The 57,671-nt window shown below is 33.8% G+C and carries 45 protein-coding genes and 2 pseudogenes (1 of these 47 only partly in view); 21 read left to right on the top strand and 26 right to left on the bottom strand.

Annotated features, from left to right (window positions below):
• Positions 1-9: 9 nt before the first annotated feature.
• The 6 genes from J5U23_RS08945 to J5U23_RS08920 form a co-directional block, all read right to left on the bottom strand.
• Entirely contained in the window at positions 10-624 is a 615-nt protein-coding gene (locus J5U23_RS08945) for a cupin domain-containing protein (protein WP_218265949.1), read from the bottom strand.
• A 2-nt stretch (positions 625-626) separates the two neighbouring features.
• Positions 627-1,181: a cupin domain-containing protein gene (locus tag J5U23_RS08940; protein ID WP_218265948.1), complete on the bottom strand. Its 555-nt coding sequence runs from the start codon at positions 1,179-1,181 to the stop codon at positions 627-629.
• A gap of 431 nt (positions 1,182-1,612) precedes the next feature.
• Positions 1,613-2,803 carry an MFS transporter gene (locus J5U23_RS08935; protein WP_218265947.1) on the bottom strand — a complete coding sequence of 397 codons (1,191 nt, stop codon included), beginning with the start codon at positions 2,801-2,803 and terminating at the stop codon, positions 1,613-1,615.
• Between the two features lie 125 nt (positions 2,804-2,928).
• Positions 2,929-4,263, bottom strand: coding sequence for an MFS transporter (locus J5U23_RS08930; RefSeq protein ID WP_218265946.1), 1,335 nt, complete (start codon positions 4,261-4,263; stop codon positions 2,929-2,931).
• 155 nt (positions 4,264-4,418) lie between these two features.
• The gene (locus J5U23_RS08925) at positions 4,419-5,648 is read right to left on the bottom strand and encodes an amidohydrolase family protein (RefSeq protein ID WP_218265945.1); all 1,230 of its coding nucleotides are present in this window, start codon (positions 5,646-5,648) and stop codon (positions 4,419-4,421) included.
• Between the two features lie 685 nt (positions 5,649-6,333).
• Positions 6,334-7,149, bottom strand: coding sequence for an alpha/beta fold hydrolase (locus tag J5U23_RS08920; protein ID WP_218265944.1), 816 nt, complete (start codon positions 7,147-7,149; stop codon positions 6,334-6,336).
• A 532-nt stretch (positions 7,150-7,681) separates the two neighbouring features.
• On the opposite strand from J5U23_RS08920, the gene J5U23_RS08915 reads away from it, so the two are divergent.
• Together J5U23_RS08915 and J5U23_RS08910 are read left to right on the top strand one after the other, a co-directional pair.
• Positions 7,682-8,725: an ABC transporter substrate-binding protein gene (locus tag J5U23_RS08915; RefSeq protein WP_218265943.1), complete on the top strand. Its 1,044-nt coding sequence runs from the start codon at positions 7,682-7,684 to the stop codon at positions 8,723-8,725.
• Positions 8,726-9,539: 814 nt separating this feature from the next.
• Entirely contained in the window at positions 9,540-10,610 is a 1,071-nt protein-coding gene (locus J5U23_RS08910) for a cupin domain-containing protein (protein ID WP_218265942.1), read from the top strand.
• Positions 10,611-10,645: 35 nt separating this feature from the next.
• Here J5U23_RS08910 and J5U23_RS08905 read toward each other — a convergent pair whose 3' ends face one another.
• Positions 10,646-11,698 carry an ABC transporter substrate-binding protein gene (locus tag J5U23_RS08905; protein ID WP_218265941.1) on the bottom strand — a complete coding sequence of 351 codons (1,053 nt, stop codon included), beginning with the start codon at positions 11,696-11,698 and terminating at the stop codon, positions 10,646-10,648.
• Between the two features lie 115 nt (positions 11,699-11,813).
• Here J5U23_RS08905 and J5U23_RS08900 point away from each other — a divergent pair, with 115 nt between their 5' ends.
• On the top strand, positions 11,814-13,256 hold the full coding sequence (locus J5U23_RS08900) for a M29 family metallopeptidase (RefSeq protein WP_218265940.1): 1,443 nt from the start codon (positions 11,814-11,816) through the stop codon (positions 13,254-13,256).
• A 38-nt stretch (positions 13,257-13,294) separates the two neighbouring features.
• On the opposite strand, the gene J5U23_RS08895 is transcribed toward J5U23_RS08900, so the two are convergent.
• Complete coding sequence (locus J5U23_RS08895) at positions 13,295-14,371, bottom strand: HoxN/HupN/NixA family nickel/cobalt transporter (RefSeq protein ID WP_218265939.1); 1,077 nt, start codon at positions 14,369-14,371, stop codon at positions 13,295-13,297.
• A 164-nt stretch (positions 14,372-14,535) separates the two neighbouring features.
• On the opposite strand from J5U23_RS08895, the gene J5U23_RS08890 reads away from it, so the two are divergent.
• Positions 14,536-15,627: a cupin domain-containing protein gene (locus J5U23_RS08890; RefSeq protein WP_218265938.1), complete on the top strand. Its 1,092-nt coding sequence runs from the start codon at positions 14,536-14,538 to the stop codon at positions 15,625-15,627.
• Between the two features lie 18 nt (positions 15,628-15,645).
• On the opposite strand, the gene J5U23_RS08885 is transcribed toward J5U23_RS08890, so the two are convergent.
• The 4 genes from J5U23_RS08885 to J5U23_RS08870 form a co-directional block, all read right to left on the bottom strand.
• Positions 15,646-16,422, bottom strand: a complete 777-nt coding sequence (locus J5U23_RS08885) for an ABC transporter permease (protein WP_218265937.1) — start codon at positions 16,420-16,422, stop codon at positions 15,646-15,648.
• Positions 16,415-17,176, bottom strand: a complete 762-nt coding sequence (locus tag J5U23_RS08880) for an ABC transporter permease (protein ID WP_218265936.1) — start codon at positions 17,174-17,176, stop codon at positions 16,415-16,417. The genes J5U23_RS08885 and J5U23_RS08880 overlap by 8 nt, the downstream gene beginning before the upstream one ends.
• Before the next feature lie 4 nt (positions 17,177-17,180).
• Positions 17,181-17,960, bottom strand: coding sequence for an ABC transporter ATP-binding protein (locus J5U23_RS08875; protein WP_218265935.1), 780 nt, complete (start codon positions 17,958-17,960; stop codon positions 17,181-17,183).
• Positions 17,961-18,215: 255 nt separating this feature from the next.
• Positions 18,216-18,371, bottom strand: coding sequence for a hypothetical protein (locus J5U23_RS08870; protein WP_218265934.1), 156 nt, complete (start codon positions 18,369-18,371; stop codon positions 18,216-18,218).
• 404 nt (positions 18,372-18,775) lie between these two features.
• Here J5U23_RS08870 and J5U23_RS08865 point away from each other — a divergent pair, with 404 nt between their 5' ends.
• The gene (locus J5U23_RS08865; protein ID WP_218265933.1) at positions 18,776-19,777 is read left to right on the top strand and encodes a type 2 periplasmic-binding domain-containing protein; all 1,002 of its coding nucleotides are present in this window, start codon (positions 18,776-18,778) and stop codon (positions 19,775-19,777) included.
• Positions 19,778-19,831: 54 nt separating this feature from the next.
• Here J5U23_RS08865 and J5U23_RS08860 read toward each other — a convergent pair whose 3' ends face one another.
• Positions 19,832-21,247, bottom strand: coding sequence for an FAD-binding protein (locus J5U23_RS08860; protein ID WP_218265932.1), 1,416 nt, complete (start codon positions 21,245-21,247; stop codon positions 19,832-19,834).
• Between the two features lie 111 nt (positions 21,248-21,358).
• Here J5U23_RS08860 and J5U23_RS08855 point away from each other — a divergent pair, with 111 nt between their 5' ends.
• Together J5U23_RS08855 and J5U23_RS08850 are read left to right on the top strand one after the other, a co-directional pair.
• Positions 21,359-22,435, top strand: coding sequence for an ABC transporter substrate-binding protein (locus tag J5U23_RS08855; RefSeq protein ID WP_218265931.1), 1,077 nt, complete (start codon positions 21,359-21,361; stop codon positions 22,433-22,435).
• A 202-nt stretch (positions 22,436-22,637) separates the two neighbouring features.
• Positions 22,638-23,741 carry a cupin domain-containing protein gene (locus J5U23_RS08850; RefSeq protein ID WP_218265930.1) on the top strand — a complete coding sequence of 368 codons (1,104 nt, stop codon included), beginning with the start codon at positions 22,638-22,640 and terminating at the stop codon, positions 23,739-23,741.
• Between the two features lie 29 nt (positions 23,742-23,770).
• Here the strand turns inward: J5U23_RS08850 and J5U23_RS08845 are convergent, their stop codons facing one another.
• Positions 23,771-24,343: a cupin domain-containing protein gene (locus tag J5U23_RS08845; protein ID WP_218265929.1), complete on the bottom strand. Its 573-nt coding sequence runs from the start codon at positions 24,341-24,343 to the stop codon at positions 23,771-23,773.
• Positions 24,344-24,496: 153 nt separating this feature from the next.
• Here J5U23_RS08845 and J5U23_RS08840 point away from each other — a divergent pair, with 153 nt between their 5' ends.
• The 6 genes from J5U23_RS08840 (at position 24,497) to J5U23_RS08815 (ending at position 31,325) form a co-directional block, all read left to right on the top strand.
• Positions 24,497-25,087 (top strand): class I SAM-dependent methyltransferase, encoded by a 591-nt coding sequence (locus tag J5U23_RS08840; RefSeq protein WP_218265928.1) that lies wholly within the window; start codon positions 24,497-24,499, stop codon positions 25,085-25,087.
• Between the two features lie 750 nt (positions 25,088-25,837).
• Positions 25,838-26,854 carry an amidohydrolase family protein gene (locus J5U23_RS08835; RefSeq protein WP_218265927.1) on the top strand — a complete coding sequence of 339 codons (1,017 nt, stop codon included), beginning with the start codon at positions 25,838-25,840 and terminating at the stop codon, positions 26,852-26,854.
• A gap of 279 nt (positions 26,855-27,133) precedes the next feature.
• Positions 27,134-27,448 (top strand): hypothetical protein, encoded by a 315-nt coding sequence (locus tag J5U23_RS08830; protein ID WP_218265926.1) that lies wholly within the window; start codon positions 27,134-27,136, stop codon positions 27,446-27,448.
• A gap of 216 nt (positions 27,449-27,664) precedes the next feature.
• Entirely contained in the window at positions 27,665-29,026 is a 1,362-nt protein-coding gene (locus J5U23_RS08825) for an MFS transporter (protein WP_218265925.1), read from the top strand.
• A gap of 165 nt (positions 29,027-29,191) precedes the next feature.
• Positions 29,192-29,962, top strand: coding sequence for a cyclase family protein (locus J5U23_RS08820; protein ID WP_244988766.1), 771 nt, complete (start codon positions 29,192-29,194; stop codon positions 29,960-29,962).
• A 355-nt stretch (positions 29,963-30,317) separates the two neighbouring features.
• On the top strand, positions 30,318-31,325 hold the full coding sequence (locus J5U23_RS08815) for a substrate-binding domain-containing protein (RefSeq protein ID WP_218265923.1): 1,008 nt from the start codon (positions 30,318-30,320) through the stop codon (positions 31,323-31,325).
• On the opposite strand, the gene J5U23_RS08810 is transcribed toward J5U23_RS08815, so the two are convergent.
• Positions 31,314-32,477 carry an amidase gene (locus tag J5U23_RS08810; RefSeq protein WP_218265922.1) on the bottom strand — a complete coding sequence of 388 codons (1,164 nt, stop codon included), beginning with the start codon at positions 32,475-32,477 and terminating at the stop codon, positions 31,314-31,316. The genes J5U23_RS08815 and J5U23_RS08810 overlap by 12 nt on opposite strands.
• Positions 32,478-32,606: 129 nt before the next feature.
• On the opposite strand from J5U23_RS08810, the gene J5U23_RS08805 reads away from it, so the two are divergent.
• A complete protein-coding gene (locus J5U23_RS08805) occupies positions 32,607-33,713 on the top strand; it encodes an MFS transporter (protein ID WP_280638373.1) in 1,107 nt (368 codons plus the stop codon).
• A 155-nt stretch (positions 33,714-33,868) separates the two neighbouring features.
• On the opposite strand, the gene J5U23_RS08800 is transcribed toward J5U23_RS08805, so the two are convergent.
• Together J5U23_RS08800 and J5U23_RS08795 are read right to left on the bottom strand one after the other, a co-directional pair.
• Positions 33,869-34,627: an SDR family NAD(P)-dependent oxidoreductase gene (locus J5U23_RS08800; RefSeq protein ID WP_218265920.1), complete on the bottom strand. Its 759-nt coding sequence runs from the start codon at positions 34,625-34,627 to the stop codon at positions 33,869-33,871.
• Positions 34,628-36,069: 1,442 nt separating this feature from the next.
• A pseudogene (locus J5U23_RS08795) lies at positions 36,070-36,974 on the bottom strand (transposase).
• Between the two features lie 106 nt (positions 36,975-37,080).
• Here J5U23_RS08795 and J5U23_RS08790 point away from each other — a divergent pair.
• Complete coding sequence (locus tag J5U23_RS08790) at positions 37,081-38,154, top strand: LLM class flavin-dependent oxidoreductase (protein WP_218265919.1); 1,074 nt, start codon at positions 37,081-37,083, stop codon at positions 38,152-38,154.
• Between the two features lie 395 nt (positions 38,155-38,549).
• Here the strand turns inward: J5U23_RS08790 and J5U23_RS08785 are convergent, their stop codons facing one another.
• Together J5U23_RS08785 and J5U23_RS08780 are read right to left on the bottom strand one after the other, a co-directional pair.
• Positions 38,550-39,596, bottom strand: coding sequence for an ABC transporter substrate-binding protein (locus J5U23_RS08785; RefSeq protein ID WP_218265918.1), 1,047 nt, complete (start codon positions 39,594-39,596; stop codon positions 38,550-38,552).
• 858 nt (positions 39,597-40,454) lie between these two features.
• Positions 40,455-42,074: a thiamine pyrophosphate-requiring protein gene (locus tag J5U23_RS08780; protein WP_218265917.1), complete on the bottom strand. Its 1,620-nt coding sequence runs from the start codon at positions 42,072-42,074 to the stop codon at positions 40,455-40,457.
• Between the two features lie 446 nt (positions 42,075-42,520).
• Here J5U23_RS08780 and J5U23_RS08775 point away from each other — a divergent pair, with 446 nt between their 5' ends.
• Entirely contained in the window at positions 42,521-43,849 is a 1,329-nt protein-coding gene (locus J5U23_RS08775) for an MFS transporter (protein WP_218265916.1), read from the top strand.
• Between the two features lie 3 nt (positions 43,850-43,852).
• Here J5U23_RS08775 and J5U23_RS08770 read toward each other — a convergent pair whose 3' ends face one another.
• The 5 genes from J5U23_RS08770 to J5U23_RS08750 form a co-directional block, all read right to left on the bottom strand.
• Positions 43,853-44,848 (bottom strand): amidohydrolase family protein, encoded by a 996-nt coding sequence (locus tag J5U23_RS08770; protein WP_218265915.1) that lies wholly within the window; start codon positions 44,846-44,848, stop codon positions 43,853-43,855.
• A 175-nt stretch (positions 44,849-45,023) separates the two neighbouring features.
• Positions 45,024-46,319 carry an MFS transporter gene (locus J5U23_RS08765; protein WP_218265914.1) on the bottom strand — a complete coding sequence of 432 codons (1,296 nt, stop codon included), beginning with the start codon at positions 46,317-46,319 and terminating at the stop codon, positions 45,024-45,026.
• 84 nt (positions 46,320-46,403) lie between these two features.
• Positions 46,404-46,724 carry a Rieske (2Fe-2S) protein gene (locus J5U23_RS08760; protein ID WP_218265913.1) on the bottom strand — a complete coding sequence of 107 codons (321 nt, stop codon included), beginning with the start codon at positions 46,722-46,724 and terminating at the stop codon, positions 46,404-46,406.
• A 41-nt stretch (positions 46,725-46,765) separates the two neighbouring features.
• A complete protein-coding gene (locus J5U23_RS08755; protein ID WP_218265912.1) occupies positions 46,766-47,986 on the bottom strand; it encodes an amidohydrolase family protein in 1,221 nt (406 codons plus the stop codon).
• Between the two features lie 183 nt (positions 47,987-48,169).
• Complete coding sequence (locus tag J5U23_RS08750) at positions 48,170-49,909, bottom strand: thiamine pyrophosphate-binding protein (RefSeq protein WP_218265911.1); 1,740 nt, start codon at positions 49,907-49,909, stop codon at positions 48,170-48,172.
• 371 nt (positions 49,910-50,280) lie between these two features.
• Between J5U23_RS08750 and J5U23_RS08745 the strand changes: the two genes are divergently transcribed.
• A complete protein-coding gene (locus J5U23_RS08745; RefSeq protein ID WP_218265910.1) occupies positions 50,281-51,387 on the top strand; it encodes a cupin domain-containing protein in 1,107 nt (368 codons plus the stop codon).
• A 91-nt stretch (positions 51,388-51,478) separates the two neighbouring features.
• Here J5U23_RS08745 and J5U23_RS08740 read toward each other — a convergent pair whose 3' ends face one another.
• Complete coding sequence (locus J5U23_RS08740; protein ID WP_218265909.1) at positions 51,479-51,994, bottom strand: aromatic-ring-hydroxylating dioxygenase subunit beta; 516 nt, start codon at positions 51,992-51,994, stop codon at positions 51,479-51,481.
• A 344-nt stretch (positions 51,995-52,338) separates the two neighbouring features.
• On the opposite strand from J5U23_RS08740, the gene J5U23_RS08735 reads away from it, so the two are divergent.
• Together J5U23_RS08735 and J5U23_RS08730 are read left to right on the top strand one after the other, a co-directional pair.
• A complete protein-coding gene (locus tag J5U23_RS08735) occupies positions 52,339-53,307 on the top strand; it encodes an iron-containing alcohol dehydrogenase (RefSeq protein WP_218265908.1) in 969 nt (322 codons plus the stop codon).
• A gap of 643 nt (positions 53,308-53,950) precedes the next feature.
• On the top strand, positions 53,951-55,231 hold the full coding sequence (locus tag J5U23_RS08730; RefSeq protein WP_218265907.1) for an aromatic ring-hydroxylating oxygenase subunit alpha: 1,281 nt from the start codon (positions 53,951-53,953) through the stop codon (positions 55,229-55,231).
• Positions 55,232-55,258: 27 nt separating this feature from the next.
• Here the strand turns inward: J5U23_RS08730 and J5U23_RS08725 are convergent, their stop codons facing one another.
• Complete coding sequence (locus J5U23_RS08725; protein WP_218265906.1) at positions 55,259-56,164, bottom strand: fumarylacetoacetate hydrolase family protein; 906 nt, start codon at positions 56,162-56,164, stop codon at positions 55,259-55,261.
• A gap of 424 nt (positions 56,165-56,588) precedes the next feature.
• On the opposite strand from J5U23_RS08725, the pseudogene J5U23_RS15840 reads away from it, so the two are divergent.
• A pseudogene (locus tag J5U23_RS15840) lies at positions 56,589-56,780 on the top strand (hypothetical protein); the annotation flags it as partial.
• Positions 56,781-57,138: 358 nt separating this feature from the next.
• Positions 57,139-57,671: the 5' portion of an acetoacetate decarboxylase family protein gene (locus J5U23_RS08720; protein ID WP_218265905.1), read on the top strand. The gene runs 250 nt beyond the window's last position; 533 of the gene's 783 nt are visible here — the first part of the coding sequence; it begins with the start codon at positions 57,139-57,141; the stop codon falls past the right edge of the window.

Below are 57,671 nucleotides of genomic sequence, written 5' to 3'. Positions count from 1 at the left end.
ATTAATCTCTTAACTTGTTTTTCCGATTTTCTTGGCAATATATTCAATTAATTTATCTGGTGGTAAAGACTTAGCTTCCTCATATTCAGGTGCTGATTCTAACTCTTCTAAGTCATTTAGCCCAGCCCATTTATATAACCTACTCATTGCCACAATTAATCTAGCTGGCCTATTATCAGAGGAATTGAAATGTTGATGGATAACATTAGGAGGTATATAGATCAAATCTCCAGCTTTCCACTCAAATCTTTTAACCTCATCTGAACACTGGAGATTATAACCTTGCTCAGTTATGTCAAAATCGCAATCTTGATGTAAGTCATAACCTTTACCCTCTATTACATAAACATACTCTTCTGCAAGATGCCTTTGTTTACCCGAACGGCTACTGGGAGGTATTATTAGCATGTATGCATCTAATGTACGTAATGCTATATCCATTTTCTCATTGGCTAACCATTTTATTATACCATGAGGAGTAACCTCCCACGGCATTTCCCATGGTTTAATGACTTGCTTCCTCTTTTCCTTATAGGGCCATCCATGAGCACTCTTCAATAATTCGCTATAATAATTTGAAGAAATGTTACCTAAAAGCCATTTTTTAGACTCTTCCCATGCCATTATTATCCCTCTGTATTAGGCTCTTCTCTTGGTGTGTAACCTAAATCTTCTTTAGGTCTCGGTTTTACCGTTTTCTGAAAGATCATATTCATAAAGATGAACATTGGTTTTGTCTTTATTACTACTGCTCTTACTGGTTTATTGGGGTCTGCATTAAAGTGTTGGTGTACTGTATGGTTTGGCACAATCACTACATCTCCAGCCTCCCACTCTAGTTTTTCACCATCATGAATATCATATCCTTTTCCATCTAGAATATAAAACATTGCCTCATTAACGTGTCCATGCATTTGGGAGTGCGCACCAGGTGCATACTCTTCAACATGTATGTGTAAAGTCTGACCTAAGCCATCTTCTGGCACTAACATGTGTTTACTAAATACTTGTGGTCCATCAACCCAAGGAACTTCTTCAGCTTTAATTACTCTAGGTAGTGATCTTAATCTTTTTAACTCTTCCTTAAGACTGTATTCACCAGTTATACCTCTTAAGAATACTCTATCCGCTCTACCTTCTTCTTGATACGGAACTCTCGATTTAGATATTTGCCCATTCATATCTAATGACTTGTAAGATTACTATTTAAATTTTTTGAGGAGAAGTGTTTTGTTGATTTGTTCAAATTTATTTCGTAAATATGATATGATAGAATGAGAATTTATCAGTAATTAATATTTATTTCAAGATTCTTCTCAAGCTCACACCCTAATACTAGGAGTCCTACTAGCCATAGAATCAGCTATAGTCTTTTTCATAATAGTCACAAAAGAGTAAAGGGGCTAAGTTTAATCTAAGGGATATTGGGGAATTATGATTTGGATATATTTTGTATTGACAAATGCATTTTCCCTTTGTATTTGCTAGGTTCTATATGCTCCATCTCTAACAAACCTAAGTTTGTAACCGTGGGAGGAAAAAGACTATAAACTCTTACTTTAACTTTAGTGGTATTTGCTTCTGTACTTAAATATATTTCCAAAGGAATAGATTATTCTCCAAATAGTGGTGTTCTAGATTGTTTCTTAGGTTTAGGAAGTTTTGCGATTAAGGCTAAAGCTACTACGGCAAATGTAATCATTATAAGTAATGCTCGCTCAATTCCAATAAATTGTGATAAAATTCCGGTTATTAAGGGACCTATTGCACCGCCACCGGTCACCCCAATACCCCAGACTAACGAATTAGCGAACCCTACTGAACGTCTAGGCACTAAATCTCCAGCTAGTGAAAGGAGAAGGGGAAACCCTGTAAATGTTAGTAGACCGAAGAAAAATAGGATGAACGGAGAGGGAAAGTCTATGAATAATATAAAAGTGGCTATAGATCCTATACCGCTTATTGCTAATGTGGTTCTCCTACCTATTGTATCTGATAGAATTCCCATTAGAGGTTGTCCTATGATGGAACCAGCGTAAGCAGCTGTGACCATTAGACCAAGCGAAACATTATAGTGATAGCCATAGTCTAAGAGTAAAAAAGATGGTAAAAACTGCATGACGGATCTTTGAAAAGCGCTTCTCAAAAATGCAATTATTGAAAGAATAATTATGGCTAGTATAGGCGCTTTAATGGGATCTGCTGTATCACTTTTTTTAGACCTAATGCTGGCTATAGTTGAAGTTAAACTTAAATCTAAAGGTATAATAAAAACTACTAAAGATACAGAAAGTGAAATCAGACTCACAAGCCATAACGCTATGGGCATACTTCCAAAAATTGTAAATAATAAAAGAGAAACTGTAGGATATAGTGTTCTCCCTAAGCTTCCTAAACTGCCATTAATACCCATAGCAGTCGCTGTATTGTTGCTGAAAACGGAGTAAAGAATTTGAGAACCTAAGGGATGATAAAATGTTGAAGAAATTCCGCATAATATTATCGACACGGTTATAAGTAGTATTGAAGAAATAGATACAGAATAACCTAGTAATGTGAGTCCAATAGCCCAAAGCAGTATTCCAATTCCAATACCTCTTTTCGGCTTGTCAGTAACGAGTTTTACGATTATTGGTGATAATAATGCAGAAGTTCCATAATATATTGCAGCGAAAACACCTATTAAGAGACTCTGAACGTGGAGGTGAGATATAAGAAAAGCGTAAAGTATGGGTAAAACTTGTCCGTTGCCATCATTTATAAAGTGTCCCAGTGATGTTAATACTAAGCTTCTTACCTTCATATCTTTCTCTTCCCTTTAAGTAGTTAAAAACTTTACTTTTAATCGAACTATTTTTATGTTTGATTTGATATATAACTGTAAATACAACTCCGTAATAACTTATGAAAAAATAATATTAGTAAAGACTAGTCTTCAAGTTGCTTGCCTTTAGTTTCAGTTATAAGTATAGCAACTACTATTATTCCTATTATTCCTAAGATGACGTTACCTAATGCTATTACTGGCCATGCATTTAGTGGGCCCCTATATGTTACGAGAAAAAGTGGATAAAGGACACCGGCAATTGCAGAACCTATGAGACTTGCTACTTGAAAAGCAAATCCTCCACCAGAATACCTATATCTCGTAGGAAATATTTCCATGTAAAATGTAGTAAGTGCAGATGTGGTACCTAAGCTTACTGAAAATATTACTACCAGAGTTTGCTCTAAAATTATAAAAGGCAAACTTCCGGTTCTTAATAATAACCACGCTGGATAGCTTATGGCAATTGATAAAATTAAGGATAATAGCAACATGAATTTCCTTCCAATAACGTCACTAAATAGACCAGATAAAATGGTAAATACAGCACCTATGATATACCCTGCAAATTGAGCTAAGAGAATATCTTGAATAGGAATTTTGAGTGCTTGAATAAAAGCTATTGGAATTGGTCCTCCTCCTTCAGATAGAGCTACAGCAATAAGTGGAGCATTTAAGAAACATGCGGGCAATAGTATTTTCCAATATTTTCTAAATAATTTAATTGCCGGTGACTTCTCTACTCGCCCTTCTTGTTTTAATTTAGTAAAGAGGGGTGTTTCTGAAATTATATACCTTAAACCTATTCCTATTATCAGCACTAGAGCTCCAATGTAAAATCCTATTCTCCAAGCATAATTAATAAAGTCTCTTATCCCATATGTGTCTAGAAGTATTAAGAAAACTAGTGGAGCTAACGCATTACCTATTGGTAAGGAGCTAGCCACTATACTATTCCATAACCCTCTCCATTTGGTATTAGCTGAAAACTCAGTAATTATGGTTTGTGCACCTCCATATTCACCACCCATTCCAAAACCATAAATTAATCTAAAAAGCAATATCAATGCTGGAGCTAGAATACCTATTTGTTTATACGCTGGAGTTAGACCAATTCCTATTAAGGAACCGCCAGTCAGTATAAGTGTTACTATTAACATTACTTTCCTCCCTAACATATCACCGTAATTTCCTAATACGAAGGCTCCAATAGGTCTTGTAAAATATCCTGCAATATACGTTATAATAGATGCAGCTAAAGCTGCATTTCCTGTAAGATAGTTAAAGAATATAACAGGCCATACTATTGCAGATACTGTAGCTGATAAGAAGAAATCGTACCAATCAATTATTGATCCTACCATTGAGGCAATAGCTACTTTGATTCTCTCTTTAGTATTTATCTTCTTAATCTCGCTTTTTTCCCCTTTACTCATAATTCATCCTTGAATCATATTTAACTTTTAGCCCTTAATAAAGATTAATGCAAAACAAAGCTTTCAATTTTCATAACTAGCTATTTGTTTTAAAGATAACAATATATTTTGAATTACTCTAACATAAATTTAAAAATATTGTGTATTTTAATGATTTATGTTTCTAATCCGAACAGTTGTTGAGCGTTATCTTGTAGAATTTTTCTTATCTGAGCATTTGTAAGTCCTGCAGGCTTAGCAACGCTCTCTATAAATATGTTTAAATTATCCGGGTAATATGATATGTCCGCAATATGCGGATAATCGGTTGCAAACAATATGTTATTTTCTAGATTTAATTTATTTATTGCTAATCTAAGGAGATCTGGATCATCATCTGTTTCTACTGTGACAAAAATATTACCAGCACTGATGTACTCCGATGCTAATTTTTTAACATACGGGTAAGGATCCATTCCTAGAACTTCTAAATACGACTTTCTTATTGAATTAATCTTCTCTAAATTCTCGTCTAACCACCAACTCCAATATGGTAACCACCCCACTCCTGTTTCTGTAAAGATTACCCTTAAGTTAGGAATCCTCTCAAATAACCCTTCACTAATTAACCCAGTTAAGCCAATCATTGCAGCTAATGAAAATCCAAAAGTCCTAACCTGAAGCCAATTATAAAATAAATACATGAAAGGCATATCTGATACCGCAGGAATTACATGAATAGCAACTGGCATATTTAATTGAGCAGCTCTCTTAAAGAATGGGAAAAAATCCTCATGATATATAGGTTTGTCCGCATAGAAGTTACCTTGAGATACAAAAGTTGGAACAGCAACCCCTTTAAACACACCTAGATCCTTAACCCTTTCCAATTCTCTAACTGCTTCATTCAAATCCTGCAAGGGTACTATAGCATTAGCATATATTCTATTAGTACCACTTTCCTTAACTCTATTTGCCACGTAATTATTATAAGCTCTCGCTAACGCTGCGGCATATCGTTTATCTCTTAAATTGTAAATTATTAATCCAGATGTGGGATTAACTACTTGAAAATCCACTCCCATTTCGTCTAGATCAATTAACCTTCCTTTAATATCGTTTAAAGAAAAATTCTTCGCCTTAAGTTTAGGATTCAGCAAACCCCATTTAGGATGATATGTGTGATCTATTAATCCTCTAATTTGTCCCCCAGCAAATCCGAAGGGTCTTGTATATAGTTTGCCATCAAAAACCCAATATCTAGTATCTGATTCAATATCCTTAACTATCATAGGCAATTTATATCCAGGTTCTAAGAACTTTTCAAAGTCTTCTGGTGACTCAATAATATGCGAATCACAATCTATTACGCGAATATCTTTAACTTCCTCCGGCTTATCTACCATTAAATCACCCATAACCCTAGTGAGTTTTATCATGAAATGGATATAAAAATATTTCTTTGCACTGCTTTATGGATCGTTTCAATCTTTATCTGAGCAAACGTTAAGCTTACTTTTAATCTACCGCTTGATTTTGAATTTAAGAAAATTTAACGAGCGCAATATCTAAGAATCTACTATAGGATTGATGAGAGTGCTCCCGTCTGGGAAAATATGGCGAGCCTCATAACCGAAGCAAAATCTTCTGCGTGACAAACCCCTTCATATGACTGTGATTATATTTACCATATAAGTGTGAAAGGAGGTAGGGATATTAGGAATAACCCTCGTTTAACTAAGACACCTTAGCTAAATCATCATCAATGAATACAAGTTAATAATAGAGATAAAAAGGGATTTCTACATTTACCATAAAGAGATAATATTTTAAAACCTCTTTTTAACTCCCAAATTTATACCAAGGATAGTTTTATATGAATGCAATTCATAGTGTAGTCATTAGGATACAAATTTGTTAAACGACTATGTTGTCTTTACAAAGAGTATGGACATTAAATAAGGTATATTATATGTCAAGAAGTTATAGAAATATAAATCACGCGACGGCGACGCTATGATGCAATTTAACATATATTATGAGTTATCAATATATTAATGAAGTATGAGAAATAGTTAAAATAAAAATTAATCATATATTGTTTTCCCTAAGAAACTGGAGGGAAGTTTCATTAAAATTTTCAGGTTGATCCATTACGCACATATGTGATGCGTTATCCATTATAACTAGCCTAGATTTCTCAATGTTCTCATGCATAAATTGTGAATAATTGCAGGGTGTAAACATGTCTTCTTTACCACATACTATTAACGTAGGAACATTTATATCTCTCAATATCTTAGTATCATCGCTTTTCATCATTAAAGCTTGCAAGGTCTCTATTATAGCCTCCTTTTCCATGTTCATGCTCATTAACCTTACCAAGTCAACTACCCACGGCTTATGGTCTATGGTATATTTAGAAAGTCTTCTATAAGCAAAAGCGTTTACAAAATCCTTAACACCCTTTTCCTTTAAGATTTGGATTTGAGTCATTCGCCTACTCTTTTCATTCTCCCCATCTGGATGAGCTTTAGTACCAGCCAAGATTAGTCCGCTTATCATATAATTAGCTATTCTCCACATATTAAATGCTACAAATCCACCCATAGAAGAACCTACTATTACTGCTTTCTTTATATTAATCTCTTTTAACAATTCTACTATATCCTTAGCTAAAATCTCCATGCTTATTTTACCCGGTGTATACTCACTATCGCCATGTCCCCTAAAGTCTGGAACTATAACTCTGTAGCCAGCCTTCACAAAATCTGGAATCTGGTAAATCCACATTAATTTAGAGTGATTAAAACTGTGCAAAAATACTATGGTTTTTTCACTCTGACCTAAGTCGTAAAAAGATATTTCTGCGTCATTTATGATCAATCTTTTAGAGTGTAAGCTCATTATTAACACCTTGCTTTATAATAATCTACTTAGCTGTTTAAAAATATTCATGGTAATAAGAGCGTTTTTATAAGAATGAATATTGTTGTTACATGGCAGTATAAAGTATCGTGCAATAAACTATAATGGATCTCCCTTTAACTGTTCGATAATATCTCAAATAATTTAGAGGCTTTCACCTATAGTTAAGAGGACCTACTAAGGTATCTATATCTGAGGTACATAGAAATGCACGATTCTTAGTGTTTAGGAGGGAAAAATTCATAGTGTCGTCATTAAGATATATATAACTAACTACGTCTGGAAAACGTGGGATAGCTTGTACTTTTTAGCTGAATTATGTTTAGTAGCATAATTTGTAGCTTAGTGGCGACACTATGGAAAATTTTCCTAATTTATATCGCTATATAATATTATATTTTGAAAATACATGTTATAATGATGTCCACGAAAATACAAACATTCTTAGATAGAGTCTTTGCAAAAGATTTATTACCTTATATTTATTCTTTATTAAGTTAGGTGATTTAATATGAGGAGAGGTATTAGTAGAACACTAGCCATAGTTATAGCATTAGTAATAATTATTGTAGCAATAGGGGCAGGATTAGGATATTACTACTCCTCTAGAACGCCAACAAGTGTCACTACAACTCCTTCCACATCTACATTACCAATCTCAACAACCCCAATAACAATAGGTGCCGTATCAGCTTCGCATCCAGATATGGCAGCATGGGCTTTCATGGAAAGCAATATCTCTTCTACTCTGAAAGAATATGATCCTAACATTAATTTTGAAGACTTCCCTGCAGGAAGTAGCGCAGTCATTCATGCTGTTGAGAGCGGAAGCGTACAGATAGGTATTGCCGGAACTGATGCTATAGTTGTTGCAATTAGCCAAGGCGCTCCACTGGTTATAGTGGCTACATTTAGAGAGACACCAGCAATAAGATATGTGGTTGTAAAAAGTACTTCAAATATTATGAATTTGAACCAATTAAATGGTACAATATCTGCTAATAGCGCACCCGGGAGTTTAGATACTATAGCCGCAGAGTATTTAGAATTATCACATCATCTACATTTTAAGTTATCCTATGTAGGTTCTTTCAGCGCCCAAATAGCCGCTGTAGTAAGCGGTGCAGCAACGTTTACTAACATAGGTTCTTTTGACGCTCCCAAACTAATTGAAAATGGCACACTGAGAGTAATATATAATTTCACTTATCCATGGCCCATGTTCTCAATATTTACCACTAGAAGTTTCTTGGAGCAACATCCTGATGTTGTTAAGGCAGCGGTAATGGCAATACTTATGGGTGATCAAATCTATGAGGAAAATACAAACAATATCACGGTGAACTTCCTAATTAATTATTATAAGAATATTATGGAGCCTTCTTACGCATATAATGTACTATTTAAGGAAGTTAAGTTTTCAACTAATGGTGCTATTAATGCTACTGCAATTCAAGTTCTAATAAATACTTATAGAGAGCTAGGTATAATAACAAATACGACAATTACTGCTAATGATACATATACAAATGAATTCGTACCTATAATAACATAATTTTTAAAAAATTTAAAAATAATTTTTTAGAAAGCTTAGCTAATTTTTGTTCTCATTACTGATAATAGCTTCGTAATGCTCGCAATGACCGGAAAAGTAGCCTCTGTTAGGCTAAGCGAAACTTAAACGTTATACTTCTCTTTGAGAACAATGAGCTGATACTAAAGGAGGTAAATGGATTAGCTACGGAAATAAGTGGTATTTAGGATAAATACTTATTGTAATTGCTAACATCACTATTGACTACTAACATCATATGAGAAAATGCTTATCCATCATCGAGAACTTGTGCCTTAAACTTCTGAGCGCTGGTTCAATTAAGTTTCTTTTACCGAAGACAACGTATTAGCGATTAACTCCCATGAATTACAACATATTGTATCATGACTTATCATCATAGACTAAAGAACTTATCAGAAACAATAGTGGCTCAAGATGCTCTTTACCTTATATAACAAGGTGAATGAAATTACTGGATACAACTTATATAAAACATTTTAGTCAGTGTGATTAATATAGATTTGACTGAATGAGGCTATTAATCTCCTTGGGCGTTAAAGCTAGATTTTTAGCCTAATCCTCAAAACTTGAAGTTGGGCCTAAAGCTCGAATAAAACATAAGGGTAAATTTGGAGACCCCAGCTGTAGAATAGATGTATAATAGGCCATTAGATGCTAATGAGTGACGAGATAGTAGGTAATATCACTTACATAAGTAATGTGGGCCAGGCTCGATTCTAGTGGAAGGTTTTATACCAGAAGCTCTAATACCTATTTCCGAAAATCTTATATTTTATCTAAACGTTTGTTTATTATGCCACAAAAGCTGGTTAATGAACTACATAAACAAGACTATTTTGTGGATTTCGTTAAGGCAGAAGGTATACCGTTATATGATGACTTTCATGTAGATCTTTTAGAAGCTAAAACATCATACTGGGACAGATTTGGCGTAGATGGAGCTTGGATATATTTAAAGGGAGCATCTGCATTAGATGCAGCATATATTCTAAATGTCTCTCCTCAAACTTCTACTAAGCCCCAAAGATATATTTTAGATGAGGTGGTAGTAGTGCTAGATGGTGAGGGTTATACAGATATATGGTATGATGATAATGTTAGGATAAGAGTAGAATGGAATAAATGGACATTGTTTAAGATACCACACAACGCTTTCTTTAAACATTATAATAATAGCAAGGAAAAAATGGCTAAAATTCTCGCAGTTACTCAATTACCGTTAATATTAAATGCTTCAAGGGATAACGATTTAATATTCGGAAATTCTCATAAACCTAGAGAACTCCTAGAGCTTATAAAAACGGGTGAATATCTGAAAAGCTCTGGTATTATGGAAACACCTAAAGGCGTATTATGGAAAGGTTACGTATTAAATAATATTGCATCGTTAGAGCTACCATCGTCGAAATATTTTGGTTCAAGAGGAACTGGAACTAGAGGTGTTAATCTAGATTTAGGCCCAGGTTTAATGGCACATATCTCTGAAATGCCAGCATTTACTTATAAGAAGGCTCACGTTCATGGTCCTAGTGCTACAATATTAATATTGAAGGGAGAAGGTTACTCCTTAATGTGGTATGGTTCAACTAAGTGGAGTGAAGCATGGGAGAAGGTTAAAATAGATTGGAAACCAGGAGTTCTATTTATACCACCCGATAAGTGGTTCCATCAACACTTCGATGTAAGTGCAGAACCGGCTAGATATTTAGCCATACACTCACCAATAGGACATATAGGTGAGCAAAACTTTATACAAATAGAATATTATGAAGAAGATCCAGAAATAAGGAAGATGTATGAACAAGAGTTAAACAAGCGTGGACTAAAGTCTCAAATGAGACCAGAATTATATCAAAAAATATAGAATTTTTACTTTAAACCTTAAAGATATTTAACTTTTTATTCTAATATTGATCCATTATAATACAAGTCATTCATTGGTAAAGCTGATGCAAATTCTGTAGTATAAAAATCCGTCAAAGGTGGAATATTTGTAATGTTTATCACATGTGTCTTTTGTAGAAATTGAAGTTCTAATTGCATTCCTCCGGAATATATAGCACCATTTGTAGAATAATAGTCTGTCTTTAAAAAGAGCGTCGCCAAACTAGGTGTAAAATGATAATGAGCCATCAGAAAATAAAAACTAGCATTATCAATATTTTGATCAAAATATTTATTCAGCATAAAAATTACTTGTAACACCTTACGAACTTCAGCGGGATGTTGTTCTACGAATGATTTAGTAGCTACTACTACCCACAGTGGCCACGATTCTGGAATGTAGTCTACTACTCTAAACTCACTTGTATTAAGAACTTGAGGTTGTACGAGTGGAGCAACTGCTGTAGCTGCTACTTTTCCTGTTAAAACTGCCGCCAATTGAGCTGGTACAGAACCCACATACACTTCTGTGTAATTATTACCCCAATGTTCCTCGTTAAAAAGGATATGCAAGACTATATCGTCGAAACTACCTGGGCCACTACTTGCAAACGATTTACCCTCTAACTGAGTAACGTTATAATATGGAGATTTCGCGCTTACTACTATTGCAAAATTGATAGGTGTAGGTTCAAATGTAGCGATAATTACTATTGGGGCACCCTCAGCAATAGCAGTAACAGCATTATCTTCTACTACTACGCCCATCTGTACAGTCCCAGTCTCCATGGCGTGAATTACTGCAGCACTCCCTGCAGGAAAAAGTTGTATTGTAACAAAAGGTAAGTAGGTTTTAAATACTCCACTCAATGACCCATTTAGTAATGGAGCCAAATACGCATGCTCATTATAGTCCACCGTACCTATAGTAATAGGTACTGTTGAAGAAGACGAGTTACTTGACAAACTATAATAGTATCCTAATCCTGCCCCTATTGCTACAATAATTATTACTAATGCTATAACTATGGCTAGTGTTCTACTAATACCCCTCCTCATACTAACCATTATTAAATCACCTAAATTAATAAAGAATAAATATAAGGTAATAAATCTTTTGTCAATATATTAACTCAATAAAAGTTTTTAACCTACTATAACTAATAAAAGGAGTGATGAAAATATGTGTGAAAAAGATGAAGAAATAGGTATAATGTATCCAGATGGAGGAACGGCAGAAGATCTTGAAGAAGATCCTAAAATACTAGAATTAAGAAAGATAATAAGTGTAAATCCAACGCTAGATGGAGTTGCCGAATACCTTGTGAGTATACCTCAGCAATTTAAAGACTACGCAAGTAGAAATCAAACTGGTTTTGTAAGATATGGTGATGTTAAACCAGGATCAAAGGTTTTAATTGCTGCTAGTAACTTACATGATAGAGAAATCATAAATGCTTTAGTTAAGGCGTTAAAAAAGAAAGGTGCAAGCGTTGTTGATATTATAATACTCGATGATGGTGAGGATAGGGAACTTACTTACTATGACGAAATAGAGAGAATTATTAGAACAGAGCCTTGGTGGATTAAACCTAGGTGGTATGATTATCAAGAGAAAATTTTAAACTATGCGAAGGATAATGGCTATGATTTACTTATCCATGGACGAGGAGGACCCATACCTAAGACTAATGCTAAAGGAGAGATACTTCCCTACAATTTTGAGGCATTTCCATGGCAAAGTAAAGACGCATTTCTTTCAAGATCCACCATCTTTCCTGCTAAACTTAATTATTTAATTAATGTAAAAACTTGGAAAATGATATATGATTTAGGCAAAGGAGGAAAGGTTAGGTTAACTGATCCAGAGGGTACAGAACTAGAATTTACTCTTCATGAGAAATATTATAATAGAACGCTAGATGAGAGAGGAGGATTTGGACCAAGACCAGCTTTAGGTCACTTATTTGGTCATCCCACTCCCCCAATAATTTCAGAAGAGGATGCTGTTGGCGTGATTGCTGGTACTACATCTCATCTGACTAGACCTTTTCCTCAAATAAGGATTTACGTAGAGAATGGAAGAATTGAGAAAATTGAAGGAGGAGGGCCTTATGGTGAGGCCTGGAAGAAGTTACATGAGGAGACTCTCAGTGTTAAATATCCAGAGTTTCCAGATAAGGGACTGTTCTGGTTATGGGAGATGGCAATAGGAACTAATCCTAAAGTTAGAAGACCTAGCAATGTGCTAATGTTAAGTGGAACTAATGAAGTTGAGAGGAGTAGATCTGGTGTCATACATGTAGGTTTTGGAACAAGATGGAGAGGTGAGAGTGAAAGATGGGCAGCTGCCCATGGTATCCCATTTGGTCACTTACATATTCATTTATTATTCCCAACCTATGAGATTAAAACTATAACTGGTCAAGAGATAAGAGTTATTGATAATGGTCATCTAACTGTGCTTGATGACCCTGAGGTAAGAGAATTAGCTAAGAAATATGGAGATCCAGAAGAATTGCTAAAAGAAGATTGGATACCAAAAATCCCTGGAATTAACGTTCCTGGAAAATATGAAGATTATGCGAAGGACCCTGCAGAATGGATAAAGCAATACAATGGGTAATCTATCTCAGTATAGTAAAATGGAGCATAGGATATACATTATCTACTATCTTTCATATATTTTTTTATCTTAAATCTATATGCAGTGTATGAGATTAACCAAGTTAAAGCAAATGTGAAGATTATTATAATACCAATGTTTCCCCACCAAACTCCTCCATTTATTGTACTAATCCATTGCCAAAATATCCCGCTTAGATTAAATTGAGATTGAATCAATCCGAGTAATTCTAGGGTTCCTACTAAATAGGCTATAAGTATGGAAATCGTTGTCATTGTTAGGTTGTACCATATTTTCTTTAGCGGATTTCCTAAAAATGCCCAACTATATGCTCCATTCATGAAGAACCCGTCTGTAGTATCAATTAAGGTCATTCCAGAAGTGAATAGAAAAGGAAATACTAGCAAACTCCATAATGGTACTTTAAGAAATACTCCTGCAGCCGCTGCCGAGATAGCCAATAAAGCTGTCTCTGATGCGGTATCGAAACCTAAACCGAATAAAAATCCTATAGGATACATATAATATTGGCTGTTAATAATTGCAAATAACTTTCCAAAATATTTATTCATAAATCCCCTACTTAATAATACTTCCTCCAGTTTTTTCTCGTCTATTGTTTTTTCTCTTGTAGTTCTTGCATATAGGTTATAAATCTCTAATAAAGATAAGAAATTAAGTAGTCCTATAATATATAAGAAGCCACCACTAATTAACGTTCCTATTATGTCTCCAATCTTTTCGAGTGAGGGGATATTAGATGTAATATATCTTGTGGCAATTATTAAGGTAAGAGCTAATAATATAACTACACTGGAGTGTCCTAAAGAGAAGAAAAGACCAGTAAAGTGCGATGGTTTCTTTTCTTGAACTAATTTTCTAGTTGAATTATCAATAGCAGCCAGATGATCCGCATCTAAAGCATGTCTTAGTCCAAACAAGTAAGCTAGAATACCTAATGCAAAGAACGTAGTTGTTACATTAGATTCTTCAATCTTAACTGTTAAATTTCCAACTCCACGAGATAAGAGGAATAACCAATAAAACAACATTCCAGTAATTATTCCCTCAAGAATATAGAAAATTACTAATTTAATGGGGATATATTTTCTCATAACTTAAGATTAATATAATCTTATATAAGAGCTTTACTACTGAATACGTTATGAATCCCTACTGTATTATGCATGTAATCTTATTTTCAGACTATCTGTGGAAAATTCCCAACTACAAAGTAAAGCTTATATTAAGCGAAAGTGAGATTTTTACTGGATAAAACATGTCTAGCGTTAGTGAAGAGTTAAGAGTTATTTTAGATGAGATGGCTAAGTATAGTATATATGTCGGTCTATTCCCAGAAGAGGCTAAGAGACAAGGTAAAAGGTCAATATTTACTAATTACCCAGAACCCTTAGCGATACCGTATAAGTGGGACTATGAGATAGCTAGAAAGTTTCTTTACAAAATCGCCGAATACATATCACCTAAAGAGTCTGAGAGAAGAGTAATACACCTAGTTAACCCTGGGCTTAGAGAAATGAAACCTTATGATACTTTAGCCATAGCACCTACACTAACTGGTGGTATTCAATTAATTAAGGCCGGTGAATACGCTCCTGCACATAGGCATACGCCAACTAACTTAAGGTTAATTCTCGAAGCCCCTAATGATGGTGCCTATATCATTTATGACGGCTATAAAATGAATTTAGAAGTTGGGGATGTACTAGTACAATCTAATTGGACGTTACATGAACATCATAATGACGGTAAGAGTGATTTAATATGGTTCTCTGGTCTAGATAGCCCATTTTTATTATATTTAGGTGCAATATTTTATTCAAAAAGTGAGGAGAAGTTTCAAACTAATGAGGAAGGAGATGTTATTTTAGATACTCTAGGAAATAACCTTAAGCCATTAACTATAAGTACTCAATCATATAATCCTTTAATTAAGTATCCATTTTCACGAACTAAGCGGGCATTAACTGAATTAAATGAACACAACAAGATAGATGAATACGAGGGAATTGTAGTGGAATATACAAATCCAATTAATGGAGGTCCTGCTTTACCAACCATTGATATTAAGATGAGGTTAATAAGATCTAAAACTGAACTAAAACCAATAAGAAGTACTGAGAACACGATATTTATCCCAGTTGAAGGTTATGTAACTTTCGACATAATTGAATCCAATATGGGTAGTTTAAGAATCAATCTAAAAACGCGTGATCCTCTAGTAATACCATCTTGGACGAAATATAGAATAATTAATGATGATGATAAAGCCGCGATACTTTTCTCCTACTCAGATAAACCTATATTTGATGCTTTTGGATTATATAGAAAAGAAAAGTTCAAGGAATAGATTTTATACGAATAAAAATTACGTTGTAGTTATATTCCATGCTAATACTCTTTTTTCTATTCGGGATATTATGTAATACAAAGCCATTCCTATCAACGCCACTACAACAACAACAGTGTATAATTCAACAGTTAAGAAGTTAGTTGCATAATATTGAGCCAGATACCCAACGCCAGTAGTTCCCACAAATTCCTCGGCTGCAATAACATCTGCTAGAACACTTCTTAAAGATATTCTAGCACCTCCTAATACACTAGGCAGTATAGACGGTATTATTATTTTATAGTATATTTGGTAAGATTTGGCTCCATACGATTTGGCCAAATTTATAAGTTGTGTATCAATATCTTTAACTCCATACATTACATTAATTATCATAGGAATAATTCCCCCAAACGAGGCAAACCAGAATTGATATGAAAAACCGAGTCCAAAAAGAGTCCAGAATATTGGTATGAATATCGCCTTTGGAATAGAATATAGTATCAACATATAGGGTTCAAATGTAGACCTTAGATATGTAAATAACCCTAAAAGTAGTCCTATTAATGTACCAATTACTATTGTAAAAATGAAGGATGCGATGGTTATCCAAATTGTATAAAGGATTCTATTATATACGAAAGGGTCTCTTAGTACTTTAGGAGCATTAACTATTACTGATGAAGGTGGAGCTAGGAATAGTGTTGAAACTATACCAGATTGTACAAGATATTGCCATATTAAAAAGAAAGTAATCACACTAACTATTTGTATTATAGTAGTATATAATGTTCTTTTCCTTCTCTCATCCATATTTGAACACCTTTCTCTCTATTAAAAGAATAATACCTAAAAACAATGCTGCGAGTAATATCACGATTATAATATAATCATACATTAATGGTGTTTCAAAATTGTAATTAGCTACACTTATTGCAAATCCTAAACCATCCTTAGAAGCGATGACTTCACCCAATATTACACCTATGAAGGAGAACACTAGAGATAGTCTTAATCCACTCATTATGTATGGAGCTAAAGCAGGAATCATTATTTTAATAAATATCTGAGTACCGTTAGCACCCATAGATTTAGCTAAACGAACGAATAATTGGTTAAGCTTTTTCGATCCCGAAAGTACATTTATAATCAAAGGGAATACCCCAAACAAGAAGCCTAGAGCGATTTTAGATTGAACTCCTAATCCTAAAGTTAAAAACAACACTGGGTAGTAAATTGATCCAGGAATTGCGTATATTAAGTAAATTAATGGCTCGTATGCATTACCAACTAATTTGAAATAACTTAAGAGTAAACCTAAGGTTAAGCCTATACCTACGCTTAATCCAAAGGCGGCACCTAGTTCAGTTAAGGTAGTTAATAACTGTGGTATCATTCCACCCGGTATTAGACCATGTGTGTTAAATAACTGCGGAAAGGTTTCTATGACTGATGTAAAGGGGGACAGAACATATGGACTAATTAGCTCAAAAGTAGGTAATAATTGCCATAAGACCAATATTATAATCAATACCAATATTCTATATAATAATTCTCTAAACTTCATTAAATCACCTACTAATAATTTCCTCTCTTAATTTATCCCAGACATACTTTCTGAGTTTAACTACGTTATCATCTTCTATAGATCTTGGGTGTCCCGTATCTATTTTAACTACCTCTTTTATTGTGCCAGGTCTACGAGTAAATAACGCAATTTCAGTCGATAGAAGTGCAGCTTCTTGTATACTGTGGGTGACAAAAACAATAGTTTTACCAGTCCTTTGCCATATTCTAACTAAATCTATACCTAGTAAGAGACGGCTTTGTTCATCTAAATTGGCGAAAGGCTCATCCATTAATAGTATTTCTGGCTCAACAGCCAAAGCTCTAGCTATGGCTACTCTCTGTCTCATTCCTCCAGATAGTTGAGTAGGAAAGTAGTCTTCAAATTTAGATAAACCTACTAAATCTATATACTTTTGAGCTATATCCCTCCTTTCCTTTTTGGGTATACCTCTGATCTCTAAACCAAATTCTACATTTCCCATTACAGTTCTCCAAGGTAGTAATGCTGGATCTTGAAAAACCATTGCAATTTTATCAGGTCTGGGTCCTTCTGCCTTTATATTCTCTATATAGATTTCTCCATCTGAAGGTCTTACGAGTCCTCCAATCATGGATAAGAGAGTTGATTTACCGCATCCGCTGGGTCCTATAAATGTCAAAAAACTTTTTCTTCTCACTTCTAGATTAACGTTTTTTAAAACTTCAAGTATACCGGATGAAGTAGAAAAATATTTGTTAACGCCTTTCACCTTAATTATAACCTCACTATCTCCACTCATCATATTTTATTATACTTATATAAGAATAAAAAGCTTAACTCACAACTAACTCCATTTATAGTCTTTTTCTTAGCAAGTGTGAAGGGAATATGGGCATTTATGAATACAAAATATATCTCGTTGCTTACATTTAACTCGCTCATCTTCAACATCTTAAGTTGAAACTAGTCCTTTTACTCCTTTCAGCTATTATGAAAAATTCCTTGTTTCATGGCAGCTTATTCCAGTGTTAATTTCAAGGTTATTGCTGGTTTTTCCTTAGGCTAAGAATTCTGGTAATGTTATCTGTATAATAATGTTAGTTTTACGAGATTGCTCATGTTTTCTATGTTGCTTCTTAACTGGGCATTGCTTTTCTTGCCTCTCTATTCTCCAGCTATTGTGTTTAGAAGGAGTTGAAGCGTTGGTAAACACCTATTACAACTTGAAATATGCTCTTGAGTCTATTGAAGAGGAGTTTTACCATCTAATTTTCAAGTACAGTTATTCTGGTTATTGGGTTAGTAAGTTTCATGACGTTCTCGTCGCTCTCAAGGAAGTGAGCAGTACGAAAAAATTTTTATCATTTCTCATTTATTGTTTGTCCTTAACTATTAGAAAGTTTAATCTATTAACTATTGGACTCATTCAAAAATTATTCTATATTTTATATTGGCAAAAATTATATTTTCACTTTGCACTTACTAGGCATTACATGCTTTGTCTCTAATAAACCTGAGTTTGCGACTGTGGAAAGAAAAAAGACTATACTATTATATGATCGCTATATTATCTTAACGAAAGATTTATTATGGTTAAGATAACTTACTATACTTGCAATGTCAAAGGTAAAGTTAACTTTAGCGTGTTACATATATGATAGAACGCTACCACTATTGCTTGGCAAAGTAAAACCAGAGGGTGTAGAGTTAAATTATTTACCCTTGTGGGTTCAAGAAACTTTCTCAAGAATGATAAAGAATAGAGAGTTTGAAGTATCTGAGATGTCATTTGGAGGATATCTAGAGTCTTTAAACTCTCCTAATCCTCCATTTGTTGCAATACCCGTATTCCCTTCTAAAATGTTTAGACATAGGTCAATTTATGTAAATAAGAATAGTGATATTAATGATCCTAAAGATTTAAAGGGAAAAAGAATTGGAGTACCTGAATGGAGGCAGACAGCTTCGGTATGGATTAAGGGTATCCTAAACGAATTTTATGAAGTACCATATGACTCTGTGACTTATTATGTTGGTCCTTTAGAGAATAGGGAAGTATCTAGAAGGATGGCAGAGACAGATATGTTAAGAGTTAAACAGGGAATAAAGGTTGAGAGAATATCACAAGGTAAAACCTTATCAGAGATGTTAGATAGAGGCGAAATTGATGCAGTTTATAGTGCGCAAGCGCCTTCAAGTTTTCTTAAAGGTTCTAACGTTAAGAGGCTCTTTGAAAACTATAGGGAAGTCGAAATAGAATTTTACAGAAAGACCAGAATATATCCCATAATGCACGTCATCGTTATTAGAAGAGATATTTATGAAGAGTATCCTTGGGTGGCATATAATTTGTACAAAGCATTTGAGGAGTCTAAGAATATAGCGTTTAATGAAATATACAACGTCTCACAATTTGGTGTAGCCTATATGTTTGCACCATGGATTCAAAACGATTTTGAGATAATGAGGAGCATTTCTGGAGATGATTTCTGGCCATATGGCGTGTCAAAGAATTATAAAACAATAGAAACGTTTATAAGATATTGTTATGAACAGGGAATTATTGATAAACAGCTCAATCCCAGAGAAATTTTCGCTAAAGAAACTCAAGATACGTAAATACTTATTCATAGTTTTTACTTATTTGAGTCTAAATTAAGAGAAAAAGAAAAATTACGAACTTTTTTCTTCTGTAACGTAATCCACTGCATTTATCCCTGCGACTCTTCCAAATATCAATGCTCTTAAAAATGATGTTGCCCCCGGATATCTATAATAGTATAAGCCAACTATTTCTCCGGCTGCATATAATCCCAAGATGGGCTTATCATTGGTATCTAAGACTCTAGCGTTAGTGTCAGTAGCTAGTCCTCCAAAAGTAAATTGTACCGTAGCAGTTACTGGATAAGCCATAAACGGAGGTTCATCGATTGTTAAAGCCCAATTAGATTTAGGTGGTTCTATTCCCTTAGTGCACTTACCGTCCAGAATATTAGGATCAAATCTTCCAGGTTGGACTGCGTTATTATATTCTTTAACGGTCCTCAGGAAATTATCCTTATTTAAACCCCACTCACGACTTAGCGTTTCACCTAATTCTTCCAAGCTGTTAGCAGTTATCGGAGGTAAGTCAGTATTAATCAAGGATTTATAGTTAGGAATAGAAGTTACTTTATTATCCAGAATTATGAACGCCATATGATCCCGTTGTTCGAATATTCTTCTCCCAACAACTTCAAAAGAATCATGTATATCGCCAACACCACTTTCATCCATAAATCTCTTTCCATCCTTATTAACTAAGATTCCAAAGAAATATAGATCTACTCTAGGTCTATATGCCTTACTTCTAATATCTTGTACTGAACCATGCCAGTTTCCAAAATCTCCAGAAGTTTTAGCACCCACTTCTAATGCCATATTTATGCACTCTCCTTGATGTATTGGTGTAGCTGGATTGTCCATAACTAGGTTAATTGCATCTCTACCTATATATCTCTGTAGCATCTCATAATTTCCCTCAAATCCTCCACATGCCAACACTATAGCTTTAGCCTCAATCTTGAAACTTCTTCCTCTCTCATCTCTAACCCAGACACCATTAATCCTTCCCTCATCATCTAATGATAATTTCCAAGCTGTAGTATTAAACAGTATTTGAACTCCCATGCTTTCAGCATGCTTCCTAAGCGCTGAAATTACAGCAAGACCACCACCAAGCGGGCCTATTCTGGGAAGACCATAACCTGTCCACCTACCAGTCCTATTTTCAAACTGTACTCCCAAGGATTTTAGCCATTTTATGGTATCTACAGCATTATTGATTATCAGCTTTACATGATCCATGTTTGCTTTCCCTTTAGAGAATTTCTCAAAGGTTTCTTCTAAATTAGGATCGAAATGTTCCTCATCGATAAATCTCATATTTGCGGTAGTATATCTGCTATTTCCACCCCATATCTCATCTCCAGTTTTCTCTAACACGACTATACTTATGTTCTTGTTATTCAATCTAGCATATTCTGCTGCAGTTACCGCTGCAGACATTCCAGCAGCTCCACTACCTATTATTACTAAATCGTAGCGCATATAAGATCACATATATTTAGAATAAAAAATTATCTATAAATTTTTCGGTTATATATTTGCAAAAGATTTATTACCTTATATTTATTCTTTATTAATTTAGGTGATTTAGTAATGGTTAGTATGAGGAGGGGTATTAGTAGAACACTAGCCATAGTTATAGCATTAGTAATAATTATTGTAGCAGTAGGAGGAGGATTGGGATATTACTATACTAGCACATCAGGATTTAAGTATAATATAGCTATAACTGTAGCCGGTTCTGATCCTATTCCTCTATATTGGGCATACCAAAATGGGTTATTCCAAAAATATCTGCCGGAAGCTAATGTGGAAGCGTTTCCGTCTGGTGGAGGAGCGGTTATTCAAGCAATTAGCACTGGTAAAGCTCAAATAGGATTTGTAAATGCATTTAGTATTCTCACTGCTATAGCTAGTGGTGTTCCGATAAAGATTGTGGCGGTTTGGGATGATTCTCCATATACTGCAGGAGTTATAGTAAAAAGCAATTCCCCATTTTATAATATTTCTCAGTTAAAAGGAAAAATATTTGCAGAAAGTAGACCGGGTAGTTTTGACGCTGTAACTTTAGAACTAATGGTAGGTCGTTTAGGATGGGGAAATAACTATACTGCTATCCCAGTTGGTTCTCCAGGTGCGCAAATAGCATCAGTGCTTTCTGGAAAAGCGGATGCCGCACTCGTTAATGTATGGGATGTTCAGCATCTAGTACAAAGCGGGCAAGTTAGGGAGATCTACGTTGTTAGTCAAGAATGGCCAGCAGAGTATATAGTAGCTACCGATAGTTTTATATCACAACACTCTGATGTTATCGCAAAAGTAATACAAGCTACATATAAAATTATGCAAGATTACTACTCTAACGCAAACTCATCTGTTCAATTTATGATAAAATATTATAATTTTACGGAGACAGAGGCTGAAGAATATTTACATGAAGTAATTTATGCAACAAATCTAAGTTTAGCGTTGGTTAATGCTACTGCTCTAAAATTAGCAATATCAGCACTAATAAACGCAAAAGTTTTACCATCTAATTTTACTAATATACCTCTATCCTCAATCTACACTAATCAATTTGTTCAACAAACGTCCAGTAATGTAAATACGACTGTCGGATTAATTAATTTACTTATAATAATAGATTCAAAAATTTTAATTAGAGCATGATAACTAGCGGGAGCGGAGCTTAACATTAAAGAGCTAACATTAAGTTTTTTAGCCTTACTCTCTTTCTGCATCCGAGATACGACTTACTTAGGAATCCTCGTAAATGCTGTCAATAATTTGTCAAACACCGTTAACGTTAAACTCAATATCTTTTTATACATAAACTTTTTAGCTATACTTTCGTTTGAAAATATGACTAAATATGTCTAAGGAATGGGAATCTAAAATCAAAGACTTTATCAGCAAAATAGAAAAAGAAAATTTAACCACATTTTTTGCAGCCACACATCCTAAATATTCTACTTCGGTTTTTAGATTTACCAAGGAACCCACCCATGTAGCTTTACCTTATGTATGGAAATATAAGCTGGCTAAGGAGAGATTATTAGAGTTAGCTGAGATCCTTCCCCCTGAAGAGGCAGAAAGACGAAACATAAATTTTGTGAATCCCGGATTAAAACAATATTTTCCAGCAATATCTGCTGCTACATTACCTACATTAAGGGGAGGTATACAAATGCTTAAACCCGGTGAAAGGGCCTATACGCACAGGCATACTGCAAACGCATTTAGATTCGTTTTAGAAGCACCCTTAGAAGGTGCGTATACTATAGTAGAGGGGTATAAATTGGCAATGAGGCCTGGCGATGTTATATTGACACCTAACTGGACATGGCATGATCATCATAATGAAGGTAATAATTATGCTATATGGTTTGACGGTTTGGATGTTATAACAGCTTACTGGCTAGGAGGTGTATTCTATCAAGATTTTGGAGATGTAAATGTTGACAAGTATCAGAAGATAGTAAGTAGTAATGAGGATGTGATGGCGAGGTATTTAGGTGTAAAACCAACTTTTGAGTCATTACCATCACATCTACCTTCATCTGACAATCCCTTATTCTACTACCCTTATAGTTTAATACGTAATTCGCTAATCAGAATAGCTGAAAAAGGAAAGGGAGATCCATATTATGGTATAGAATTAGAATATACGAATCCAACCAATGGCTCTCCAGCTTTTCCCACAATGTCATTAAAAATTAGGCTAATCAAGGGTAATGATGAACTTAAACCAATAAGGAGAACTGAGAATAGGATATTCGTAGTATTTGAGGGTTCTGGTACATTTGAAATTGAGGGACAGAAGTATGTAGTAGAACCGTTTGATATAATAGCCATTCCGTCATGGAAAAAGTATAGCATTAGAAATGATGCTAATGACAATTTAATAATATTCTCATATTCTGATGAGCCAGTGTTTAAGGCGTTAGGGTTTATGAGAGAGAAAAGAGAAGAATAAAAATTTTTGATTTAATTTATTTTTTCTATTTATTGCTTCTCTAACTCATCAAAATATACTTTTGGTTTGGGTCCAGTATATTCTGGTGCCGTCTCCGCTTGATGTAACATTCCTTCAACATTTAGATTTAAGGATGCAAAAATTGCCATTAGATTTACTATTAACGGACCTGGAATTACTCTTAGATAAACAGCCGATTCGTCACCATCATTAAAATGTTGATGATAAGTATCTGGAGGAATATAAAGGAAGTCTCCTGCTTCCCAATCATATCTTTTTTCATTTACAATACTATGACCTTTACCTTTGACTATGTAAATGTACGCTTCGGTATGTTTATGCTTTCCAGTATGTCCATGAGGTGGTATCTCTCCTAGACCTATATTAACTATGCTATTTGTAAAACCGTTCTCAGGGTCTATTACTTTTGCACTTCTTGCGACTTGCCTTCCTTTTTCTATCCATTTTATTTCACTAGATTTAATTAGAACCCTAGAATTCTTCTTCTGCTCCATAATTTTCTTGTATAGATCAAATATATCTGGAGGTATTTCTGAAGATGAACGTTTCTTTCCTAGATCTCTTATGTCTATATATGACATAAAAATATCTCAAGATTTACTTTTAAAAAATTTTCGTTTCAAATTTCGAGTATGTATAACAATAATGTTCAGGAAGCTTCTGGAGCAGCTTATCTTAAATTAGCACATTAAAACAAAAACTTATATACTTTATTTAATATAGATTAACTCGATATGATTCATAAAGGTAAAAAAGTTGAAACACAAAATCAATCCATTTCCGATTTTCATGGATTTGGAGAAAGTATAAGGAGAGAAATTGCTTCTAAAATAAACATTAAAACAAACCTAAGAGTATTAGACGTAGGAACTGGATTTGGAAGGAATGTTAAGTTCTTAGCTAAGCTTATACCGTTGCCCAGAGAGATATGGTCAATAGACGCAGATGAGGATAGTATAAAAAGAGTTAAGGATGAGCTTGAGCGGGAAAAGATAGCCGAAGGTATACACTTTAAACACGGACTAGCTGAAAATCTACCATTTGAAGATAATTATTTTGATTACACAATTTCTGTTATGCTTCTTCATCACATGTCGTCGATAGAAAACGGCATTAAAGAAATGTTAAGAGTAACTAAAAATGATGGAATGGTGATAATAGTTGATTATACGCCAGAAGCTCACACATTACACTTTACAACTCCTCATAGCAAGTCAGACTTCTTCGATCATGAAAAAGTAGTTGAGATAGTACGAAATCTATGTAATAATTATGAAATTAAGGACTTTAAAATGTGGTACTTAGTAACAGCAGTTAAGGTATAATATTCTCTTCTGGAAGTTAGGTACAGTCTTTTTCCTTAATAAGTGCAAAAGGGAATATAACTTCTGTTAATAAAAAAATTTGAATAAGTTAAGTAGTTAGCATATTAACTTTCTAATAGTTGAGGATAAATAGCAGACGAGAAACTATAAAATTTCTTCGTACTGCTCACTTCCTTGAGAGCGACGAGAACGTCATGAAACTTACTAGACCCAATAACCAGTATAACTGTGCTTGAAAATTAGATGGTAGAACTTCTTCTCAATGGACTCAAGAGCATACTCTATTGGCAGAAGTTATGTTCTCTTCTCGCTTACTAGGCATTACATGCTTAGTCTCTAATAGACCTGAGTTTTGTAACCGTGGGAAGAAAAAGACTATAATTTTTAGCTTTACTAATGGTTAAACCCTCTAAATTATTTGATGTATTTACGGTAATTAATGGTAATAAACTTAGATTGTTTCTTGGATTACATGATATTAGAGTATGAGGTATTACGTTAACGCTTGGGGGATAGTTATGTTCACTTTATACTGCTTTTCATCGGATTTGCAACACAGCCTAATCTTAATAAAAATCTAATGTATAGGCTAATTGAAGTATTGCATTACAAATACCGTGAAAAACATTATATAAATTCATTACTATTGATTTAGTTATATTCAGCGAATCTCTCACAATGGAATGCACGACGGTAGCATTCTTTCAAGCTATTTAAAATTTATTAACTAGTTAACTAAATATGATGAACATGGATAAACAAGAAAAAATAGATATATTTTGTCATATTACACCTTTAAAATTCATTCATGAGTACGTAAAATCTATGGTTGTGCATTTCCTAAGGCTTATAGAGATTAATGTCAGTAATAACTTCATATACTTCTCTGACCCGGAATATAGGTTAAAATATATGAAGAAATATAGCATTGATATTGAAGTGCTAACTTTAGGCCCTACTGGAGATACATGGAACGTAGTCCCGAATAATATTTTACCTAAATTGGTTAAAGTCGCTAATGATTCAATTGCTGAAATAGTTAATAAATATTCAGATAAATTCGTAGGAATAGGAATAGTGCCTGGTATATATGAAGGTTTTATGGATGAAGTAAAGCGAAGTATTAAAGATTTAGGTTTTAAGGGTATTATGATACTTAGCAACTTGATAGGAAAGCCTGTAGATGCTGATGAAATGAATTCCTTTTATCAATTTATGTCATCGGAGAATTTACCAATTTTCATTCATCCTACTAATCCTCCATATGGTAATTCTTATCCTTGGGCAAGAGAGTATAGACTAATTCAAATGCTAGGTTGGCCTTATGATACAAGTTTAGCTATGGCTAGATTGGTTTTTAGCGGTATTCTAGACAAATATCCTAATCTCAAGTTCATAATTCATCATGCGGGTGCAATGATCCCATTCTTCAGTAAGAGGATTGAAGGGTTTTATGATGAGGCAATAGCATATCCTGAGGTTTACGGTGGAGAGACTTTTAAAAGACTAAATAGACATCCTTTAGAATATTTTAGGAATAATTTTTATGTAGATACCGTATTAAATGGAAATATATCAGCCTTGAAAGCTTCTTATGACTTCTATGGTATAGATCATATGGTTTTCGCAACAGATTTCCCATATGGCCCAGAAAAAGGTGAAAGATGGACAAAAGATATATTAGATAGCGTATATGAGCTAAAGCTAGATGAGGATAATTTGGAAAAAATTTTTCATAAAAATGCTAGAAAATTACTTGGAATATAGCATCGGTAGTTTTCTAAAATCTATGCAGAGTCTATAATAGTTAAATTCAAGTTCTACCTAAATAATTTATAGCAGTTCTACGATTTTAACGCAACTTAAAGATTTTCATCAGTTCCATTATTCTACTAAATGTATCTCAACGATCATCAATAACTCCTCCTCACCAAGAGATCAACAACCCCTTAACGACATTAGAATCATATAGGCTTTCTCATAATAATTGCAAAGGGGATTAGGAGGAACTATCTCAAACTAAATTTTAGTGGAGAGATATTGGGAATGAGTTTACTTAGGCGATCTACTAGTCCAAATCCAACATCTTCCTATAATATATTAGACAAAAAGAAGTATAAAAGAAGACCAATGAGTGTAGCTAGAGGATTAATGAAAAGGATCAGAAAGGTGATAAAGAAGAAGCCTAAGGGGTTAAACGAGGCTAAGGTAAGGGGAGTGATATTTGAAGGAGTGAAAGTTAGAGAAATAGTTAAAATATTACAAGCTCATGAGGGTTTTACAGATGGATTAGGGAGTGTGAGGAGAAACGAGAGAATTGTTTATTCTAGAAATAGAGAAACAGAAGGAAGACCAAGGTAGACGAGAGAGATAGGCGTAAAAGAGCTAGAGACGATAAGAGGGGCTTACATAAGAGAGAAGTTCAGCGTGAAGTTATGTAAGAGTTTGACGTATTGGTAGGTTAAGGCTAAAAATTCCTTACATAAAGGCTTATAAGTTCAACAAGAAGGCACAATTTTGAAGTAGCCCACAATACAATTATAAATTTGAGTCACATAAATGTTAAAATAGATGTAAATGACTAACGGGGAGAAAGGTAGTAGTCCCATATCTAGAGAAAATCTAGTAAAGATAGCGGTAGTTGCTGGATTAGGAAATATGATAGATTTTTATGAGTTCTTTATATCAGCGACTGCAGCAGCGATAATATGGCCTATAATATTCTTTGGTCCATTAGTTAGTTCCTCATATTTAGCAACTACGCTTTCAATAATAGCTTTTGGAGTTGGATATATAACTAGACCAGTAGGAGCGTTCATCTTTGGCCATTTAGGAGACACAAGGGGAAGACTGACTTCTCTGACTCTTTCAATTTCGCTCACAGTAATTTCAATATTAGGTGTGGGACTTCTTCCAACATACTCTTCTATAGGTATAACTGCATTAGTCCTACTGTTCGTATTTAGATTGTTATTAGGTATGTCTCTCGGTGGAGAATTTGGTGGAGCATCGGTTTGGGTTATAGAACATGTAGAGGTGCAGGGTAAAACATCAGTGATAGGCAGATATGGTTCCCTCCTTGGTTCACTTCAATCATTGGGTATTGGGGCTGCAGGATTGGCATTTACGCTTTCAAGTCTATACTACCATGGAGCTTCTTTCCTTACATTTGGATGGAGAATTCCATATTTAGCTGGTGTAGTGGTAGCCATAATAGGAGCAATAATAAGATTCAGAATGATGGAGAGTCCAATATTTAAGCAGATAGTTAATAAAGGTAATATAGCGCACATGCCGGCTCTTAAAGTTTTAAAGGGAAAGTTGGGTCTAACCATATTAACTGCGTCATTTATGTATTTCTTTCAATCCTTGATAGGAGTACTTTTTGGAGGTCCTATTCCGCAAGCATTCATCTCGAGGATACATTTAATAAATACTTTTGGACTTTCACCTAGAATTTTTGCACCTACAATGATTGCTATAACGTATTTCTCAGGGGCTTTAATAGGGGCAACAATTGGAGGTATAATAAGTGACCAAATAGGAAGGAAAAAGACTATGTTGATAGCAATTGTACTAACTATAATTTTTTCCTATCCGTATACATTGTTAATGAATTCAGCGAATGGAATTTTAGCCTTAATAGCAACAGAATTAATGGAATTTAGTGGATGGATTGCTGTAGGAGTAACTTTCGTGTGGTTTGCTGAGATGTTTCCGGCAAATTTAAGGTATTCTGGAACTGGTTTAACTGCACAAATTGGGGTCCTAATAAACGGAATTGTGAGTAGCATTATAATACCTATTATTATAACAAATGCGAAAGGGGTAGAATATATTTTCACTGGATCCTTTATTCCAGGGCTAATAGCGTCTATCATTTGCTTAGGACTTCTTTTCCTATTACCTGAAACAAGAGGTAAAAAGTTAGAAATGTAATTTTCTACAGTGATAATGATTTAGTCCTTTATTTTATGGAGGGAAAAGGCTTAATACTACTATGTTTATTATTTAGTAATGTGATGAGTTATGTCCTCAATCCTTGATCATTTCCTTAATATGTTTCAATACGAGAGCACAAGAGTGTCGTTTAAAGTGAAAAGAATGAAAGATTTAATAGCATTAATTCAAAAAGGTGAAATAATAGAATTAGGTAAAACGATAAGGAATGGCACATACTATTTCGGACATGGACCAGTATATATTGGAAAGCACTTATACTACGATGATGCAAAGAGGCGATATAAAGAATTAGATATTCCAGAAGGATCTGGCTTTGCAAATGTTAGATTAAATATGTGCGATCACACTGGTACTCATATAGATGCTTTAAATCACGTCTCTGAGAGGGGTAAACTATTTGGAGGTATAGATATTAAGACTATGAGAGCTGATGTTGACGGATACAAGGATTTAGATATAACCACCATACCGCCTATTTTCACTAGAGGCGTATTCTTTGACGTTTCAGATATTGGATTAGATAGGGAAATTACCGGTGAGGATCTAGAAAAAAGAATGGAAGTTAAAATAGAAAGAGGAGATGCTGCAATAATATACACCGGATTTAGTAAAGATGGTGCAGATGAGGAGCCCGGTATAGGACTGGACGCAGCTAGATGGATTGTTAGTAAGGGATTTGGCCTTGTAGGAAGTGATGCACCTAGAACTGAATATGTTAGAAAAGGTATGAAAACCTACTTACCAGTGCATAGGTATCTAATTGCAGAGAATGGGATACCTATCATAGATAATATGAACCTGGAGAACTTAGCTAAAGCATTAAATAGAAGACAGGAATTCATTCTAGTTCTGTTGCCATTAAAATTAACTGGCGCCACTGCATCTCCCTTAAATCCAATAGCAATTATCTAAATTAACTATTTTTTAATATTAATTTTAATATCATTTACACTTATGCTCTAAAAGATATGTGAAAAAGACCAAATTTGTATAAGGGAGTAGTTAGTATGGAGGTAAGAGGACATAATTACTCAGCGCTAGATGTATGTCTATTTCATGATATCCGTTAAAGCTGCTTTATTGAATTCTTTAACTTTCTCGGATATTAAACTCTAAATTTTTCTTAAATTCAAAATCAAGGGTTGATTTAGAAGTTAATGTTTGCTCGGCTAAAAATTGAAGCAATCCACAAAGCAAGTTCCACATTCCATATACTTAAAATTACTTTTCGTAAAGTTTTTATTCTCAGCAATGATAAGTGAACTTGATGTCCAATCTAACTTTAACTATTGCATGCTGGGGATATGATAAAGTGAAGCCGTTTTTAACTGGAGAAGTTAAAATACAAGGAGTAGACATTAATTTAAAGAAAATATGGGTTCAAGAAATTTTTAGAAGGATGCTAGGTAATAAAGAATTTGATGCTTCAGAGATGTCTTTTTCGGCATATATTAATACTTTATTTACTAAAGATAAACCATTTATTGGAATACCAGTATTTCTTTCAAGAAAATTCAGACTAGGTTATGTTTTTATAAATAGAGAATCGAGTATAAGGAGTCCTGAAGATTTAAAGGGGAAGAGGGTAGGAATACCGGAGTTTAGACACACTGCATCAGTGTGGATTAGAGGAATTTTAGAGGAAAAGTATGGAGTACCAGTAGAATCAGTGACCTACGTTTTAGGCCCTATGGAGAGAGAAAAATCTCTCAATAAATATTACATTTACGTTCCACAACTAGACTCCACTGAGCTCTATAGGAATGATATAAAGATAGTTAGAGCACCCGAAGGTAAAGTGTTATCTGAAATGTTAGCTGAAAAGGAGATAGATGCCTTATATCATGCTCAAATTCCCACTACTTACTATACTACGGATAAAGTTAAGAGGCTTTTTGATAATTATATAGAAGAGGATTTAAAATATTTTAAGGAGGAAGGTATATTTCCCATTATGCACCTTTTAGTTATCAGAAGAGATATATATGAGAAAAATAAATGGATAGCCAAAGCCCTCTATGACGCTTTTCTTAAGGCAAAGGAAATAGCTTATGAGGAATTAAGAGTGACTGGAGTTAACACTTATATGCATCCATGGTTAGAATATGAAATGGAGAAGATAACTAAGTTAATGGGTCAAGACTACTGGCCATATGGGGTGAAAGCTAATAGAAAGACAATAGAGAAATTCATTTACTATATGTATAAACAAGGGCTGATACCAGATAAGTTAGGAGTTGAGGAAATTTTCGCTCCAGAAACACTAGACACCTAAAGATGATACAAAATCTAATAGATATTCGTCAAACCCTATATTTGCTATAAATTGGGCACCTACAAATTTATTTATTGGAACTGAAATTGCAGGTACTTTTAAGAAATTAAATGGAGCTACATTTCTTATTAGTATTTTACTATAGTTTATTTCATTATTTATGACATCTTTTATCTTAGGAGGATATATTGGAACCGTAGGACAAACTAGGAGATCATATCTATTAAAAGTCTTAATGAACTCCTTTATCATCTTTTCTCTGATTTTAATTGTATTTACATAATCCAATACTCTTACTTTAAACCCTTGTTTTATTAATGACAGAACGTCTGGAGAGTAGTCTTGTTCATGTAGTCTAAGAAAACGGCGATGATAAGAAGCAGTCTCAACTCTAAATACATCGAGATATTTTGAAATGGATAATACTATAGGTAATTCTACTTCTTCTATATCATAATCGTTCAATTTATATATAAACCTCATGAAATCGTTTCTACTCTCACAGTCGACGGTAAGCTCATTTATTATACCTATTCTCTTAACTTTCTTCTTTTTCTCTCTAATGCTTAAATTAATAAGAGTATTAGGATCTTTATTATCATGCCCTTTTAATATCCTATATATATAGATCAATTTGGTAATGTTTTTGCTTAAAATACCAACATGATCCAAGCTCCAGCTATTTGGAATAATACCATGTGTGGATATTCTCCCAAAAGTAGGCTTAAACCCATAAACGCCGCAGAAGGCAGCTGGTATCCTTACTGACCCTCTAGTATCTGTCCCTATTGCAACATCAGCATCATCTACAGCTACTGATACTGCAGAACCTCCACTTGAACCACCAGTTATTAATTCTGGATCATTTGGATTTTTAGTTATTCCAAACGCACTAGAGGTATTAGTTCCGCCTATCGCAAATTCGTGCATATTTGTTTTCGCTATAATTTTCGCCTTAATTTTCTTTAGTTTTGCTACAATTGTAGCATCATAACTGGGTATAAAATTATAAAGTATTTTTGATGCAGCAGTAGTTCTAACACCCTTAGTATATATATTATCCTTTATAGCCACCTTTAGCACTTCGTCATTATCATTACTATTAATCACAGTTATATAGGCATTAAATTCTAAGCCTTTTAACTGAGACATTTTTATAACTTTTTAGAAAGTTAAGTTTTTAAACTTATCCATTAACGACATTATAGAACGCAACTCAAATTAAAAAAATGGCTTAATCTCTCTCTCGTATCGGCAGCTCATGCAGAGACTCACTTACAAGTGGGTGCTTATTCCTTAGTGTATCCATATGTCATAAATTATTTTAGTATTACCTATACTGAATTGGGATTATTATTAGGAGCTGTAAATTTGATAAATGGTGTTCTACAAGGAGTTTATGGTCTTTTATCTAATTATATTAAGAGAAAGTATCTATGCGGTGGGGGAAATATATTAGTAGGATTAACCATGATTGGGTCAGCCCTGTCCAATTCTTTCCCACTCTTTTCGCTCTTTAGGCTATTTGGCGCAGTAGGTTCTAGTCCCCAACACCCTACTGCTTCATCTCTAATATCAGATTGGTTTGAAAGAAGAGACAGAGGAAAGGCGTTGACAATCCACACAGCCGGTGGTAATATTGGCACCTTAATAGCTCCTATAATAGTAGGATTCTTAATAGCGATTTTAGGTTGGAGAAGTGTTCTACTTCTTTTAGGTGTTCCAGGTTTAATATTTGGGATACTAGTAATGTTACTTGTAGAAGATAGGAGATCTCTTATATTTGAGCAAAAGAAGAGTGGAGCTAAGTCCTATGTTCAAGTACTTAAAGATAAAAATATACTTAAACTATATGTGGCACGATCTATAATAGCTGGAGGTAGGGGACTAGGTGTTGCTTTAACGTTTATACCTCTTTATCTGATTAACTATTTACACTTTTCATCGACAATAGTAGGTGGTCTTTATACAATATTAGCGGCAGGAAGTGTAATCTCTCCAGTACTAGGTGCTCATGTCTCTGATATTTTGGAAAATAGAAAATATGTGATAATACCTTCACTTTTAATGTCCGCAACTGCAACGATAATTCTTATACTAGCTGGACGTAACATTTTATGGATTATTGTGTCAATGCTCATAATTGGTATGTTCTTATTTAATGAAGATCCGCTATCTCAAGCTTTACTTTCTGATGTAATTAAAGATGAACGCAGAGATAGTGCTTTCAGTTTATATTATATGATAAATTATACATCTGGTGCAGCATGGAGTGCTATATTAGGTTTAATATTGTCATTCTGGGGATTTAGAGCACTCTTTGAAACAATGCTATTCTCATATTTTATAGGTGCGCTAATAATCTCATCAGTAAAGGAACGAAACTAGTCTCCTTATATTACTTAAAAATAATTTTATTATATGAGTTTCATAGTTTTTTGTACTACTCATATATCTGGATAATGGTATTAAATGTATTTAATACAAAAATTTCATATACTTCTATATGGGACTTCTTCTTTTTAAAAGTTTAAACCAACTTGTTATGAAAATACACTACCACCATCGACTATAATTGTTTGTCCACTTATGAAATCACTATCGTCGGAGGCTAAGAATATTAATGTTCCCACTAAATCTTCTGGCTTCTGATCTCTTTTAATTGATCGCAACTGTTTACGGTTTTCCAAATAATCTGCTGGATTTAGTTTTAGTGTAGCCTTAGTTAATGTTAATCCTGGAGCTATAGCATTTACGTTAATGTTATAGTCTCCCATTTCTCTTGCCAACGCCCTAGTTAACCCTATTACAGCAGCCTTTGAGGCAATATAATGAGCTAGTCCAAAAGCACCTGAATGTACAGTAGTTGAGGCAATATTTATTATTTTACCTTTTCCTATTTTTCTCATATACGGAAAAGTAGCCTTTGAACATAACCAAACTCCTATCACATTTACTCGTAGTACCTTCTCGAATTCCTGTAATGAAATCTCATAAAATGGTTTCTTCTTCTCTAGCATACCATATACTGCTGCATTATTAACTAAGATATCTATCCTTCCAAATTCATTATATACCCTCTTAGCCATATCGTTAACTTGCTCCTCGTTAGTTATATCAACCTTAAACATAATTACTTTTCCACCCATTGATTTTATAGTTTCGGCAGTGTCTCTCATGCCATCTATATCAATATCAACTAGTACGATACTTGCACCTTCCTTGGCTAACGCTAAAGAAAAAGTCTTACCTATATCACCCGACGCACCAGTAATTATCGCTACCTTATCTTTAAGTTTCATTATTAACATAGTTGCACTACAAGAACTTAACGTTATCTCTCCCAAATCCCCTCAGAAACTTGCAAAATAGCACCTATCAATAATGACAACAAGCAGAGGATAAGACCATAGTGTCATTATTAACCTATAAATTCAAGGATCTGCGCTTTGTCCAACAAGACTAGGGCAATGGAATATTTGATTATGTCCTACCACCTGTAACAGAAAAATAAATAGGTTAACGACGATACTATGACCGTGTCCTATATTATCTTTATTTTGTACAAAATTTTTATAAAATAGTAAAATAACATTATTTTTAAGAGAATACAGATAAAAAACTAAATGCAATTACAATCCTTATTCTCAATAGCATCTTTCCTTCATATCTATCGGACTTAGGCTTCTATGAAGAACATCTTGATCAAAGGTGTTTGTAGTGCCATAATTCCAATTGAGGGTAGGCACCACATGCTAGGCCTCTAACAAGCTTGAATTTGCAACCGTAGAAGTGGTGTTAATATTAGGGAAGGTAAGGCTTCTTCTACAACTTTAAGGGGAGTGGTCATAGAGGTATTCTTCCTTAACCTCTATCGTGATCTTGAAATTCTCTCAGCGAGGATTAGGACGAAGGTACTTGTTAATTAACGAGGCTTACTTACTTGTTTAGCTGCGATTATGGCAAATTTTATTATAAAACTGTACAATTATCTGTATTATATCTTATTAATATATATTATATCATTTGTTATAATTGAATATAATGTATAATCGTATAATATGGAATATTATAATGATGATAATTTTTCAATTTTACTCAAATTCTGACAATATCACGTGAGTTGAAAGGACTTACGTGGCAATCTTAGTTGGTACTATGCTTGGAATTTGGCTGAAAGATTTATTGCTAAACGCCTATCATTGTAAAGTCCGTAAAGTACTACTTAGTAACAGGGTAAAAGTATATCTCTTTTTAAGTACATTTTTCACAATATCTTAAAAAATATATAAATTCTAAATGTAATATAAAAGTAATTGATGTAAGGTTTAATCCTCTATTGTGATTTTTAAATCACAGTTTATCTTACTATATATAAATATTTCTAGTTCAATTAAATATATATTCTATACCATAATGATTGAAGAAACAAAATTTTTCACATATATATGTAATCAATTAATAAAAACACAATGATAGATTTATGCAAAACTAAATCATACTGTAGTCATTAAGCTATATGTTCTCTTCCTAATATTCCAAACGTATATGTGGAGTATCAATTTTAGTACCTTCTCTTTATAAAGATCTGCTAACTTAATTAATTTGTAGCTCAGTTACGACACCATGTCCACTCTCAATAAAAGTTTCATACTTTCAATGTATGAGATTATTTGCGACCTAATTCAATTTTTTATCATAAGAATGATATAGTATAAAATATGGTTTTCCCGACAAGCAGTATTTATTTCAACATTCTTCTCGAGCTCACCACTCTAATACTAGGAGCCCTACTAACTACAGAATTCGCTAAGTGAACCATTCGTGCATAAGCCCAGAACTTAGCCTCAATTATTTGATTTACAAAGCTGGTAGCCCTAATCAATTCCCTAAAATCACGCTTTATAGCAGAGAACAAGGACTCTATTTGTCACCTAACACCGTAGTCCTTTTCCTCCCTACAACGATCATAAACCCAACTTTCTAAACTCCCGTACAGCCTTCTGCCTAGAAGGATGACCACGCTTAGTAGAAGCGTTCTTGTAACGAGGAACTACAACCTCAATATCGGTCTTGTAAACGTCATTGGCGTAATATGCCTTATCTCTATAAAAACTTCTTACCCTTATCTTGGAGATCCTTAATTGCTTTCACGGCACTATCAACTTCGTTATTAATAACCTCAACACTGACAATCTTAAGCTCTTCCTTCTCCATTACAATCTAGATCTTGAGCAATTTGGATCCTAGTTTTCCCCACTTTGCGACAATGTATTGTCCTCCCTATTTGCGCTTATGCTTGTTGCATCTGTAATCACTTCAAGCTCGTCAGTTACATCTGGGAGATTATGTTCATGTCTTTCACCCTCCTCCATATCGTAGAATAATCAAGGCTTGTGGGGACTATCTTCAACTGCTCTAAAGCCCTCAATACTCCTTCTATTGCTCTGTAAGGTAGGAAGAAGTGTAAGAATGTTAGGAAATCGTTGAACTCCTTTGGTGTCTTGTACTTAGTCTTGGCATATTTATTCTCCTCAGCTAATAAATCCCATCAGGGGTCAAATACTTAGAAGGAGAACATCAACCTGTAGCTAGTTATAACGTTCTCGTCGTATTTACTCAATCCCTCTTATACTTCCTCTTTCCTATAGGTAACACTTTACATAATTAGTTATAAATTTTTGTATAATTTTGGAGCAGACCACAAAGCGTACATTAGAAAATACTTAAATACAACTCGATTAAAAAATATTATATGCATATCAATTTTGGTGTGTTCACGCACCCTATACTTCCTCAAGATCTAAATAGCCTTAACTTTGTAACATATTATAAAGATCAGATAAAATTAGTTGAAGAAGCCGAAAAATTAGGTTACGAGTATTTTTTCTTTGCAGAGCATCATTTTTCTAGGTTAGGTGGTAATACATCTCAAGGAGTACTCCTTTCAGCTGTTTGTCAACATACATCTAAGATAAGGATAGGTTCTCTAGCCTATGTTGTTCCTATTAGAAATCCCCTTCATTTAGCTGAGGAGTTGGCATTGTTAGATAACTTATGTGAGGGTAGGCTTGATGTCGGTTTGACTGGTGGCATTAGTGAGCTTGAACTCAAGGAAGTTGGATTAGACCCTAAAATAGCAAAAGTAATGAGTAGGGAAGCTACTACAGTTCTACTTGAGTTTTTAAAGGTGACATCCCAAGGTAAGAAATTTTCGTTCAAAGGGGACTATTATAAATTTGAGGATGTAGAAAGATTAATACCTTACGTTCAGAAACCTTATCCTCCAATTTGGATACCCACTAGAACTATACCAACTACTATATGGGCAGCTCAGAATGGTTTAAACTTAGTTACGGGTATAGATAGAGATGAAATAGTAAGAGAGCGAATAGAAGCTTATAGAAATAATTTTAATGGTAATGGTAATCCTAAGTTGGCAATCGAAAAATATGTCTATATTAGTAACAGTGAAGAGAAATTAAGAAAGTTCTTACCAATAATGCTTAGAGAGTTAAAGGGAGCGTTTTTAGATTTACAAGCAAGGAAGACCGTGAAGAATTACGAAATAGGAGAAACAAGAAAAGCAGAGGGATTTATTCCACCAGAATTTTATAAATACGATGATGTAGAGTATATGTTAGATACAAATCGTTTATTGGCGGGTAAACCTAGGGATGTAGCAGATAAAGTAAAAAAGATTCTAGAACATACCAATGCTAATACATTTTTAGTACATATTGATTGGATAACTATAAGTTATGAAGATAATATAGAAAACTTAGAATTATTTGCAAATGAGATAATCCCAGAAATACAAAGGAAATAATTTATCTAGCGGGACGATTATCACTCCTTCGATCAATTTATGAAATATAAAGTTAAAATGTTAGTAGCGTAAACTATACTCCAGAGAGGCACTATATGCTAATAGATATGAGCTTGTAACCGTAGGAGGAGAGTGTCCCATGTGTAAATAATTGAATAAATATGTTTTCATATCTATATATAATTATTCAAAATAAGACGTAAATTTTTGAGAAATTTTGAATCTTCTCTTCGTGTTAAAAACTTGCGCAATACTTAAAGGGAAAGATATAAGATGTATGACACTCATTCAAATACTCTTCTATATTTCTTATTGGTAGAAGTTATATTCGATTCTCACTTACTAAAAAATATTTTTATAGTATTTTTTTATTATTTAGAATTTAAAAAATCTTTCTATGAGATCACTTTTACAAACTCATTAGTATAAGTATCATTGACTGTTAGTGTGCTGTTCGTTATCACACCTATCTCCCTATAAGTATTTATTAATATTTGCAGAGCTGTAACATTGATTGCTCCATTAGTAGAATAGGTATAGTTATGAAATAGAACCACAGCACCATTTGAGCCTATAATCCTTCCATAATAGCTTGCTAGGAAATTTATAGTTTGATTATTTACATTAGCCTCATAGATATCGTTTGCCTTAAGTAGGCCCATTATTACTGCTTTTATAGCATCTGGATGTTGCTCCAAAAAACTTCTGGTAGTCACTACTGAATATGCAGGCCATTTTAAGCTAAAACTATATACTACTTTTAACGTTCCATTCTGAATCAACTTATATGCATCAAACGGATTCACATTTGCAAATGTTGCCTTATCACTTATTAATGCTGCTATTTGACCTTGAAAAGATCCTACATATTCAAAATTAAAGTGTAAATTATACTTATATTCCAAATATTCATCAGTTATTGTGGGTAAGATCCCTGGTGATGGTTCTGCATCATCGGTGTTATTTAACTGATATAGGTTGTTTATGGGTGTCGGAGCTTTAACTACCAAATCTCTTGCTGCTGGAGTGATCCTATACGTGGCTACTATTACAAGAGGGGCTCCTCTAGAAATAGCAACTATAATTGAATCAGTGCTAATAATACCTACTTGTATTGTTCCACTTTCCAATCCTTGTATGACTAATGTAGCAGTGGAAAAGTCTTGGGTCTTTATATTAGGATCATATTCTTTAAGTGTAGATAGAAGTTGAGATTCCGTAAAGGCCCATGCTGATATGTCTGGGTCATTACCTTGTAAGGCTCCAATAGTAACTGGTGTTGTTGATATGGGTACAATACTAGACTGTGTTGTCTTTATTGACGAACTTGACGAATGATAAAAAACCAGCGTTCCACCTATCCAAGCTATAATTACTACTACTATTATCAATACTATTACCGTAATTTTACTTATACCTAATTTTACTCTTTTTCTGCTCATGTTATCACTATTAAAAATATAAAATATATAATTAACTAATAAACCTAACTGCCTTCAATTATACGTATAGACTCTTTGGGAGTTATTATGTGCTCATCTTGCTTTAGATATTGTCCTTATGCCCATCATGCTCTTTCAAGATTCTTTTCTTCTGTTCTCTGCTCATTCTATGTTGAGTTAATACAGCATTTCTCCACATGTTTTTCCCTTTTTGATAATCAGTTCTTGTTCACGTTGAATGATGAGCATTTGTATCTTTCTTCTTATCCCTAATTTTTCGTGTATAGTGTTGATGATAGTATTGCTGTTTTCGTGATCTGTACTCCTAAGACAATACTATTGTAAATGCAAGTTCTTTTATTCTGTATTTTCTTGAATTAAGATTTAAATTTCTTATAATCAGAAGTATTAATTGTCCAAGGGTTACGAGGTTCATCTAGCTAACCCTCATATAAGTCTCGTAATCCTTGCACATAAATTTTCTCAAGAAACATCTTGAGCGTTCTAATGCAATTTATCCCTAGATAGAGGTGGTTATTTGAGAAAATCTCTTATCAAATATAATTTTGTTATTGATTATCGAATAAGATGACTGTTCGAGAACACCCTCACTTGTTAGTCTTACAAGATCAACTCACGACTTTATTAAAAATAAAATCCTATCAGCAATTGTATGATTTTAACAGCTTAAATATTTTCATCAATCTTGCTGTCATGCCCAAAAGTTATTTTAATAAATCCCAATTCCGTATTTTATATCCTTGGTTAAAAACTTCTCCGATACTATCAAATCTCCAGTGATATCTAAGGGAAAATCGTATAATTACCCATTTCAACTACTCTCCGCATTGTTAATGTCTATGCCTTAGCTCTTTCTACAATTGCTTGTATTATTGCTGGTTTACCTTGTTTAATGTAATTTATCGCTTCAAGTAGGGTTTCACGAACTTCCTCTGTTCTCTCTATTAGCTTAAAGTACCCTCCATATCCTATTACTCCTTGACCTATATTATACCTTCTAAAAGTTGTTGCAGGGAAAACACCCTTAGCTACTGCCACACCATCTGGATAAACCTCTTTTACGGCATTTTCAGTAGCTAACCATCCACCATTATCATAAATAATGGTTAGTAATGGGTACTTAACAGCTAAATAATAGAACGCTTCTGGAACGCCGAAGATAAATTGACCATCTCCTACTATAGCAATAACTAGCCTATCGGTTAGCGATCTAATTCCTACTGAGGCACCTAAACCCCAACCTAAATAACCTGCTGAAGGTTCTCCTAAGTAACTACCAAATTCCGTTAATTCAGCATATTTAGGATTGAAAACGTATTCATTAACAATTATAGCACTTTCCTCCTTTGCTACTTTTCCTATCTCATATGATAAGTATCTAGGATGAATTTTTCTGCTCTTGCTTAGTCTCTCAATCTCTTCTATTTTTTCCTTAACTTGTCTTTCTCTTTCCTCAACTACCCAATGGTCATCTTTTGGGTTAAGTGAATTAACTAATCTATCAAAGAATTCCGAGACAGTTGATTGTATACATAGATCACATTGGAAGCCATAAAATGGAATGTTCCTATATGAGGGATCAGTATCGACTCTTATGACCTTACCCTTAATTTCTTGCTTTTTTGGAATCCAAGGCACATCATTTTCAACTACAATTAATAAATCTGATTGCGATAAATCTAGACTATCCAGAGCCATTTTGCCGTTTGAAGGGTAATTTACATATCCCCCTATATAATTAATTACTGGTATTTTAATTGTATCAGCAAATTTAACTAAGGATTTAAACCAATCCCTTCTCTTACCCGCATTCCATGTTATAATTACCGGTCTTTCTGCTTCTTCAATCATCTTTTTTGCTTTCTCTAGATGTGCAGTTGGTGCTGCAGGTTCAAAGGGTTCCATTTTAATATGCCTATATTCCGTTTCTTCTACTGTAACTTCCCTGGGGAAAACTATATATACGGGACCTTTAGGTTCGCTAAGGGCAATTTGAATGGCCCTTGAAACTGTTTCTGGAATCTGCTCAACTCTTTTAATTTCAAACGCATACTTAACCCATGGTTTAACTATTTCAGTTTGGTTTTCAATCTCTTGAGGCCAATGAATTCTTACATTTCTACTGGCCCTACTCCCTTTTTCAGTATATGGACTTCTACCCGCCAAAACTATTAACGGTAGTCGCATAGTAAATGCGTCCATTAAAATCCCTATAACATTTGCTGTTCCAGGTGTTGTATGGACTAAAACAGCTCCGATTTTACCTAAAAACGACTGTCCTAATGCAGCAGACGCAGCAACTATTTCATGCGGAACTTCCTCTAAATCTGGCAAATCGTAAGGATCCTTCACCTTTTCCTCTATTAATGCTGCATGATCAGTGCCACCAACTATAAATATTTTTTCAACACCCAAATCCTTTAATAGTTTTAAGAGAAGTCTGGCACCAGTTGGCATAAGAGTCTATTATTAATATAGATATATAAATTTAGTGTTGTATATAATGAATAATAATAGTAAACTAAATTAGTATAAGAGAGAATTTTAAAATTAGCAATTAACTTATAAGAGATTTTTATATTCCTGCCTTAAAGATGATGTTCAAAAATTCCTTTTGAACCTCTAATTTATAAAAATATTATTAATCATAATAGGAAAGGAATCTTATAAAATTTATATTTAATAATTTATTACTATTATATTCTAGCATAGTAGGCTCCAGTGCTAAAGCTAACACAAAATCGATTTAAACTAAGTTAAAGAATATTATCGTCATTGCTATTGCTATTTCTTATCCTATTTAACTTTTGTGTGAAAGTTTCTATGATAACTTCATGTTATTTTGTGTTAATTATTAAATTAAACTTTAAATACTTGATAATGTTATATTATCTCGTGATAAAATGCCAAACTATAATGTAATTAAGACGTCGATTGCAGGAGTAGTAGGGACTATGGTAGAATTTTATGATTTCTTCCTAGCCGGAGCAACAGCAATCACAATATGGCCAAGTTTATTCTTTCCCTCTACCGTGCCTTCATTAGCTTTAGCATTATCGATAACCGCTTATGCTATTTCGTATATAGGAAGGCCATTGGGTGCACTGATATTTGGTCATTTCGGTGATTCTTTAGGAAGGTTATCTGCCTTAATATGGACTTTACTCATTGCAAGTATTGGTACAATTGGAATAGCATTAGTACCTCCCTATGCATCTATCGGAGTTATAGCACCGGCATTAATTATTTTGTTTAGAATTCTTTTTGGGATCGGAATTGGTGGAGAATTAGGAGGAGCTGCAACATGGATCTCTGAAATTGGAAATCAATCTAAATTACGTGCGTTGTGGAGTGGCGGATTTGTACAGTTTGGAGGGTCAGTAGGAATAGCACTGGCTACTGGGCTATTCACATTAACGGCTGACTTACTACCTCTTGGGGCCCTTATTAATTGGGGATGGAGACTTCTATTTGGAATAGGTGCTGTTATGCTTATCCTTGGAGCAATAATGAGGTATAGATTAAATGAAAGTCCTATTTTCTTGCAGGAGAAAGATAAAGTAAAACAAAGAAGAGAATCGCCTGCAATCTACGCTCTAAGGAAGAAATGGAAGACAATTTTGTTTCTAGCTCTAATCGCTATGTACACTCCCATCACGTTAGCGGGAGTAATTCAGTCCTTTCTACCTAGCTATTTTAGAGCTCTAGAACTTCAACACGGAGTTCACATATCACCCTCTCTTATTACTGAAATAATATTAGTTGGATCAGTTACTGGAGGAACAATAGGTCCTATATTAGGTGGAGTACTGTCAAGTATCATTGGGAGGAAAAAAACAATCATGATAGCAACATTAGGTAGTGCCATTCTATTATATTTAGCATTTCTAGTCTATTCTAGTAGAGTAATACCTGCAATAATGGCAATAGAAGGTATAGTTTATTTAATAGCACTAATAGGAAACGCAGCATTAACTAACCTATTTGTAGAATACTTTCCAACAGAAATAAGATACTCTGCGTCAAGTTTAGTATATCAGATAGGTAATGGCATATATGGGGGTGTTACTATATCCTTCATCTACACATCTTTAATTGCCTCATTAGGAGGAATCATAAATTCGATAGAAATAATAGTTCTTGCTACTATTGGGGTATCATTAATATCATTTATAGCTACATTACTTTCTAGAGAAACGAAAAATGCGGACTTAGCGAAGATATCCACATAATTTTTATAATTTTAATTTATATAATTTTTTTGCATTTTTCATATATATTAGTTCAAGCTCATCTTCTGTAAGATCTAGGGACTCTAGTAATTTTTTCATACCTACTGGATCAGATATTTTAAAGGGATAATCGGTACCGAACATTACATGTTCCTTTCCCGCAAATCTTATTAGATGTTCTAATGCTTCTTTGCTGAAGACTATTGAATCATAATATATTTCCTTTAAATACTCACTAGGCTTCTTTTTTATTTTTTCCTTTATCTCTGGATAAATTTCATATCCCCTATCTAATCTTCCAAATTGATATGTTATATATCCTCCTCCATGTGCAGCAACAATTTTAAGTTTATATTTATCTAGAATACCACTTAGAATTATACGTGATAGCACATGTGTGGTTTCAAATAAGTAGTTTACTAATTCCCCGGTTCTATAATCTTCACTTATTATCTTATCTAAAGCCATGCTCCCTGGATGAAGAAATATTGGTACATCCAGTTTCGATATGACTTCCAATAATGGCTCGAATTTAGGTAAATCTATTGTGCCATCTCCTATACCAGTCCCTATTATAAATCCGTTCAAACCTAAATCTTTGACAGCCCTTTCCGCTTCTTCAATAGTATAGTTTATGTCACTATTTAAAGGAAGGGTACCTAAGCCTCCAAAAGTAGATGGATATTTATTAATGATCTCTGCAATCTCATCATTTATACTTCTTGCCGTTTTTATCTCCTCTTGCTCTGGTAAAAAATAAGTCCAAGGTCTTGAGATACTAAGTATTTGATATGTAATAAAACCAAATTTTTCAATCTCCTTCAATCTTTTATCCATATCAATTATGGCACTACCAATTAATGCCGTTCTTTTCCCTTTACCTATTTTCACTGTATCTTCTGAAAGTCTACTTAACATTCCGTATTTTTCTAGAATATTTACATAACTTTTAGTATATATGTGTGAATGAACATCTACTATAACTGAATCTTTGGTCATTAATTTTATCTTTATATAAGCGTATAATAAAGCTTTGTTTGCAAGAAAATTATTAAGCGTTTGAGACTATTAGATAGTGCGCGAAAATCAGTGAAGTAGTGAAAAATTTGTTTAGACAATAGATGTTTATGTTTTATAAGGAAAAAAGATTAACGTAAATTTACACAGCCATTCCTTATTCCTTGACCTCAGTTTCTTTCAGTAACAAGTTAGTAACTAAGGAAATTACACAAACAGATACCGCTAAAATCTCGATTAAAGGCCAAGCCTTTACTAGCCCATGAGAAACTAAAATTGCAGTAGGTAATAGAAGAGATGAATAAATACCAGCTATAACTCCACCTAACTGGAACGAAAAACCGGAAGCGGTATATCTGTATCTCGTAGGGTATAATCCTGTTAATAGTGCTGCGACAGTACCGAAACCTAAACCGATGCTGAAACCTAGAAATGAGTATGCAATCATAAACCATACTATATCTCCAAGATTTAATAGCGGAAAGAATGTAACTGAAGCTATTATAGATAATATGTTAGATATTAGTAGGATAAGTTTTCTTTGACCTATTCTATCACTAAGAATACCCCCTAAGATAATAGCTAAGGCTTGTATTAAATTACCTACTAAAATTGCAGAGTAAGCTATAAATACGCTAGCCTTAAGTTGTAACATATAACTTAATCCTGTTGGATACATTTCTATTGCGACTAATGTAACTATAAAGGGCCAACATAGTCCACTTAGAACTATCTTCTTCCAGTCGATTTTAAAAGCTAATGATATTGGTGCTTTTGCTACTTGGCCTTCTCTAAGTATTTTTTGGAACTGAGGGCTTTCAAATATGTAATACCTAATTATTGCTCCTATAACTAATGCTACTGCTCCAACTCCTATGAGTATTCTCCAACCATAATTGATAAAACCTATAGGTGGCAATATTTGGCGAAGTATTAGAGTGCCTATTATTGAAGCTACTATCCCAAAAGCAGTGGTTGCTTGAATCCAACTAGTCCAGTAGCCCACCTTACCCGATTTCATCGAGAACTCGGTTATTACTGAAGCCGCACCACCCCATTCTCCACCTAAACCTATTCCTTCGATTAATCTAAAGATTAAGAGAAGGATAGGAGCTAAAAAGCCTATTTCAGCATATGTAGGAGTTAAAGCAAGTCCTACCATACCCAATGATGTGATACCTAAAGTCCAGATTAGCATAGGCTTTCTACCTAGTTTATCACCATAATGACCGAACAATATGGAGCCTATAGGTCTACTGAAAAATGCACTAGAGTATGTAGCTATTGAGGCTGCAACACCTACACTAGACGCTACTGATTTAGGATAGAAGAGTGATGGCCATACTGTAGCAGCAACTGACGCTATTATGAAGAAATCGTACCATTCTACTACAGTTCCAAATGCCGATAATGCAGTTACTCTAGTCAGTTCTCTACTTAGCTCCTTTGCCATAAATATCTGATAATTTTCAAGTTAATAAGCTTTAAGAAAGATCGTATCTGTGAACATTTAAAAAATTACCTATGATTGTAAAGATTAAGGTATTATTACACTGATCGTATTATCCTCGATTACAAATTCATATTTTGTTAAAGGCTTCCTGGCTAAGCCGTTTACTGGTTTTCCGGTTTCAATATCAAACTCCGATTCATGACATGTACAAACTATTTTATTATCCTTTAGTATTCCCATTCTAGCTAAATTGCAGTTTCTATGAGTACATAATGCGTCATAAACATAAATTTTGTTCTTAACTTTTATTACAATTAAACTCCTATTTTCTATTCTAAATCCTTTAATATCGCCCTCATTTACATCACTGATATTACATAGCTTGACCTTTTTTACTGGAGCCATACAAGATGTTATAATTACAATTTAGCTTAAAAAATTATCCCTTACCTTAAATTAAATAATTCTACTGCATTTTCCCCTAGAACCTTTCTTATTTGGTTTAACGCTAAATTTGCTGGCTTTGCTACATTTTCTATAAATACCGATATTTCATCAGGAAAGTATTCTATATCTGATACATGAGGATAATCGGTTCCAAATAGCAAGTTATTCTCCATTCCTAACTTTTCAACCAGATATCTCACTAGCTCTGGAGGCTCATCTGACTCTAAACTGACGTATATATTACCTTGCTGAAGATATTCTGAGGCCAACTTCTTTAAATTAGGATAAGGATCTATTCCAAACCTATCTTTAAAATACTTTCTCAATGCACCATGCTCTATAGTCTCATCAAGCCACCATATCCAATAAGGTAACCAACTACCTCCAGATTCTGCAAAGCATACCTTCAACTTAGATAATCTCTCAAAAATACCTTCTCCAACTAACCCGGTTAAAGTTGCCATATTAGAGAACGGAAATGCAATACTTCTAACGTAGTACCAATTATAGAATTGAAATGCAAATGGGGATTCGTTAGTAGCTCCAGTAGGGTGAATTATCAGTATCATATCTAATTGCGCAACTTTCTCAAAGAATTTGAAAAACTCCTCTTCCCATATTGGCTTAGACGCAATATAAGTTCCGTTTGATACATAAGGAGGGACAACTACGCTCTTAAATCCTAACTCTTTTGCTCTCTCAAGCTCCTTAATTGCCAAATCGACATCTTGTAATGGAACGATTGCGCTAGCCAATATTCTTCTATCTTCAATTTCTCTTAATTTATCACTAACATAATTATTGTAAGCCTTAGCTAATGCGTTTGCGTAATTTCTATCCTTAATGTTAGGGATTGAAAGGCAATTGGTACAAGCTACTATTTGGATATCAATACCCATTTGATCCATATCTCTTAATCTTCCTTCGATATCGTCAAGGGAAAACCCCTTAGCCTTTAATTTAGGGTTGTTAGCACCCCAATATGGATTTCTGGCGTGATCTATATTCCCTAATATCATACCTCCTCCAAAACCAAAGGGCCTTGGAACTAGTTTTCCATCAACCACTAAATACCTGGTATTAGTAACTACATCCTTAACTATCATCGGTATTCTGTAAGGTTTTTCTAGATAATCTTGATACTCTTCAGGACTTTCCATTAAATGTGCCTCAGCATCTACTATTATGGTATCTTTTAACTCATCAGGTTTACTTAACATAACTTTTCTTTCTTGCCTATATATTTAAACTTTACTCCTTAATTAAATTAAATCTCTCTTCTTCCTAATTACCCATTTATACCGTATAAGTACGATAATCAATTCATATATTTTCTTCACATGATAATTAATAGAATGGTATAACGCCTTTCTGAAGATACGTTAATTTAAGAAAGGCCTAAATCACGGTGTTGAAGTAATTATATCCAATAATACTGGAATTTTCTTTTCCTTTATCGTGTTTATAGCTTCTTTAAAAACTTCTAGAAGATTTCCACTATCTTCTATTGGTCCAATTCCAGCTAAGCCAAAGCTTCTGGCTAGTGTGGCAAAATCTATTATAGGATCTTTAATTTCACCCCCGACTCTAAATGCCTTTTCACTATCTCTATTCCTCGTTTTGGCAATTAGGGCATTGTGGTCAGCATCATTATAATATGCTCTATTGTTATACATGACTACAAGTAATGGTAATCTAGCATGTGAAGCTACCCATAAGGCTGATGGAGTGTACAATAGATCTCCATCAGGTTGAAGATCAATTACTATTTTTTCCTTATCCTTTAACGCTAAGGATGCTCCTATAGCTACTGGCAATCCATATCCTAATCCTGCACCTCTGGACCAGCCTATATAACATCCTGGTTTTTTCCAATCCCAAATTTTTCTATTCCAAATTACGGCACTTCCGTGACTTACACTGGTGAGAACCCAATCGACTCCAGTTTCTTTTACCGCATTCCATAATTCCAAGTTAAGTTTAGAAAGAGAGATCGGCTTCCCTGAACTGCTCTTTGCCTCATTTAACCACGATTTTCTTAATTCGTTGTGAATCTCTTTTGCTTTCTGAATTCTTTCATTAATTACATCTTTTTTAATTAACTTAGTAGATGCTACGCTAAGTAGTGCTTCCAAAGCTGTATCTGAGTCAGATTTTATACTCTGAGCTGGAATTAAATCTCCATAATCATATGACCAGGAATTTATTAGATAATTACCTATTACAAATATTTTCGCATCTTGTTTAAATAGAGGTTTCCGATCTCTGGTGAGTTTATCAGTTTTATATAAATAATAGTCTAACGAAAGCGTGTCTATGGCTAATATCACATCCGCCTCTTGTACAGCGTTTGTGAACGTAGCATCTAAAGGATGAGTATTGGGAAAATTAAAGTACTCTAATGTATCAATTACTTTAGAGCCGGTTAGCTCAGCAAAAGTTATTAGCTTACTAATATTTTCATGAAGTAGTCCAATTCTTCCGACAATTATTAATGGATTTTCTGCAGAACTTATTTCATCATATACCTTTTTAATCATTGAGATATCTGGATAAATCTTCGTAGAATTGTAGGAAGCTTTAGGAATTTCTGGTAATTTCTCTGGCTCCTTTTCTAACACATCTACATCAACGCCTATAAATACTGGGGCATTGGGGGTCTCCATTGCTATATTATAAGCTCTAATAAATGATTGAATATACGATTCCAGTGATGTTACGTAATCATCCCATTTCACATAATTTCGTATGATGTTATTAGGTAGTAAAGTAGTATGAGCCCAATCTATCCAAGGCCTTCTTCTTTTAATGTCTAATGGACCATTTGCACATATCAATATTACGGGAACTCTATCACACCAAGCATTGTAAATTGCCATTGTAGCGTGAAGTAATCCTACAGTATCATGAAGCAAAACGGCAATAGGCCTTTTAGTTACTTTAGCATAGCCATGGGCTATACCTACGGCTATCTCTTCATGAGGTACACTAAGTAATTGTGGCCTACCGTTTCCATAATTTACTAAAGATTCCCATAATGCTCTAAAAGACGAACCTATGTTGGCAACTACATATTCTATGTTAAACTCCTTAAGTATATCTACAATTAAATCTGTTGCATATTTCTTACTAGACTCTCCCATACACTATTTTATTTTGTACTTACTTTTATTTTTTATCTCCATAATTTGATAAGATTAGCGGATAAATGTCTAACCTTTAGATAGCGTCGTCACTAAGATATAAATTGTTGTGCTTTGCAGGAAATTCCCTTAATCTATTATGAATTTTAGCCCCAAAACTATGAACTTAATTTTTTCAAAAAGTTTGTAACATAATAACGACACTATGGACGCACACTACATGTGAATCCAAGATTAAAAATCTAATTAAATTGAAATTTAATTTTAAAATTATTCTTGAATAAATCAAGAATAGTCAAAAAAATGTAAACATTAACTTTAAAATGAAAACCTTTTAATTTTGATGAAAGAAGTATATTAGGGTGATTAGATTGAGCAATGAATTAGAACAGAGAAGACAAGAGTTCTTCAAGAAACTACTATCCTATAATCTAACTACCTATTTTATAACCTTTCATCCTACTGAAGCTCCAAAATTCGGTCTAGTTAAGAGACCTATTTTTACAAATGAGCCTACACCATTAGCTATACCATTTAAATGGGATTACGCAACTTTACGTAAGCTATTATATGAACTAGCGGAGTTATTAAGACCAGAAGAAGCCGAGAGAAGGCAAGTTCAACTAGTTAACCCTGGATTAAAGGAGTTACCTTATGTTGGTGTTATTGCAATTTCACCAACGATATTTGCTGCAATACAATTAGTTAAAGCAGGTGAAGTGGCCCCATCACATTATCACACGCCAAATGCATTTAGATTTATTTTAGAAGCTCCACCAAACGGTGCGTATACTATAGTTAACGGTAGAAGGATTATAATGCATAGAGGAGATGTAGTTCTAACTCCTAGCTGGTCATGGCATGATCATAGAAATGAAGGAGAAAGTGACGTTATATGGCTAGATGGTTTAGATGCTCCTCTTATATGGTATATGGGAGGAATCTTTTACAAAAACTATTCTGAAATATATAAGGTAGATAAACAGCCAATAACGCATACGGAAGATGACATATTAACCACCTATGGTAGTGGCTTGAAGCCGGAAAAGGAAGATATAGGGGTCTATAATCCGTTATTATACTATCCATATTTTAAGGCTAAAGAAGGTCTTACTAAATTAAGTGAGAAAAGTAACGTAGATGAGACTGAAGGGATTGTACTAAGATATATAAATCCACTAAATGGAGAAGATGCCTTCCCCACTATGTCACTAAAAATTAGAATGATAAAGCCTAAATCTCAGACACTTCAAATCAAAAAAACTGAACACATAGTATTTGTAGGAGTTGAGGGATATGGCACCATTGAAGTTAAGGGACAGAAGTTTAGCATGCAACCTAATGACATTGTAATAATACCGCCATGGGAAAATTATAGGATAGTAAATAGTGATGAAAAACCATTAATACTATTCTCCTATTCGGATGAACCATTATTTAGGAAAGTGGGAATATATAGGGAACAAATCTCAAAATAATTTCTTTTTTAATTTTATAGCATAGCGTTTACTTCCAATTTTTGTAATTTAAGAAACATTTTCTACCATTGAAAATAGAAGAGATTTAGCCTTAGATTATATATATCTGTCCTCCAACTACAGGCTCATTAATTAGCACAACTTTCTTAAGTTTTATTTTAAAATCTCCATTAACTCGTTTTAATCTGTATTCAATATCACCGCTTAATGTTTCTTGCATTCTCGGACCATAAAGTTCATGGGGTTGTGCTCTAAACATATTCATGATGAACTTACATAACACTTGAATATAGTCTTCTATCTGCTTATCTATTAATATGTTAGATACCAATCTAGTAGTTCTTGCATGGGGCTCATAAGTATACGCTATTCCAGTCAAAATCCTCTTAATGTAGATTTCTAATCTTTTTTTATCAAGATATAGGATATTTAAATCATCTTCTGGGTTTTCTACAATACTATTTTCAGAAATCCATCTTGGAATCCAATACATACCATCATCACTAAATAAATCTAACCATTCTTGATATCTTCTCTCATCTAATAACCTCATCTCGCGGTAAATAAAATCCTCGATTTCTTCCTTTAAAACCTTCTTGGAGCTCATATACTCATTCTTGAAAGATTAATATATAAAAATTTTTATAATGGTTGCGCTGTTGGTTAGTTAAATTTTTATCAAAGTTAACGCTAAACTTACTTTTAAATCAATTCTTGATTTTGAATTTAAGAAAATTTAACTAACTTAACATCTAAGAAAACTGAAGGATTCAACAAAGCATACAATGATTACTCTTAGTTTGATATAATTAATTATCTAGCTAGAATTTATCCATGATATTTCAGCATAAAATGATTTTGAAAGAATTTGATATCATTAAAAGAACCTCTGTTGCGAAACTTTCTCGTCATCGATAATTTTTTATAAATTCTAAACAATAAAGACTACCCATGTGGGTAGCTGAATTTAATAGTATAAAGGTATTTTATGGAAGGAATTCACTCTCGTATCTAAACCAGTTAGGTCTGAACCAAGTAACAATTGTGGTTACGAAAAGTTTATTAAATAGTCGATTATTAAAGAAGATGGAAAATTATGTGAATATAAAAAGAATAATACAAGGTCCTTCTCATCATATACCAGAAGAAGAACTTAATATTTTGATCAAAGAGCTTTCAATGGAAAGTACTGTAATAAGCTTAGGTGGTGGAAGCATCATAGACGCGGTTAAATTGGCTTTTAGCGGTTATCATATAGCAATACCCACTACATTATCTGGAGCCGAATACACCTATAATGCGTCTTTTAAAAACAAAGATGGATTTAAGGTTTCGAGGAGAGTTAAAAATCCAGATGTGATCATACTTGATCCTGAAGTGCTAGAGTACACTCCAAAAAGTCTTCTAATTACTACAGCTGTTAAAGCTCTTGATCACGCTGTTGAGGCTTATTACTCTAACAAAGCTTCTCCATTTACTGATGTGCTATCTGCCCAAGGTATAAATATGATGCTAAAGTGTCTAGAAAATAATTTAGATGATCTGGAGTTTTGCCAGATAGCATCATGGATTTCGTCATATGCTAGGAAGTTTGCAGGGATGGGTATAAGTCATTCCTTTGGTCACGTTTTTGGACCTAAATTTAATATACCGCATGGTGTAACTTCATGCATCTCACTACCTGAAGCTATAAGATTTAATAAATCGGAAAAACTATCGTCTATCTATCCCAATTTAGATAGAAGAATAGAGAATATATTGAATAATTTGGGAATTAATGAAAGATTATCTAAATACGCTAAATTCGAAGATATTGTAGAACTATTGCCAAAGTTTGTGGAGGCTGTAAACTCAGGCTCTAATCCTAAAAAGATAACTATGGAAGATGCAAAAATGTTCGTAAAAAATGTTTATTATTAGTAATTTAAGTTTTTTTATATTAATTGGGAATCTTTAGTCTTAGTGTCGTCATTGAGCTATTTAATATGTCTATATCACAATAAGGCACGCAAAACGTTATTTTGCATTTACTACTTGTAGAGATTTCCCTTGTTTAATAAATTTATATACTAATGACGACACTATGATCTTTAGTCTCTTTTAGTGATAAATGTGATATGATAGAAACTATAGCAATAACAATCCCTATTAAACTTACGTAAGGCCAAGAACCTATTATTCCATGCCCTGCTAATGTTGCTAACGGTAATATAAATGCTAATACTACTCCTACTATAAGCCCTCCTAGCTAATATGATAAACCTGCTCTCGACGCTCTTACATTTGTAGAATAGTTTTTAGAATATAATGTAATTATTGGAACCAAGACCATGAGATGAGGTTTGTTAGTTGATAATTCCTTACCATAATAAGAAGGCTAAACTTTGGAATAGCTACAGAAAAGAAAAAGGTTTAATTACCTTTAGACATAGGTGACCATAGTGTCGCTATTAGCCTATAAATTCTGGGATCAGCGTTTTATCCCACAAGACTAGAGTAATGGCGACTTAAGATTAAAGTATAGATAAAAAAGTTTATTATTATGAGAAAATTAGTAGTAAATATGGAAGATTTAAAGAATCTAGTAAGAGATGATGGAAATGATGTTTGGTTAGATTCGCGGGTATACACAGATGAGAAAATTTTTGACATGGAAATGGAAAGGATTTACCATAGGCTATGGGTATATGTTGCACACGAAAGTGAGCTAAGTAATGTAGGAGATTTTAAGGTAAGTAAAGTTGGAAAATATCTCGTGCTAATAACTAGAGGTAATGATGGAAGAATTCATGGATTTATAAATAAGTGTACACATAGGGGAAATATATTATGTAGAGTATATAAGGGAAATACAAAATTTTTCAAATGTATTTATCATGGTTGGACGTTTGATAATAGAGGGAAATTAGTAGGCATACCAGATAGAGAAGGTTTTCCCAAAGATTACGATATGTCCAATCTTAATTTAAAGGAAATAAATATAGAGACATATAAAGGGTTTGTATTTGCTAGTATAAATCCATCTAAGTCTTTGGAAGAACATTTAGGAGATGCAAAAGCGTTTATTGACTATATAACCGATATACATCCTGAGGGTATAGAGGTGAGAGGTCCAGTAAGGTATGCCTATACTGGCAACTGGAAATTAGTTTTAGAGAACACAGTAGACATTTACCACTTTCCAACATTACATGCAAGCGTATCTATGTTATCAACATATATTAATAATAGATCTCCAGCAACTACTGCAGCTGCAGCTAAGAGTAAATCTCCTTACAATACAGCTGGGTATTTAAGAGGAGGACATTTCTTCTTTATATTAGATAAAGAAAATGTGAGGACACAATTACCACTTATTACTTCCACTGAGCAACTTCAAAAAATTTTGGGTGGAAATAAAGGAAAATTTAGATGGAGATGCACACTACATGCCGCCATTATACCGAATTTAATTATCCTCGATTATGACGAATCAGTACCTACAATAAGATTAGTAAATCCAATAAGAGCCGATTTGACACATATGGAAACTTATATTTTCTTGCCGAAAAATATCTCTCCAGAAATAAGAAGAAAACTATTAAGAGCATATGAGGAGTTTAGTGGTCCAGTGGGTATGGGATCAGCAGATGATAATGAGGTCATGATTAGTATTACTCATGCAAGTAAATTCGATAATCCGTTAATCAATCTCACTAAGGGTAGATACAGGGAATCAGATCAAATTAAGGAGATAGAAGAAGGAGGTATAAAATTCGAGGGAGCCAGTAACGTACTTGATGATACATTTATTAGAGGGTTCTATAAATGGTGGCTAAGATACATGCTAGAGGATTATATATGAAAATTCAATAAAATAAAAAAGGGAAAGCTAGCTTTCTGCTTTAACTGGGTTAATAAGTTCTCCTATATTTTCTATTTTTATCTTAACAGTGTCTCCATCCTTTAGGAATTTTCCGGTAGCTAATGCTGTACCCGATGGGGTTCCAGTTGATATCACATCTCCAGCTTTCAAAGATATCCCATTTGTAATATATTCTATTATCTCTGGTATTTTAAATATCATGCTTCTAGTATTATCGTTTTGCCTAATTTCATCATTTACCCATAATGTTATGGTTAGATTATGTGGATCAGCTATTTCGTCTCTAGTTACTATCCATGGGCCTATAGGTCCAGCTCCGTCTAAACTCTTAGCGTGTAAAAAGTTAAGGCCTATTTCTTTCATCATTGCATGCTGTCTTCTATCTCTAAAACTTACATCATTAAAAATTGTATAACCAAATATATATTTGTAATAATCCTCCTTCTGTATATACTTTCCTCTTTTACCAATAATAACAGCTAATTCTGCCTCATAATCAACTTGCTTTGAAGCTTTAGGCAACTCTATCGGCCATTTATGAGCTATTAAAGTAGACGGAAGTTTTGAAAATATGTAAGGTTCTTTAGGTGTCTCTCTTTTGGCTTCCTTAGTATGGGCTTCATAGTTCAAAAATACGCATAGAATTTTTTCTGGACTCATCACTGCAGGATAATATATTACTTCATCCAAACCATACAGATTATTGGTTATATTGTTACTGATCAATTTTTTAAGTAAGTTAAGGGCTTCATCTCCACCTTTAATTAAGCTATCAGTAGAGCTAAACCAGGATGGAGGATCACTGTCATATATTTCTTTAAATGCATATGGTACATCGAGAACCTTTCCTTTATATAGTACACCAAGTCTAATATTGGCATTGGGATGTGGTGCAAAATTTAGTAGTTTCATTCCGACTTAATTTTTAACTTTAAACCTTTTAAGCATATTGTTTATAAACCGACCTCCTCAAACCATAAAGGAGCTACCTTGTGGAAGTCGTCCCCACGATAATTTCGGCCATATCTCATTTAATAGGTCATGTACTATTCTAGAGAACCACTAGAAGATGAGACGCTATTCTAACTTTGGGAGAAGATTTTAGGAAAATAGGGATTGTCATTGATCAATCATCCTTTTTGAGATAGAAATGTGATATTAAATGATAGTATCTCTAATCTGTTGGATGCTTCGAAGGTAGGTTAAGTTAAGAGGGGTGACCTCCTTAGAGAGAAGTCATCCTCAAGACAATTAGAAGCGCTAGACTATAATCTTACATACTCTTGCTGTTGACCTTGGTATCCCTTTGAACCCTATAACTTAGGTGATTGATTTCTCGTTTAGGAGCTATATTGAGCTCATTGGTATTTTATTGAAACAGTATTTGAGGCCTTATGCAGTTGATAAGGAAATGGTTGAGCTCTTCGTTTACGTTATTGCGCTGATTTACGACTCTTTAATTTATAAGCCTGTTTTGTCGAGAGTTCTCGAAGAAAAACGGGTCAGTCCACACTGTGGTGATTCCTAATCTCGTAACAACTCCTAGAGTTGTAGGGTAGTGATGAGATTGTTGAAAATTCTGCTTTTCCCTATATTTAGTTATTTTATACTAAAATATAATAAGAATCTCTTCTCATATTGAAATATATAATTGACTTTTACTCTTAACGGCATGTTTCTATCTTATTATATTTATTAAATTATTTACACCTAGGATACTCTCCTCCACTTGAGGCATAATTGTTCATAAGCTTAATTTAGGTGTATAATGAGCCGTACAGATAGCTTTAGTTTGATAATTTAATTTATATGAATATTATATTTGTGCTCAAAAATAGATAAGTTAACTTTTTAAGATTAAGGTAGCAGAGTGATACTGATATACGATGAAAATTCATCCATTTTCAAGCACTGAGAAATCAGCTGTTGTATTAGGTAAAGAAAGTTACTATGGTGGAAATTTTATAGTAGCTTATGTAAAATTAGATCGAGACCTTCTAAAAAATGTAGTTCCAAAGATATTTGAAACTGATGGAGAAGCTCTTTTTTCTTTACGTGAATTTGTAACTGTAATGGGAAACAGAACCGATTTACTATATGAAGAACCGATGCTAACACAATATAATGAAGCAGCCGTAAGTGTTAAAGTATATTTTGAAGGGGGAACATATCAATACTACCCATTTATGTGGGTAGATAAAGATTTTGCGATTATACGTGGTTGGTTAAATGGATTTCCTAAAAAGATTGCTAATATACAACTCACTAGATTTCATCCACTATTACCTCAGATCAGCGAACCTAAAGCTGGAGTAACAGTAGGTGGTTATGTAGTACGTGGAAGCAGTATTTTATATAAGATAAAGGTCACCCTAAAGGAAAAAGCAGAAAAACCACCCACATTTGGTCCAACTCTTCT

The organism is Saccharolobus shibatae B12, assembly GCF_019175345.1.
Taxonomy (GTDB): Archaea; Thermoproteota; Thermoprotei_A; order Sulfolobales; family Sulfolobaceae; genus Saccharolobus; species Saccharolobus shibatae.
The sequence above is the reverse complement of the archived record's forward strand: the minus strand, read 5'-3'. Positions and strand labels throughout refer to the sequence as shown.

Bases quoted from the DNA above. Each gene is read 5' to 3' on its own strand.
- J5U23_RS08735 (WP_218265908.1), top strand. From the start codon at position 52,339: ATGTGGGTAGCTGAATTTAATAGTATAAAGGTATTTTATGGAAGGAAT.
- J5U23_RS08825 (WP_218265925.1), top strand. From the start codon at position 27,665: ATGACTAACGGGGAGAAAGGTAGTAGTCCCATATCTAGAGAAAATCTA.
- J5U23_RS08890 (WP_218265938.1), top strand. From the start codon at position 14,536: ATGTCTAGCGTTAGTGAAGAGTTAAGAGTTATTTTAGATGAGATGGCT.
- J5U23_RS08815 (WP_218265923.1), top strand. From the start codon at position 30,318: ATGTCCAATCTAACTTTAACTATTGCATGCTGGGGATATGATAAAGTG.
- J5U23_RS08865 (WP_218265933.1), top strand. From the start codon at position 18,776: ATGTCAAAGGTAAAGTTAACTTTAGCGTGTTACATATATGATAGAACG.
- J5U23_RS08900 (WP_218265940.1), top strand. From the start codon at position 11,814: ATGTGTGAAAAAGATGAAGAAATAGGTATAATGTATCCAGATGGAGGA.
- J5U23_RS08790 (WP_218265919.1), top strand. From the start codon at position 37,081: ATGCATATCAATTTTGGTGTGTTCACGCACCCTATACTTCCTCAAGAT.
- J5U23_RS08820 (WP_244988766.1), top strand. From the start codon at position 29,192: ATGAAAGATTTAATAGCATTAATTCAAAAAGGTGAAATAATAGAATTA.
- J5U23_RS08905 (WP_218265941.1), bottom strand. From the start codon at position 11,698: ATGGTTAGTATGAGGAGGGGTATTAGTAGAACACTAGCCATAGTTATA.
- J5U23_RS08935 (WP_218265947.1), bottom strand. From the start codon at position 2,803: ATGAAGGTAAGAAGCTTAGTATTAACATCACTGGGACACTTTATAAAT.
- J5U23_RS08885 (WP_218265937.1), bottom strand. From the start codon at position 16,422: ATGGATGAGAGAAGGAAAAGAACATTATATACTACTATAATACAAATA.
- J5U23_RS08725 (WP_218265906.1), bottom strand. From the start codon at position 56,164: ATGAAACTACTAAATTTTGCACCACATCCCAATGCCAATATTAGACTT.
- J5U23_RS08755 (WP_218265912.1), bottom strand. From the start codon at position 47,986: ATGTTAAGTAAACCTGATGAGTTAAAAGATACCATAATAGTAGATGCT.
- J5U23_RS08860 (WP_218265932.1), bottom strand. From the start codon at position 21,247: ATGCGCTACGATTTAGTAATAATAGGTAGTGGAGCTGCTGGAATGTCT.
- J5U23_RS08785 (WP_218265918.1), bottom strand. From the start codon at position 39,596: ATGAGCAGAAAAAGAGTAAAATTAGGTATAAGTAAAATTACGGTAATA.
- J5U23_RS08895 (WP_218265939.1), bottom strand. From the start codon at position 14,371: ATGAGAAAATATATCCCCATTAAATTAGTAATTTTCTATATTCTTGAG.
- J5U23_RS08880 (WP_218265936.1), bottom strand. From the start codon at position 17,176: ATGAAGTTTAGAGAATTATTATATAGAATATTGGTATTGATTATAATA.
- J5U23_RS08840 (WP_218265928.1), top strand. From the start codon at position 24,497: ATGATTCATAAAGGTAAAAAAGTTGAAACACAAAATCAATCCATTTCC.
- J5U23_RS08845 (WP_218265929.1), bottom strand. From the start codon at position 24,343: ATGTCATATATAGACATAAGAGATCTAGGAAAGAAACGTTCATCTTCA.
- J5U23_RS08920 (WP_218265944.1), bottom strand. From the start codon at position 7,149: ATGAGCTTACACTCTAAAAGATTGATCATAAATGACGCAGAAATATCT.
- J5U23_RS08780 (WP_218265917.1), bottom strand. From the start codon at position 42,074: ATGCCAACTGGTGCCAGACTTCTCTTAAAACTATTAAAGGATTTGGGT.
- J5U23_RS08940 (WP_218265948.1), bottom strand. From the start codon at position 1,181: ATGAATGGGCAAATATCTAAATCGAGAGTTCCGTATCAAGAAGAAGGT.
- J5U23_RS08770 (WP_218265915.1), bottom strand. From the start codon at position 44,848: ATGACCAAAGATTCAGTTATAGTAGATGTTCATTCACACATATATACT.
- J5U23_RS08750 (WP_218265911.1), bottom strand. From the start codon at position 49,909: ATGGGAGAGTCTAGTAAGAAATATGCAACAGATTTAATTGTAGATATA.
- J5U23_RS08760 (WP_218265913.1), bottom strand. From the start codon at position 46,724: ATGGCTCCAGTAAAAAAGGTCAAGCTATGTAATATCAGTGATGTAAAT.
- J5U23_RS08875 (WP_218265935.1), bottom strand. From the start codon at position 17,960: ATGATGAGTGGAGATAGTGAGGTTATAATTAAGGTGAAAGGCGTTAAC.
- J5U23_RS08910 (WP_218265942.1), top strand. From the start codon at position 9,540: ATGCCACAAAAGCTGGTTAATGAACTACATAAACAAGACTATTTTGTG.
- J5U23_RS08775 (WP_218265916.1), top strand. From the start codon at position 42,521: ATGCCAAACTATAATGTAATTAAGACGTCGATTGCAGGAGTAGTAGGG.
- J5U23_RS08765 (WP_218265914.1), bottom strand. From the start codon at position 46,319: ATGGCAAAGGAGCTAAGTAGAGAACTGACTAGAGTAACTGCATTATCG.
- J5U23_RS08855 (WP_218265931.1), top strand. From the start codon at position 21,359: ATGGTTAGTATGAGGAGGGGTATTAGTAGAACACTAGCCATAGTTATA.
- J5U23_RS08925 (WP_218265945.1), bottom strand. From the start codon at position 5,648: ATGGTAGATAAGCCGGAGGAAGTTAAAGATATTCGCGTAATAGATTGT.
- J5U23_RS08740 (WP_218265909.1), bottom strand. From the start codon at position 51,994: ATGAGCTCCAAGAAGGTTTTAAAGGAAGAAATCGAGGATTTTATTTAC.
- J5U23_RS08800 (WP_218265920.1), bottom strand. From the start codon at position 34,627: ATGAAACTTAAAGATAAGGTAGCGATAATTACTGGTGCGTCGGGTGAT.
- J5U23_RS08730 (WP_218265907.1), top strand. From the start codon at position 53,951: ATGGAAGATTTAAAGAATCTAGTAAGAGATGATGGAAATGATGTTTGG.
- J5U23_RS08810 (WP_218265922.1), bottom strand. From the start codon at position 32,477: ATGTCTCAGTTAAAAGGCTTAGAATTTAATGCCTATATAACTGTGATT.
- J5U23_RS08835 (WP_218265927.1), top strand. From the start codon at position 25,838: ATGGATAAACAAGAAAAAATAGATATATTTTGTCATATTACACCTTTA.
- J5U23_RS08850 (WP_218265930.1), top strand. From the start codon at position 22,638: ATGTCTAAGGAATGGGAATCTAAAATCAAAGACTTTATCAGCAAAATA.
- J5U23_RS08930 (WP_218265946.1), bottom strand. From the start codon at position 4,263: ATGAGTAAAGGGGAAAAAAGCGAGATTAAGAAGATAAATACTAAAGAG.
- J5U23_RS08915 (WP_218265943.1), top strand. From the start codon at position 7,682: ATGAGGAGAGGTATTAGTAGAACACTAGCCATAGTTATAGCATTAGTA.
- J5U23_RS08830 (WP_218265926.1), top strand. From the start codon at position 27,134: ATGAGTTTACTTAGGCGATCTACTAGTCCAAATCCAACATCTTCCTAT.
- J5U23_RS08945 (WP_218265949.1), bottom strand. From the start codon at position 624: ATGGCATGGGAAGAGTCTAAAAAATGGCTTTTAGGTAACATTTCTTCA.